Genomic DNA, 53,231 nt, shown 5'->3' on the forward strand with positions numbered 1-53,231 from the left:
TCCTGTGAGAGGTCTTCGAAGAGCGACCGGGCCTTTTCATAGATCGCCGCCGACGGGTCCTGCAGGTAGTTCGAGCGGATGATCGTGGTGTTGCGGCCCGTGTTGCCGCCGCCGAGCCAGCCTTTCTCGATCACCGCGACATTGGTGATGCCGTAATTCTTGCCGAGGTAATAGGCGGTGGCGAGGCCATGGCCACCGGCGCCGACGATCACCACGTCATAGGCGGGCTTCGGCGCGGGGGATTTCCACGCTTCCTCCCAGTTCTGGTGATAGCTCATCGCCTCGCGGGCGATGGCGAAAGCCGAATAGCGCTTCATGGCTCTGGTGATCGACATGGGGGGCCCGAATCCTTCCCGGCGGTCATGTGCCGCCTTCCCGTCTCACATGGAATGACGCAGGTTTTGCCTCAGGCTGGCAAACGTCGCAATTGAGAAATTTGCGACATTTGCGACATGAAACCGCAGGCGGGGCCGAGAACGGCCTTTCCGGCTTTCAGGCCGGGCCGGAAAGCCCTATGTGGGATACGAAAGGTGAAGGTGGCATGGTCTTCTGGCTCATCGCGGCGGCCCTCGCGGCCCTGATCCCGGCGGCGCTGTGGCGCGCGGCGCAGCGCGTGCGCCCGGAGGAAGCGCCCGGTACTGCGTCTGATCTTGCGCTCTACAAATCGCAGCTTGGCGAGGTCGACCGCGATCTCGCCCGCGGCACCATCGGCGCCGGGGAAGCCGACGCGCTCAGGCTGGAGATCAAGCGCCGCATCCTCGCCCTCGACCGTCAGGGCGTTGCCGTGGCGGATAACAAGGCAGGCGGCCTTGCCCTGCCGCTTGCGCTGACCGCCCTTGCGATCGCGGGGGCGGCGGGCCTGTATCTCAGGCTCGGCGTCCCGACCTACCCCGACCTGCCCCATGCGGCGCGCATCGCGAAGGCCGAAGCGCTGAAGGCCGCGCGGCCGACGCAGGAGGCGGCCGAGGCGGAAGCGGCGAAGGCCCGCCCGCCCGCGCCCGCGCCCGATCCGCAATATGCCAGCCTGATGGACCAGCTGCGCGCGGCGGTGGCGCAACGGCCGGGCGATGTGCAGGGCCTCAGGCTTCTGGCCGAGAACGAGCGCAAGCTTGGCAACCTGCCCGCGGCGGCGCGGGCGGAGGAGCAGCTTGTCGCCGCCCTTGGCGCGAAAGCGACCTCTGCGGATTTCGCAGCACTCGCCGATGCGCTGGTGCTCTCGGCCGGCGGCACGGTGACGGCAGAGGCGGAAGCGGCGGTGGTCGCAAGCCTCGGGGCCGATCCCGCCAACGGCACCGCACGCTTCTATGCAGGTCTCGTCGAGGCGCAGACCGGGCGGCCCGACCGCGCCTTCCCCCTCTGGCGCGACCTTCTGGCCGACAGCCCGGCCGAGGCGCCATGGGTGCCCTTCATCGAGGCGAATATCGAAGGGCTCGCCGCCGCTGCGGGCGTCGATTACCAGCCGGTCAGAAAGACCGCCCCGGCGTTCGACCCCGGTCAGGCCGAGATGATCGCGGGCATGGTCGACGGGCTGGAGGCGCGTCTCAAGGCCGAAGGCGGCAGTGCCGAGGAATGGGCGCAACTGATGCGCGCGCTTGGCGTATTGAAGGAAACTGACCGGGGGCGCGCCGCCTGGGCCTTGGCTCAGGCCGCACTTGCGGGTGATCCCGAAGGGCTGGCCATGGTGCGGGCCGAGGCCGAAGCGGCAGGGGTGGCGGAATGATCGCCGAAGATACCGCCGACTTCGCGCGCCGCCTCGCGCCCTATCGTGCGCTCGCGGGCCTCGATCTGGGCGAGAAGACCATCGGTGTCGCCGTCTCCGACCGCCAGCTCTCGGTCGCTTCGCCGCTCCTGACCATCCGGCGGGTGAAATTCACCGCCGATGCGGCGGCGCTCCTGAAGATCGTGGCCGAGCGCGAAATCGGCGGCATCGTCCTTGGCCTGCCGCGCAACATGGACGGAACGGAGGGCCCGCGCTGCCAGTCGACCCGCGCCTTTGCCCGCAACCTTGAACGGCTGACCGACCTGCCGATCACCTTCTGGGACGAGCGCCTGTCGACCGTTGCCGCCGAACGGGCGCTTCTGGAGGCGGATACGTCACGAAAACGTCGCTCGGAGGTCATCGATCACGTCGCGGCCGGGTTTATCCTGCAAGGAGCGCTCGACAGGATCGGGCATCTTCGACATGGATGAAATGCGCGATCTCCCCGATCAGGTCTGGAAGCGGAACGAAGTGGAAAGCCCCTGCGTGAAGCTATGCACGATCCATCCGACCGAGCGGATCTGCGTCGGCTGCTTCCGCACGATCGACGAGATCGCGGGCTGGAGCCGGATGGAGCCGGAACGGCGCCGCGCGGTGATGGCTGAACTTCCGACCCGTGCGCCGCGCCTGGCACTGCGCCGTGGCGGCCGGGCGGCACGTCTGTCGGCGCGCAGCGGCGACTGATCCGCGAAGGCTCGTCGAAGCCCTTCGGGCACTCCTCGCCTCTCCGACGAGGCACGAAGTGACCGAGGAGGCGCCCGGACCGGACCCTACCAGCCCGCCGCTTTCCTGAGCATGTTGAGCGCAACGATCGCCAGGAAAATCGCGAAGACCCGCTTCAGCGGCGCGGGATCCATCGCATGGGCGAGCTTCACCCCCCAGGGCGTGGTGATCAGCGTCATGGCGATGATCACCGCGAAGGCCGGAAGGTTGACCGCCCCTACCGTATAGGGTGGCGCGCCTTCGACCGATTGCATCAGGAACCCGGCGACCGAGGGCACGGCGATCACCACGCCAAAGCCCGCCGCCGTCGCCACCGCCCGATGGATCGGCACGGCATATAGGCTCATGAGCGGCACGCCGAACGACCCGCCGCCGATGCCCATCAGCACCGACAGGAACCCGACCAGAGGCGACAGCGCCGCCCGCACCGCCCCGACGGGCATCGAAGGCCCGATCCGCCAGTGGCTGCGACCGAGACCGAGGTAGAAGGCGACCACCAGCGCGAGAGTGCCGAAGATCGCCTGCAGGGCGGGCGTGCGCAGTTGCGCGACCGCGAGCACCCCGAAGACCGCGCCCACCGCGATCCCCGGCGCCCAGCCCCTGAGGATCGCCCAGTCGACGGCACCCTTGCGATTATGGGCCAAGACCGACCGTGTCGAGGTCACGATGATCGTGGCAAGCGAGGTGGCGAGACAGACCTGCATAAGGTCCGGCCCGCCATAGCCGAGGGCAGAGAAAGCATAGAAGAAGGCGGGCACCAGGATGATGCCGCCACCCACGCCCAGAAGGCCGGCGATCACCCCGGCGAAGGCGCCGATCGCCGCCAGAAGGACAAGCATCGGCACCAGCTGTTCGGCATGCGGCATCATCTTCTCCCTCTCGCGCCCGGACGTGATAGCCGCCCCGGGGCGGCTTGGCCAGCGGCCAGAGGGGTCAGGCGGGTTCGGACAGGCTCGCAAGTGCCGCGTCGATCACCTCAAGCCCCGCACCGGGCAGGTTCGCCCGTTCCGACAGCATCCGCCGCCAGCCGCGCGCGCCGGGCTGGCCATGGAAGAGGCCCAGCATGTGGCGGGTGATCTGGTGAAGTCGCCCGCCCCTGGCCAGATGCGCGGCGATATAGGGGCGCATCCGGTCCACGACCTCCAGCCGGTCGGGCCCGGGGCCCGCGCCGAAGATCACCTCGTCCGCGCGTCCCAGCAGATCGAATGGTGTGTGATAGGCCGCCCGCCCGATCATTGCGCCATCAAGGCCCTGATCGAGAAACTGCTTGGCCTGCGCCAAACTCGCGATGCCGCCATTGACCGAGATATGAAGCTGCGGACAGGCCCGCTTCATCGCCAGCACGAGCGGATAGTCGAGCGGCGGCACTTCGCGGTTCTCCTTGGGGCTCAGCCCCTGCAGCCAGGCCTTGCGGGCATGGATGGCGAAGCGGGTGACGCCCGCCGCGGCGACCGTCTCGATGAAGGCGGGCAGCACCTCTTCGGGCACCTGATCGTCCACGCCGATCCGGCATTTCACCGTCACCTCGACCGGGCTCGCGGCGATCATCGCCGCGACGCAGTCGGCCACCAGCGCCGGGCGCTCCATCAAGACCGCGCCGAAACAGCCCGACTGCACCCGGTCCGACGGGCAACCGACGTTGAGGTTGATCTCGTCATAGCCGTATCCCGCCGCGATGCGGGTGGCCTCGGCCAGTTCCGCCGGGTCCGAGCCGCCCAGTTGCAGGGCCACCGGATGCTCCGCCGCGTCGAAACCCAGAAGCCGGTCGCGTGGCCCGTGGATGACGGCGGGCGCCGTCACCATCTCGGTATAGAGAAGCGCATGGTGCGATATCTGCCGGTGCAGAAACCGGCAGTGACGGTCGGTCCAGTCCATCATCGGCGCGACGGAAAATGGCGCGGCCCCTCTGGCGGCACTCGCTTGCATCGGGCGGTCTCCTTGGGTCGCGCTCACCTTAGCGGACCCGGAGGCCTCTCTTATCCAAGCGATCGCCGGATTTCCACCCTTCGCGGCTCTCAGGCGGCCAGCTCGTCCCAGCAGGCAAGCGCGTGCGCGGCGTACATGACCGCAGGGCCGCCGCCCATCTGGATCGCCATGGCAAGGACCGACCCCAGCTCCTCACGCGTGGCCCCGGCCTTCATCAGCGCTTCGACATGGAAGTTGATGCAAGGCTCGCAGCGCTGGCTGACGGCGATGCCGAGCGCCACATATTCCTTTTCCTTGACCGAAAGCGGCCCGCCATCCTTGGCCGCTTTCGACAGCGCGCCGAATTCGGCCATCGTTTCGGGAATGAGCTTGTTCAGCCCGCGCAACTCGCCCCGCATCTCGGTGATCTTCGCCTTGTACATCGCCGGTCCTTCTGCCCTTGTTCCGGACTCATCTGGCCCGGCCCGGATGCGCCAGCCTTGACATGGGTCAACACATTCCATTTCCGGAATAAATTCCTGCGCTCAGGCAACCCGGATGAAGCCGGCCAGCCCGCTCTTCTGATGTTCAATCACATGGCAATGAAAGACCCAGTCGCCGGGATTGTCGGCAAGGACGGCGACCTCGGCACTTTCATGGCTGCGCAACAGCACCGTGTCCTGCACCCGGCCGGTCGGGCGACCCTCCGGCCCCAGAAGATGCATGGCCAGCCCGTGCAGATGGATCGGATGGTCGTTCTGCGTCTCGTTCAGCATCCGAAGGACGTAGCTACGCCCCCGCGTCAGAGTGGCGAGCGGACGGCCGGGGCGGGCGGGATCGGGCGGCGCGTCGCCCGCATAGGGGACGCGGTTGATCGACCAGAACCGGTAGGGCACGTCGCCGCAGAAGCCGCCGGTGTCAGGCGCCGTGCCGTCAGGCGACCAGCCGAAGGTGAAATCCAGCCGCTCTGCCCGCGCCAGATCGGGCAGCGGCGTCGGATTGGGCGGCAGCGGCGCAAGACCATCGAGGCTGCGGCCAAGCGGGGCGCCCGTCGCGCGGACCGTCGCAAGGACCTCTGATTTGCCGCTTGTTCGGGCGAAGCTCAGCGCCACCTCCTGCCCCTCTGCCGGCATCAGAAGCGCAAGATCGGCGCGCTGACCGGGCGCGAGGACCAGCGGAACGGGCAGCACTTCGGGGGCGGGCAGCGGCTGGCCGTCGAGCGCGATCAGCGCTGCCTCCGCGCCCGCAAGAGAAAGCTCGTAGACCCGCGTCACATCGGTGACGGCGAGGCGCAGCCGCACGAGACCTCCGGCAGGGGCGGCCAGCACGGGGGCGACCCGCCAGTTCACCGTGCTGACCGTGCCGAGCGTGCCGCCGCGCGCCATGTTGCGGGGCTTGTAAAGCTCGATGAACTGCCCATCGCCCCCAAGGCGGAAATCGCGGATCTGCAAGGCAAGATCAGCGTCGAATGCCTGTGGTTCCGCCTCCTCGACCACGATCAGCCCGGCCAGACCGCGCGCGATCTGTTCAAGCGTGTTGCAATGGGGATGATACCAGTATGTGCCAGCGTCGGGCGGGGTGAAGCGGTAGCGGTAGGTCTCCCCCGCCCCGATCGGCATCTGGGTCAGCCAGGGCACGCCATCCTGATCGACCGGCAGGCGCATCCCGTGCCAATGGACGGTGGTGATCTCCTCCAGCCGGTTCTCGACGAGAATTTCGGCGGGCACACCCTGCCTCAGGCGGATCACCGGCGGCGGCCCCTCAGGCGTGAAACCCATCATGCCTTCGGTCATCCCGCGCCCGGTCAGATCGAAGCGCACCGGGCCGGGCGTCAGAAAAATTGGCCCTGCCGCCCCGCCGCCGACCGCCCGCATAGCCGTAGCCATGGCGCCCGCGGCCATCGCTGTGCCCAGAAGGCGGCGGCGGTTCATCATCGGCATGGTCGGACCCCGGTTGCAGTTACCCTCGCGGCTGCCGCACCGCGCGGCATCCCGCTCGCGGCGTCCGGTGGCTATCGCGACCCTGACACACCCGCCGGCAAGGCGCCAGACCGCGCGACCCTTGGCCGCATCACTGCTGGACGCGCGCGGCAAGCCACGCCTGCCAGTCCGCCTCGGTCCCGGCAAAGGCATTCAGGTCCACCTCTCCCCGGAAACCCGGGGCAAGGCCGGTGCCGGTATATTGCCAGAAGCTCCAGTGATGGCCGTCGTAGACATGGCTCGGGTGCCCCGCGACCGAGCGCAGCCAGAATTCATAGCCTTGCAGCCGCCACATCTCGTTCTCTTCCCAGAAATCGACGGTGGTGTAGATGATCGGCGTCCGGCCGTAATAGGCATGGACGATGGCAAGGAAGGCCGCCGCCTCGGCCCGCACGGCTTCGGCATCCGGGCGCTGCGGGCAGTTGTAGGACCGCGTCCATTCGATATCGAGGACGGGGGGCAGCGTGCCCGCCTCGCGCGGCGCGTGCTGGATGAACCAGGCCGCCTGTTCGGCGCCGGTCCGGCAGAAATAGTAGAAATGATAGGCGCCGCGCGGGATGCCCGCCTGCGCCGCCCCGTACCAGTGCGCCTGAAACTGCGGATCGGCCAGGTCACCGCCCTCGGTCGCCTTGATGAAGGCAAAGCGCACGCCCGCCCCTGCCGCGCGGAACCAGTCGACATCGCCCTGATAGCGCGAGACATCGACGCCATGCACCTCGTAATGCGCGGGAACAGTGCCGCGCCAGGCCCAGGGCTTGGCATCATCGAACTGCTCGGGGATGCCGTAGGGATGGCGACTGCCGCCACCGCAGGCCTGAAGCGCCAGCAGCACCGCAAGCCCGAGGATCGTCTTGAAACTGCTCTTCATTTCTGCCTCGTCTGGCCCGGCTCTTTCCGGCCGGGTCCGGTTGGTTACTGAAAGCGCGCGGGCGCGACTGCCGCCACCACTTCGGCGCCGATCAGGGGCGTTCGCCCCGCGACAAGATCGCCCACCAGGCCGCTGACCCCGGGCGCGCTCTGGAACCCGTAGCCGCCCTGCCCCGCCAGCCAGAAAAATCCGGGGTCGGAGGGCGCAAAGCCGATGACCGGCACCCGGTCGGGCGAAAAGGTCCTCAGCCCCGCCCAGGAGGCGATGAGCCGGGTGACAGGGTCCGTCACCTTCTCCTCGAACCGCGCCAGCCCTTCGGCAAGCACCATGTCATCGGCCCAGGCGTCATGAGGATCGGCGGGATGTTCCTCAGCGGGCGAAACGATCAGCGCGCCCGCGTCAGGTTTGCAATACCAGCTTTCGCCCACGCCGAAGACCATCGGCCAGCGCGACAGATCATGCCCGCCCGGTGCGGGGATCCGCGCCATCGACCGGCGCATCGGCGTGAAGCCCAGCGGCGCGATGCCCGCGAGTTTCGCCACCTCGTCCACCCAGGCACCGGCGGCATTCACCAGAACCCGCCCCTCGTGGTCGCCCTGCGCGGTCGTCACGCGCCAACCATCCGGCAGCCGCACGATCGCCGCTGCGCGGGCCTTGGGCAGAACCTCGGCACCCCGCGCGCGCGCCTCCTTCAGATAGCCCTGAATCAGGAGATCGGTATCGATATCCCAGGCATGGTCCGCCGCCGCTGCATAGGCCACACTGTCGGGGTTGAGGATCGGGAACCGTTCCCGCGCCTCCTCGATCGTCAGATCGTCGAGATTGAAGCCCTTGCGCTCCTTCTCGAACGCCGCGCGCTCATGGGCGCCCGCCAGCACCATCATGCCGCGCGGGCTGAGAATGCCCTCCTTCGCCCGCAGTGCCTCGCCGCTCGCCAGCGACAGGGCAACGATCGGCGGCAGGCCGTAATGCGGCTCGTAAAGCGCCGCCGACCGGCCCGAGGCATGATGGGCAAGTGCCCCCTCCGCCTCAAGAACCGTTACCGTTCCAAGCTTTGACAGTTCCGCCGCCGCCGAGATACCCGCGATGCCGCCGCCGATGATGATGAAGTCACGCATGGCGCGGAAACTGCCATGCGCCCCGGCGATTTGGAAGGGAAAATGCGAAGGGGGAGCGCCCCCCGGCACTCCCCCCCGATCGCCAGAAAACCCGCCGGATTGGTGACGATCTAACCGAGTTTGTCGCGGGTTTTCCGGTACGGACGCGCCTGGCCATCCGGTGGCGCAGCCCCCTGCCACCACCCGATAAGCGCAGAAACGCGAACAGTCCGCATCCGTTTGTCAGCCCCCTAACGGACCCGCCCGCACGGCCACTTACCGCACGAAGCAGGCCCACTCGTCAAACATGACACATTTTCGCCGTAATTGCGGGGCCAAACCGCCCGTGCGCCACATTTCTGCCATAAATTAGCCGAGGGGACGGCGCTGTGAAGCGGCGGCCGACGTTTCCGCACGGCTGACCGACCAATGGCGCTCCAAGGGCGTATCTGAAGCGATATGGGAAACGATGACTGCCTGTCAGGCGACCAGAAGGCCCCGCCCGCGCAACAAGGGCTCCACCCCCGGCATGCGCCCGCGAAACGCCCGATAGAGCGCGACAGGGTCCTGCGACCCTCCGGCAGACAAGACGAAACGCTGCAACCGCGCCGCCGTATCCGGATCGAACGCATCGCCCGTCTCGCGGAAGGCGTCGAACGCGTCGGCATCCATCACTTCCGACCACATGTAGCTGTAATAGCCCGCCGAATAGCCGTCGCCGGAAAAGACATGGGCGAAATGCGGCGTCGCATGGCGCATGCGGATCGCGTGCGGCATGCCGAGCGCCCCCAGAACCTCCGCCTGCCGGGCGATCGGATCGGCGGGCGCGGCGCCCTCGTGAAAGGCCAGATCGACCAGCGCCGAGGCGATATACTCGACCGTCGCAAAACCCTGGTCATAGGTCTGCGCCGCCATCAGCCGGTCGATGAGCGCCTTCGGTATCGCAGCACCCGTCACAGCATGGCGGGCATGGGCTTCCAGCACCTCGGGCACCTCCAGCCAGTGTTCGTAAAGCTGGCTCGGCAGTTCGACGAAATCGCGCGCGACCGAGGTGCCCGCAACCGTCGGATAGGTCACGTCGCTCAGCATCCCGTGAAGCGCATGGCCGAACTCGTGAAACAGCGTCCGCGCATCGTCATAGGACAGAAGTGCCGCCTCCCCCGCCGCCGGTTTGGCGAAATTGCATACATTGACAATGATCGGCCGGACCGCGCCGCCCAGCTTCTTCTGCCCGCGGAAATCCGACATCCAGGCGCCCGACCGTTTCGAGGCGCGGGCGAAATAATCGCCGATGAAGACCGCCACATGTTCGCCCCCGCGCGTCACCTCCCAGGCGCGGGCGTCAGGATGATAGAGCGGCAGATCGAGCGGCCGGAAATCGAGCCCGAAAAGCCGCCGCGCGCAGTCGAATGCCGCCCCGATCATCGCTTCCAGCCCGAGGTAGGGTTTCAGTTCCGCCTCGTCGAGATCGTACTCGGCCTTGCGCCGCTTCTCGGAATAATAGCGCCAGTCCCAGGGCTGCAAGGGCCCGTTGATCCCGTCGGCCTGCATCATCGCGGTCAACACCGCCGCGTCGGCCTCGGCCTTCGCCTTCGCCGGTGCCCAGACCCGCATCAGAAGATCGCGCACCGCGTCGGGCTTGCCCGCCATCTCGGGCTCCAGCTTGTATTCGGCGAAACTCGCATATCCCAAGAGCCGCGCGCGTTCCTCGCGCAGCGCCAGGATTTCCGCCGCCACCGCGCGATTGTCGCTCTCGCCGCCGTTTTCGCCGCGCGCCACCCAGGCGCGGTAAGCGGTCTCGCGCAGGTCGCGCCGGGGCGAGAATTGCAGGAAGGGCGCGATCAGCGAGCGGGAAAGCGTCAAGAGATGCCCCGCCCGCCCCCGCTCTTCCGCCGCCGCCTTCGCCGAGGCCACGACAAAATCCGGCAGGCCCGCCAGATCGCCAGGCTGCAGCTCCATCGTCCAGTCGCGCTCGTCCGCCAGCACATTCTGGCTGAACCGGGTCGACAGGACCGACAGCCGCTCCATCACCTCGGCCATCCGCTTGCGGTCCGCGCCCTCAAGCGCCGCGCCTGCTCTCCGGAACCGCCGGTGATAGAGCGTCAGGACCCGCATCTGCTCGGGCGATAGCCCCAGCGCCTCGCGCGCCTCCCAGAGCGTGGAGATCCGCGACCAGAGCCGCTCGTTCATCGTCACTTCGGTCGAATAGGCCGCAAGCGTCGGCGCAAGCGCCCGCTCCAGGTCCTGCCGGGCCGGGTTGGTATCGGCGCCCGCGAGGTTCCAGAAGACGCCCCCCACCTGTTCCAGGAGCCCCTCGGACAGTTCCAGGGCCTCGATCACATTGGCGAAGGAGGGTTCTGCCGGATCGGCGGCAATCTCCGCCACCCGCGCCCGCGCCGCCGCCAGCGCCGCCTCGAAGGCGGGCGCGAAATGCCCGTCCTCGATCGCCTCGAAAGGCGCGATACCGAACGGGCCCTCGAACGCCGTCACCAAAGGATTGTCCATCACCCGCCCTCGCGCTTGCATCTTCATTCTGGTCCTAAATATCCCCGCCGGAGGCTCCCGCAACCCCCCGCCGCGCGCCACCTCAGGACTTGTCGGCACGAAGCCGCCGCTCGATCCGCCTGAGCACAAGCGAAAGCCCGATGGTCATGGTCAGATAGAGAAGCGCCACCACATTATAGGTCTCGAAATAGCGGAAATTGCCCGCCGCCGCGACCTTGCCAAGCTGGGTGATATCGCCGACACCGAGGACGGAAACCAGCGAGCTGTCCTTCACCATCGCCACGAAATCATTGCCCAGGGGCGGCAGGATCATCCGGAAGGCCTGAGGGAAGGTCACATGACGGAAGCGCTGCCAGCCCGACAGGCCCAAGGCCTTCGCCGCCTCGATCTGGCCCGCGGGCACCGCCTGCAGGCCGGCCCGGAAGACCTCCGCCAGAAAGGCGGAATAGGCCAGCATCAGGGCGATGGTCGCCCGGGCGATCAGCGGAAAATCCCGCGTCCGCGCCAGCGGCAGGCCCAAAGGATCGGCCAGGGCGTTCCAGCCCGCCACCAGCGCGGGTGCCAGTACGAAGGCGACATAAAGCAGCAGCACGATCACCGGCACGCCGCGCATCACCTCGATATACAATCGGGCAATCTGGCGCAGCAGGCGAAAGCGAGACAGTCCCATCACCGCGAGGCCAAGCCCGATCAGGCAGGCCGAGAGATAGGCCACCACCGCGACCGAAATGGTGATCCAGATCCCGCGCGTGAGCGTCCTGAGCGCCGCCGCATAGACCTCGCTCGACAGGACCTGATAGAACAGCCAGGCGCCGGTGACCGCGAGGATCACCAGCCACCAGGGGAAGTCTTCGTCCTGTTTGGGGGAAGGCGCCATCATAAGAGGCCCCGGATCAGGTCCGGGGCCGGGTCTCAGATCATTCGCCCATCTTGTAGTCGAGGAACCATTTCTTGTTCAGCGCCTCGATCGTTCCATCTGCCTTCATGTCGGCGATCGCCGCATTGACCGGGCCGACAAGGTCGGAGCCCTTGGGGAAGATGAAGCCGAAATCTTCGGACGCGAGCGGCGCGCCGATGATCTTCAGCCCGCCGTCCGAGGCCGCGACGATGCCGTTGGCCGCCGTCGAATCCGACAGCGTCAGGTCCACGTCACCCGCCTTCAGCGCCTCAAGCCCCGCGCCGAAGGTCTCGAATTTCACCACGCGCGGATTGTCCTCGTTGCCGTCGAGAATCTCATAGATCGCCGCATAGAAGGGCGAGGTGCCGGGCTGGGCCGAGATCAGCAGATCGGCATTGGCGCCGAAGCTCGCGGCATCGGTGAACCGCTCCTCGTCGCCGCGAACGATCATCAGCATTTCCGAGCGCATGTAGGGGTCGGAGAAATCGACCTTCTCCTTGCGCTCGTCCTTGATGGTGATGCCGGTCATGCCGATGTCATACTGGCCTTCGGACACGGCGGGGATCATCGCGTCCCAGCTGGTGTTCTGGTAGGTCACCACGATGTTCAACCGCTTGGCGATTTCCGCCATCCCGTCATATTCCCAGCCGATCGCGGCGCCAGAGGCGTCGAGGAACTGCAGCGGCGGATAGGCATTTTCCGTCACCACCGTGACCTCGCGGCCACCAAGGTCGGGCGCTTCGGCAAAGGCGGCGGAGGCAGCAAGCGCGGCGGCAGCCGCAATCAGCGAAAGATGTTTCATGGGTCAGGCTCCCTTCACAAGCGTTGGCCGGACGTTAAGCGCGGGCCTTCGGGCTGTCCAGCCGAATGCGGGCCTCAGCCCCCCGCCCGATGGCCGCCGCAGACCGGGCAATCCGCCCGCCGCTTGACCGAAAGCTTGCGGCTCTCGCCCCAGAGCCCGTCCCAGATCAACAGCTCGCCCCTGAGGACCGCGCCCGCTCCGGTGTTCAGCTTCACCGCCTCCAGTGCCATCAGCGATCCCACCACCCCCGGCAAGGGCGCGATCACCCCCGCCTCGGCGCAGGAAGGCGCGAGGCCCGGTGCCGGCCGTTCGGGGAAGACACACTGGTAGCACGGCCCGCCGCGCGCCGGGTCATAAAGCCCGACCTGCCCCTCCCACTGGGTGATCGCGGCGGAAATCAGCGGCTTTCCCGCCGCAACGCAGGCGGCATTCACCAGATAGCGCGTGTCGAAATTGTCGCTGCCGTCGAGGATCAGGTCATAATCGGCGAAAAGCGCCGCCGCTTCCTCCGCCCCGAGCCGCCGGTTGTAGGTCCGGACCGTCACGAACGGGTTCAATGCCTTCATCGCCGCCGCAGCCGAGGCGACCTTGGCCTCGCCGATCCGCGCGTCCGTATGAATGATCTGGCGCTGGAGGTTCGAATTCGACACGATATCGTCGTCGATCACCCCGATCGTACCCACCCCCGCCGCCGCGAGATAGAGAAGCGCGGGCGATCCAAGCCCGCCTGCGCCCACCACCAGCACCTTCGCGGCCTTCAGTTTCTTCTGCCCCGTCCCGCCCACTTCGCGCAGCACGATATGGCGGGCATAGCGGTCAAGCTCGGTCGCGCTGAAGGTGCCCTGTGGCGAAATCGCTGCCGGTCGCACCCGCGCGCGAAGCTGCGCCAGCCCCGCCCGGTAGGCCATGACCAGCGCCGCGATCAGGACAGGCAATGCCCAGGCCCGCCAGTCGCCACCAATCGCCTGCCGAAGCGGATGGTCTTCGGCAAGTATCAGATGCGCAAGGATCCCCGCCCCCCAAAGCACCGCGACCCCGCCCCAGACCAGCCGCTTCGGCAGGCCGAGGACCCAGCCCGCCAGCAAAAGCATCACCACAGGCACAAGAACGATCATCCGCGCCCCGTCGAGCCAAACCCGCCCGTGCCGCGCGCGCTGGCGGACAGCACGTCAGTCAACGCGAACCGCGCCTGCACCACCGGCGCCACGATCAGCTGCGCGATCCGCTCGCCATGCCGGATCACAAAACTCTCCGGCCCGAAATTGATCAGCAGAACCCCGAGCGGCCCGCGATAATCGCTGTCGATCGTGCCCGGCGTATTGGGCAGCGAAATCCCGTGCTTCAACGCAAGCCCAGACCGCGGCCGCACCTGAATCTCATAGCCTTCCGGTATCTCGACCCTGATCCCGGTCGGCACCAGTTTCCGCGCCATCGGTTCCAGCACGAACCCCGCCGCCCGCATCTCGGGCGGCAGGTTGGCGCGCACATCGGCCCCCGCCGCCCCCGCCGTCTCGTAAGACGGCAAAGGCACCGACAGGTCGGCCCAATCCTCGCGCATCACCCCGATCACCGGCACATCGCGCCCTTTCATTCTGGTCCTAAATATCCCCGCCGGAGGCTCCCCCGGCCGCCTCAGGCAAGCGCTTCTGCGATCTTCGCCGCCAGCCGCCGCGCCACTTCGTCCTTCGGCAGCCGCGGCCAGTCCTCGGCGCCCGTGGCCGTGACCAGCGTCACGGCATTCTCCGTCCCGCCCATGATCCCGGTCGCGGGGCGCACGTCATTGGCAACGATCCAGTCGCAGCCCTTGCGCACCCGCTTGGCGGTGGCATGGGTGAGCACGTCATCGGTCTCGGCCGCGAAACCCACCACCAGCTTCGGCCGGTTTTCCTTGTCCTTCGAAAGGCTTGCGAGGATATCAGGGTTTTCCGCGAACGCCAGCGCAGGTGCCTTGCCCGACCCGTCCTTCTTCATCTTGGACGCGCTGGCATTCTCGACCCGCCAGTCGGCCACCGCCGCCGCCATCACCGCCGCATCCGCAGGCAGCGCCTCGCGCACCGCCTCCTCCATCTGCCGCGCCGTCTCGACCGGCACCACATGCACGCCCGACGGCGGCGGCACGCTCGCGGGGCCAGTGACAAAGGTCACCCGCGCGCCCAGATCGCGGAGCGCCGTCGCCAGCGCCGTCCCCTGCGCGCCCGAAGACCGGTTGGCGATATAGCGCACCGGGTCGATCGGCTCGTGCGTCGGCCCCGACGTCACGATCACATGCCGCCCGCGCAAGGGCCCGAGCCCGAGCGCCGCCTGCGCCGCCGCCACGATCTCCAGAGGCTCCGCCATCCGCCCCGGACCATATTCGCCGCAGGCCATGTCGCCCTCGTTCGGACCAGCGAAAAGGATACCGTCGGCATGAAGCTTGGCGATATTGCGCTGGGTCGCGGGATGCAGCCACATCCGCACATTCATCGCGGGCGCCACCAGCACCCTTTTGTCGGTGGCGAGCAACAAGGTCGAGGCCAGATCGTCGGCCAGCCCGGTCGCCATCTTCGCCATCAGATCGGCGGTCGCGGGCGCCACCACCACAAGATCGGCCGACCGGCTGAGCTCGATATGTCCCATCTCCGCCTCGTCGGTCAGATCGAAGAGATGGCGGTAGGCCTTCGTCCCGGCCAGCGCCCCCGCCGACAGGGGCGTCACGAACTCCTCGGCCGCCCGGGTCAGGACCGGCACCACCGCGGCCCCCCGCTCGCGAAAGCGGCGGATGAGATCCAGCGCCTTGTAGGCGGCAATGCCGCCGCCGATGATCAGAAGGATGCGCTTGGCCGCGAGCATCTGGCCCTCCGGGGTTTCTTGGACAGGATTAGGCCGCTGAGGCGCCGATGACAATGGCCCCAGGGCAACGCCAACCATCACCAGCCGTGATGGATTGCCCCACCAAAGAGCGCGTGCCCCGGACATGATCGCTTGCTATGTCGGCACGGATTCAAGGAGGCAGACATGACCTACGACCTCGCCATCGGCGACCGCACCTATTCCAGCTGGTCGCTCCGCGGCTGGCTCTTCTTCGAAAAGTTCGGGCTGCCGGTGAAGGTCCATACCGCCCGGCTCTATAGCGACGAGGTCCGCCGGCTCCTCGAAAGCTTCGCCCCCGCCCGCCTCGTCCCGGCAATGAAGACCCCCGAAGGCGAAGTGGTCGGCGAAAGCATCGCGATCCTCGAAACCCTCGCCGAACGCCACCCCGAAGCCGGCCACTGGCCCACCGATCCCGCAGCGCGGATGATGGCGCGCTATCTGGTGGCCGAGATGCACGCGGGCTTCCGCGACCTGCGCGGCGACTGCCCGATGAATCTCGCGAAAAGCTTCGCGGGCCGCCCGGTCGGCGACGCCGTCCGCGCCGATCTCGGAAGGCTCGAAGACATCTGGTCGCGCGCCCGATCCCGCTTCGGCGCGGACGGCCCCTGGCTCTTCGGCGCCTATTCCGGCGCCGACGCCTTCTTCGCCCCGGTCGCCGCCCGCATCGCCACCTACGACCTGCCCGTCGGACCGGTGGCCCAGGCCTATGTCGCCGCCCATCTCGCCGACCCTTCCTTCCGCCGCTGGCGGGCGATGGGGCTGGCCGAGAATTTCGAACAACCCTCCTACATCCCCTATTACGGCACGGTGGAACGGCCCTGGCCCGGACCGGCGCCCAAGACTGCGACCCTGTCCGATGGCCCTTCGGAAAACGCCGCCTGTTCCTATTCCGGCAAGCCCGTCACCCATTTCCTGAAGATGGACGGCCGCATCTGGGGCTTCTGCAACGCCTTCTGCCGCGACAAGACCCTTCACGACCCCGAAGCCTTCCCGGCCTTCATGGCCATGGTCGCCGGAAGCTGATCCCGCACTCTTTCGTTCACAAATATCCTCGGGGGGAGGCCCCGGACCCCGTCCGGGGCCCGGGGGGCAGACAGCCCCCCGCCTCTCCGCAAGGCCCTCGTTAACCATTCCTAAACCCTGCCTGCCTATCGGTTAACCAAACGGAGAGGCAGATGGTGGCGCGGACCTATACGGTGGCCTTCGAAGGGGTGGAGGCGCGGATCGTCGAGGTGCAATGCGCCGTCGCCCCCGGCATGCCCGCCTTCCAGGTGGTGGGCCTGCCCGACAAGGCGGTGAGCGAGGCGCGCGACCGGGTGCGCTCGGCCCTCACCGCGATGGCCGTGGCGCTGCCATCGAAACGCATCACCGTCAATCTCTCGCCCGCCGACCTGCCGAAGGAAGGCTCGCATTTCGACCTGCCGATCGCGCTCGCGCTTCTCGCCGCCATAGAAATCCTGCCCGCCGAAGAGGTCGAAAGCACCGTGGCCCTGGGCGAACTGTCGCTCGACGGCCGCCTCGTCCCGGTCCTCGGCGCGCTGCCCGCCGCGATGGCGGCGGCGGGCGAGGAAAAGACGCTCGTCTGTCCCAAGGCCTCGGGGCCCGAGGCCGCCTGGGTCGGCGCCACCCCGGTCTTTGCCCCCGCGAGCCTCGGCGAGGCGATCCGCCATTTCACCGGCCAGTCGCCACTCACCCCCGCCCAGCCGGGCGAGGTCACGCGCGAAGGCGGTCACCGCGACCTGCGCGACGTCAAGGGCCAGGAACGCGCCAAGCGCGCGCTCGAAATCGCCGCCGCCGGGCGCCATCACCTCCTCATGGTCGGCACGCCCGGCTCCGGCAAATCGATGCTCGCCGCGCGGCTTCCCGGCATCCTGCCGCCGCTCGGCCCCGCCGAGGCGCTGGAGACCTCGATGATCCATTCCCTCGCGGGCCTTCTCGACGAAGGTGGCATCAGCCGCACGCGCCCCTTCCGCGAGCCGCACCATACCGCCTCGATGGCCGCCATCGTCGGCGGCGGGCGCGGCGCGAAACCGGGCGAGATCAGCCTCGCCCATAACGGCGTCCTCTTCCTCGACGAATTCCCGGAATTTCCCCGGCAGGTGCTCGAAACCCTGCGCCAGCCGATCGAGACGGGCGAAGTGGTGGTCGCCCGCGCCAATGCCCATATCCGCTATCCCTGCCGGTTCCTTCTGGTCGCCGCCGCCAATCCCTGCAAATGCGGCTATCTGACCGACCCCGCGCGCGCCTGCGGCAAGGCACCCATTTGCGGCGAGGATTACCTCGGCCGCATCTCCGGCCCGCTGATGGACCGGATCGACCTGCGGGTGGAGGTGCCGCCCGTCGCCTACACCGACCTCGACCTGCCCGAAACCGGCGATGGCTCCCAGACCGTCGCCGCCCGCGTCGAAGCGGCGCGCGAGCGTCAGTCGGCGCGTTTCGACGGCCACAAGACCGCCCGCGTCAATGCCGACGCCGAAGGCCAGCTCTTGGAAGAGGTGGCAAGCCCCGACCCCGAGGGCCGCGACCTCCTCGCCCGCGTCGCGGAAAGGTTCGGCCTCTCCGCCCGTGGCTACCATCGCATCCTGCGCGTCGCCCGCACCATCGCCGACCTCGATGGGTCAGAGGGCGTGCGCAAACCCCATGTCGCCGAGGCGGTCAGCTTCCGACTGACGGCGCTGGCGGGGCGGTGAACTGGCTTCTAGCCACCTGAACGACCGTCATGGCCAGATTGGAGATACTACAGATCGCAGCAGGCTCCGCCACGGCGGGCTGCGCTGCACGTCCCGAGAAGCGGTGGCTCAGGTCGGCAGAATGACGAGCGTGTGCCGTTGCCCAGCGAGCGCACCGACAATCAGGGGTGCTATCACCGCCCAATCGCCACGCGCGAGACCCGCGCCAATCAGCGGGTAGCCGATGCGCGCACCGTCAAAATCGCAAGCGATCGCCTCGAAACAGGCTTTGATCGCAGAATATTCCGCCCGAATGCCCGGACCCTTCCAATGGTGCTGGGTATAGGCGTTCACGACATGAAAGCGCGCACCGCCTCGTTCGATCCGAGCGGATGAAATGGTGCCCAGCTTACTGCGCGCTCCATATTCCGTCGATCTGTCGGCCTCGTAAGCCTCTGGAAACCGCGTGCGAATGACTTTGGCAATGCCTGCCCCCATGGTGTGAAAGCAGTTGCACCCATGGACGATGACATCGAATTCGCCCGCCAGAGCGAGTTCGATCAGGTCGCCTGTGCGCTGGTCCATGCATTTACTCCTGTCTACTGCGGCAGAGACTTGCATCAGCGGACACACGTCCCAAAATCGGTCACTTGGTCGGTCAGTCGAAGCGCACCCCCCGCTCCTGCGCCCTGAGCCTCGGGTCGCGGGACTTGACCAGGACCGGGCGGCCGCTCAGCGCCTCGTCGCAGCGTTCGAGCGTCTCGCGTTCGAGCCGCTCCATCGCCTCGGCGGTATAGAAGGTCAGGTGCGGCAGCATAAGCACGTTCGGCAGCGCGTAGAGCGGGCTCATCAGATGGCCCGAGAGGCTCAGGGGTTCGGCGGAAAAGACGTCGAGGCCCGCACCGGCGATGCGCCCCGCGGTCAGGGCGGCGACCAGTGCCGCCTCGTCGACCAGCGCGCCGCGCGAGGAATTGATGAGAAAGGCCGTGGGCTTCATCGTCGCAAGCTCCGCCGCGCCGATGATATGGCGGGTCGTGTCGTTCAGCGTGCAGTGAAGCGAGACGAAATCCGACTGGCGCAGCATCTCGTGCAGGTCCTCGACCTTCTCGACGCCATGGGCGGCCATCTCCGCCGCACTCATGCCGGGCGTATAGGACAGGACGCGGGCGCGGAACCCCTGCCCCGCCATCCGCGCGAAACTGCGGCCGATCCGTCCAAGGCCCACGATGCCCACGGTCTTGCCCGCGATATCGCTGCCCAGCCAGCGCGCGGTCGGCCAGGCCCAGCCCTCGGCCCGCATCTGCCGGTCGAGCGGGATCAGCTTCTTCGCCAGCGCGATCATCAGGGTGAAGGCGCCTTCGGCCACCGTCTCTTCGGCATATTCGGGGATGTTCACGACCGGGATGCCGCGCGCGCGGGCGGCCGGAATGTCGATCGCATCGATCCCCACGCCATATTTGACGATCGCCTTGAGGCGCGGCGCGGCTTCGATCACGCGTTCGGTCACGGGCGTATAGCACATGAGGAGAAGATCGGCGTCGGCCACCTCGGCCATGAGCCGACCCTCCTCCACGCCATCGGGCAGAAGCACAAGCTTACCACGCGCGCGGAGCCCCGCGTCGAGGATTGGCGTTTCCAGCTCGCAATCGGTGCGGACGATCTTCATCTGGCTCCCCCCCTCGGGGCGGAGGGGGCCACAGGCGGAAAGGCGGGTCAAGGCCGCTCTTCCATGCTAGGATCGCGACCGGAGGCGAGAATGCGCGAGACGGGCTTTCATGTCAGGGTGACCGGCCGGGTACAGGGCGTGGCCTACCGCGCCTGGGCACAGGCCGAGGCACAGGCGCTCGGCCTGAGTGGTTGGGTCAGGAACCGCGGCGACGGCTCTGTCGAGGCGATGCTGGCGGGGCCCGAAGAGACGGTGAAGGCCATGATCCTTGCGATGAGCGAGGGGCCGGGCGCCGCGCGCGTGACGGATGTCTTCACCGACCCGGTGGATCCGGCGACAGTCAGCCCGGGCTTCACCATCCGGCCCTGAGCGCCGCACCATCCGCCGCGCCCGAAATCTTCCAAAGATTTCGGACCGGATTTCGGATCGAAATCCGGCGCCGGTCCGGCGGCGGTCTTGACGCGGCGCGGGCGGGCGATGATCTATGAGCCAAGCGTCTCAACCCCGGTGGACCCGATGAAACTCTCCATTCCCGACATGAGCTGCGGCCATTGCAGGGCCACGGTCGAAAAGACCATTGCTGCCCTCGATCCCACCGCAAAAGTCGCGGTCGATCTGGGCTCCCGCACCGCCCTTGTCACCAGCGGCGCCCCTGCCGAGGCGGTCCTCGCCGCGCTGAAGGCCGAAGGCTACCCGGCCAGCCCGGCAGACTGAAAGCGCTTGCCTCATGCCCCGCCGGCGGCGATAGTGCTGCCGCCCGCGCCGTTACTGCGCCGGAACTGCGCCGGAACTGCCGGGAGCGCGGGGCAAGGACTGGGGGATGGGATGCGTTTTACCCTTATCGCCGGGCTTTTCGCCCTGATCCTGCCATCGGCCGCGCTGGCGGGCGGGACGATCGACAAGGCCTGCCGGGCGACCGGACGGGCGGGCGCGGGCCTCTGCGGCTGCATCCAGTCGGTCGCCGACCAGGTGCTGAGCCGCAGCGACCAGCGCCGCGCCGCGACCTTCTTCGCCGACCCCGACAAGGCGCAGGAGGTCCGCCTCTCGGACAGCGCCTCGGCCGAAGCTTTCTGGGACCGCTACGCCGCCTTCGCCAGCACCGCCGAGGCGGTCTGCACCGGCGGCTGAGACCTCAGCCGATCACGCCCAGCTGGCGAAGGCGGCGGGCATAGAGCCATTCGCAAAGCCCGATCATGAGGATGGCCAGAGAAAAGGCGATCGCGCCCTCGCCGCTGACCTTGTCGAGCGTGGGCGACATCACGAAGAAATTGTGGATGCCCGTGATCACCATCGCCGCGAACGACACCGCAAATACGGCCACCGCCGCGCCCCGACGCAAGAGCAGTAGCAGCGACCCGAGAACCGAGAACCAGACCGCGACCGCCCAGCTGCCCTCGACCCAGGACGGAAAGGACCGGAACCAGGCGGCCTGTTCTTGCGTGAACTGCGCCATGTAGAAGGCCGCGTTCATCTGGGTGAAGGTGTAATCGGCCGCACCGACGAGGTTCCAGAAGAGCGTGAGCCCGCCGATGATCCACAGATGCAATGGTGCGCGCATGATCCTTCCCTGCATGGCGCCGGGCATGATCCTGCCGCGCCCGGCGCCACAACTCTAGCAGGTAAATCGCGCGAGATCAGCGCTGATTGTCGACCGGAACCTCGATCGTGACCTCGCCCGCATGCTCGAAGGTCAGCGTGAGGCTGATCACCTCGCCCTCCTTCGGCACGCGGTTCAGCATCATCATCATCACATGGTCGGCCCCGCGTTCAAGCGCATGGCGACCACCCGACGGGATGGTGAAACCGCCCTCGACCGGCACCATCTGCATCACGCCGGCCGCATCCATCTTGTGGGTGTGCAACTCGGTCTTCGCCGCCACATCCGAAGTAACCGCGACCAGCCGGTCGTCGACCGCGGCATGGTTCTCGATCACGAAGAAGGCGGCGCCGGATTTGGCGCCGGGCAGGAAGCGGGCGTAGGGATCGTCCACATGCACGCCATCATGGGCGAACGCGGCGGTCGCGAAAAGCGCGAGGGAAGCGGCGAAGGCCGCAGTGCGCAGGAAAGTCATCTTCATCTCCGTTCTGAATTCCGATTGGGCTGGGGTTCAGGCGGAGACGACAGGCGGCGCGCGGGCCCGGAAGGCGGCGGGCAGCGGCAGCAGAGCCGCCGGATGCGGGCCGGGAAAGCTCGGCCGCTGGGCCAGCGCCTGCGGCGCCGGAAGACCGGCGACAGCCAGGTCAAGCGCGGCCAGCGCATGGGCGGCAAGATCGGGGCAGAGATGGCTGCGTCCGGTCGGATTGCCGTCCGCATCGAGCTCGATCTGCACGAGGCCGCCAGCCGAACAGAAGACGAGAACCTGCCCCGATCCGTCCGCCAGCCCGCGCGACGCCGCAATCCCCGCGCCGGTCAGCGCGATGAGAAGCGAGAGTGCAAGGGCGGCGAAGGTCCGGATCATGTCCGAATGCTATCCGATTGAACGCGCCCGTCATACGCCCTGCAGGGCGGGATGCAACCCCGGTCCTGACCTTTACGGGGTGGCGCTTTGTCGCTGGCCTCTCATCACCAACCGAGAGGCAGGATGACGGCATGGAGTCACCACGCGATCCCATCCTCAGGTAGGTGTATCTCCAAACGGCTCGGCGACAACCTGATGGTCGTCCTCATAAAGGACATATCCGACCCGGTCACAACGCAGGACCTCAATCGGATAGCCGTTTTCCGCGAGCAGTCGGACAAGCTCGAACGACTTGCCGATCGCTTCAGTCGCCACGTCTTTGTACCAGCTTAGACCTTGCGTTTCGCGCCGGTAGGCGCCCTTTGAACTGCTGCGGTTGAACCGGCCCGCGATTGGCAGGTTCTCTCGGAACCATTGAAGGATTTCTTCCAGATGCGCGAGCGTGCGACCATCGACGCTCGGACAATCGCGCAACTCGTAAGCGGCGCAAAAGACACCCTCGCGGTGTCGCTGGTTCTCTATCCTGTTCGGCCGCACAAATCGAATGTAGCCCATAGCCTTTCTCCGGGATCACATAAATCTCTGCCGACCGCTGCCCAGGCCACAGTCAAAAAACCAAAACCCCGCCGACACAGGGTGCGGGCGGGGCGGAACCGGCGAAAGCGGAAAGGATCAGGCCGCGGCCTGGGCCTTTTCGATGTCTTTCTTGATCTTCAGCGCGCGGGCCGACAGTTCGGCATCGTCCGCCTTGGCGAGGAAGGCGTCGAGGCCGCCGCGATGGTCGACGGTGCGCAGGCCGGCCGCCGAGACGCGCAGCCTGAACGACTGGCCAAGCGCGTCCGACATCAGCGTCACGTCGTTGAGGTTCGGCAGGAACCGGCGACGGGTCTTGTTGTTCGCATGGCTCACCTTGTTGCCCGACATCGGGCCCTTGCCCGTGAGTTCGCAAACGCGCGACATCTTGTTCTTCCTTCAGTTCCCGAGGCGGCAGCCGCCCCTGATTCCCATAACCACATGGGCGCCAACCGCTGGGCGCCCGGAATTCCGTTGGCGCGAGATACGGGCAAAGCCGGGCGGCGTCAAGTGATTCACCCCCGCTTCTTTCGGCCCCGCAGCCATCAGGCGCACGGGAAGAGCCTGTCAAAGGCCGCCTCGCCCGCGCGGCTGAAGCGCAGGATGCGCGTCTGGGGCACCCGCATGACCCAGCCCCGCCCCTCCAGCGCCGTCAGCAAGGCCCGCCCCAGCCGCCCGCCCAGATGGCTGCGCCTGACGCTCCAGTCCAGGCAGGCGCGGCAGAGGGGCGGCCGGTGGCGGGCGAAATCGGCGGGGGTCAGGCCGAGGCCCTCGGCAAAGGCCCAGCCGGGGTCGGTCAGCCCCATCCCGTTGGTGGTTTCCATGAGAAACCCGCGCCGGATCAGGCTGTCATACATCTGCACCCCGCGCTCGCCCGCGAGGTGATTGTAGCAGACCCGCGCCCGGCGCAACTCGGGGTCGCGCGGGCCGGGCCTTGTGCGGGCGGCGGGGCGGGAGGCCGCGGAAAAGGCCAGAAGCTGCTCGATCAGCAGGCCCGCCTCTTCCGATGCGAGCGCATAATAGCGGTGCCGCCCTTCCTTGCGAGGCATCACGAGACCGCCCGCCTCAAGCTTCGCCAGATGCGCCGAGGCGGTGGGCAGCCCGATCCCCGCCTCGGCGGCGAGCTCGCTCACCGTGCGCGCGCCGCCATCCGCCAACGCCACCAGCATATGCGCCCGCGCCGGGTCGCCGATCAGCGCGGCCGTGCGGGAAATGTCGGGGCCTTCGCGCATGGTTCGATCCTCAACGAAGCATTCCATCATACTCTAACCTATTCCGCGCCCACCCGCATCCGCCAATCGCACCGCGCAAGGGTCGGATCGCCGGTCAGACGATACGGCAGCGCATCAGGTGGAAAGCCTTGGCGAGGCCCGCCTTGTGCAGGGCCTGACCCAGCCTCGGGCTCACGAAAAAGCCCTCCTCCACACGCTCGTCACCCCAGATGTCAGCCCCTTCCAGCGCAGCGCGGGTCACGGCGAAATCGTCGTCCTTGACCCAGAGTTCTGGCGTGCAGTTGCCGCGCCAATTTGGCCCATCGACCGAGCGGCTGTCTTCCATGGCGAGCGCGTTTTTCTTCGCCCCGAAGTTCAGCGCCCAGAAGAACCCGTCTACGGGGGTCACCCCGTCATGGCGGACCATTTCCAGGGGATAGAGACCGCCACTGCCCAGATCGAATTGCCGCAACACAGCAGCAGCCCTCTCGGTCACGCAGAAATAGCCGTTCACTGTGAAGAGATGGCCAAACTTTTTTCTCCGGTCTTCGACATCGACCGCCCGTTGCGGCAAGACCTTCGGGTCCAGGTGCCCCCCCCCCAGCTGAATCATTGTGTAGTGTGATCCGACCGGCGCAGGTTCGGCAGGCTTATCCCTCTTGTAAAAGGATACCAGCTCGGACCTCTGCGGCGCCACGCTCAGCCAGACGGTCTCGGTCATTGTCACGCTCCTTTGCTCTGGGACGCGCCGATCTTCTCGAGCATCTCCCGCTCTACAAGCCCGCCGATCTGGGGATGCATCCTCAGCTCCCCCTCCTTCACGACCCGGGCAAGGTGGGCGAAACTCACCGGAACACCCGGATTTGTCCATGCATATGGTGGGTTGGCACGCATCCTACGCCCGCTGATCTTGTAATCGGACAGGGTGGTCATTTGTTCATCGGCCTTTTGCGAACGCGTATCCAGTAGGTTTCCGGCAACTCTTTGGGCATGAAATCAAGGAATGCGTTGAGATAGTGCCCTTGATATTGCGGCGGCACGGGTTCCTGTTTGGCGGGTGGGTAAAATGCAGCAAAAGATAGGCAGTATTCGACGAGCAGATCGGTAAATACGTTCCGAACTCGAATTATCTCCGCCTCGCTTAGGCTGGCCCAGGGAAAGTCGAATTTATAAATTTCAAGATATGATCCATACTTGATTTGGAACCAGTCCTGATATTCGTGGTATGTCTTGAATGGCCTCAACTCCTCAATGAAATGATTGGTTGTAAAGTCCCACTGATCGAGCGTGTGCCCATATTTTTTCCGGAACATATCACCAATCAAGCTATGGGTCCGGCTATCACTTGTGGCCCAGCCCACAAGCTTTCCATGGCCGGGCAGCGTGATCTCGAACCGGTAGATCGGATAGTGAAGATGCAGATTGGAATCGGGCTCCGTGCCATCCTCGATCAGCATGGCCTGGGCCGAGGCGCTTTTCGCGCCGATCGGCTTGACGTAAAGCAGGCCAGACGGCCGCCGCTGGCCGGGGATCAGTTCGATATCGTCAAGATAGGTCCGGGACTCGCCCTCAAAGCCTTCGATCATTGCATCCTCGCTGCCTGGGTTTCTGAAGCGCGCCAGCGGCGGGTCACCCCGCCTTTGCCGCCCGCCCCATCTTCTCCAGCATCTCAGCCTCCACAACGTGGCGGTGCAACCGCACCGTCAACTCCCCCTCCTTATCGACCCGGGCGGCGGGGGTATATGATGCGAAGGGAAACAGTTCGATCCCGAACGAAACACTCGTCATCCGATTTGCCCTATAGCCGGTGCACGCAGCAAGAAAGGAAGCCCATGCTCACCTGCATCATCCGCTATCAGATCGACCCCACCAAACGCGCGGCGTTCGAAACCTATGCGCGGCGCTGGGGCGAGGCGATCCCGAAGGCGGGCGCCGATCTTGTCGGCTATTTCGCGCCCCACGAAGGGTCGTCAACGCTGGCCTACGGCATCTATCACATCGAAAGCCTTGCCGCCTACGAGGCCTATCGCGCGCGGCTTGCGGCCTCGCCGGAGGGCCGGGCGAATTATGACTTCGCGCAGGCGGAGAAGTTCATCCTGCGCGAGGACCGGACCTTCCTGAAACTCGCCTCGGCGCCCCATTCCACGCTGGTCCGGCCATGATCGCCGTCATCTTCGAGGTCTGGCCGAATGCCGAGGGCAAGGCGGCCTATCTGGAGACGGCTGCACGCCTGAGGGCCGAGCTTGAGACGATCGACGGCTTTCTCTCGGTCGAGCGGTTTGAAAGCCTGAGCGAGCCCGGCAAGCTCCTGTCCTTGTCCTTCTTCCGCGACGAGGCGGCGGTCAGGGACTGGCGGACCCGGACCCGGCACCGCGCGGCGCAGGCCTCGGGCCGGGCGGGCCTTTTCGACGATTACCGGATCCGGGTGGCGACGGTCCTGCGCGACTATGGAAAGAGGGACCGCGCCGGGGTGCCTGACTGAAGCCGCGGGGGGTTTCACACCCCCCGCACCCCCCGTGGGATATTTGGACCAGAGTGAAGCCGGGACGGACCGGGGCGGGTCATAGAGCGCCGGCCATAAGGGCGGAGATGTGCGAGCGCCGCGCCAGAAGGAAGCGCGCGAGGCGGTCGTTGTAGTCGGCGGGCGCGGCGGCGCGGACCGACGGACGCGCCGCAAGGCGCGCGCGCCAGGCGGCGACGCGGGCGAGGCCCGTGAGGACGCCGAAATCGCCGATCCGGTCGAAGGTATCGAAATAGCGGAAGACCGGGGCGAAGGCGGCATCGACGAGGCTGAAGGCCGCGCCCGCGAACCAGGGGCCGGTCAGGTCCGCCTCGACCCGTTCGAACCGGGCGCGCAGCGCCTTGGCGCGGGCGGCGAAACTCTCGGCGTCGGGCGCGTTGTAGAGCGCCCCGATTCCGTCGAGCATGTCGGAGGAAAACTGGATCCAGCCCCGGTGGCGGGCGCGCTCGAGGGGATGGGCCGGATGCAGCTTCGGCGCCTCGGTATCGTCGAGATAGTCGATGATCGCGGCGGATTCGAAGAGCGGAACGCCCCCGACCAGAAGCATCGGCGTCTTGCCGGTGGGCGAGAGCCTGAGGAACCAGTCGGGTTTCGCGGCGAGGTCGATATCGGTGCGGGTGAAGGGCACCGACTTCTCGTGCAGCGCGATGGCGGCGCGCTGGACATAGGGGCAAAGCGGGTGACTGACGAGGGTCAGCTTGCGGGCGCCTCGCCGCGCTTCCGGATCTGGGTGAGGGGCGGGGGAAAGTGTCTGGCTCATTGCGGCCTCCATGTAGATGCAGTTGCATCAATATTGGCGCGCGCGCCCTGCGCCGTCAAACTTGATGCACCTGCATGGATCGTCTATCCCCTGTGCATGGACGAACCTTTCACCCCGCCACCGCCACAGATCGTCGCCGTCTGGACCGCGCTCATGCGCGCCAGCCGCCAGGTGCGCGAGGCGGTCGAACGGGCGCTGAAGGCGGCGGGCCTGCCGCCCTTGGACTGGTATGACGCCTTGTGGGAGATCGAGCAGGCACCGGAAGGCATCCGTCCGAACGCGCTCGAAACCCGGCTCCTCCTGCCGCAATACGGCCTGTCGCGGCTGATCGCGCGACTGGTGGAGGCAGGCTACGTGGCGCGAGGGCCAAGCCCCGGCGACGGGCGCGGCCAGCTCTTGCATCTGACCGACGCGGGACGCGCCGTGCGGCGGGCGATGTGGCCCGTCTATGGCGCCGCCCTGACCCGGACGTTCGCAGGGACACGTGCCGAGAGCGAGGCAGCCCGGCTCGCAGCGCTTCTCAAGGGGCTGACTGGCGAGGGGCGTCCCCCTCAGCCTCCGATCGCCTGAAACTCCGCAAGCACCCAGTCGCGGAACGCCCGGATCGCGGGCGCATTCCGCCGCCGCTCCGGATAGACGAGATACATGGAAAACGCCTCGCGCCAGACGGTCGCGAAAGGCTGTATCAGGTCGCCCCGCGCCAGTTCCGCGCGGAAGAGGTAAGGGTTGAGGAGACAGGCGCCATGACCGGCGATCGCCGCCTGCGCGGTCAGCGCCTGCGTGCCGAACAAGGTCCGGCCTCCACTGCGGCAGCTTGGCGGCGCGACCCCGGCCGCCCGGAACCAGCCCGCCCAGCCTTCGTCATCCGCGTCGATCAATGGCAGCGACAAGAGATCGGCGGGCACGGCGGGCCGTCCGTGCCGGGCGATGAAGGCCGGCGAGATCATCGGCGCATAGTCTCCGGGCAGCAGGTAATGAGTGGCGAGGCCCGGCCATTCCCCCAAGCCGGCGCGAATGGCCACCGTCGCCTCGCCCGCCAGCAGATCGACAAGACGCGACTCGACCTCCACCCGTGTCATAATCGTCGGATGGGCGACCTGGAAGGCGCCGAGACGGGGGGCGATGATCTGCTGGGCAATCGTTGGCAGGACCGAGATCACCAGCGTCTCGTCGCTGGTCTGGCGCGCCTCGGCGAAGGCCTGACGCAGGATGTCGAGCGCTTCCTCGGCACGCGTGGCGAGGCGGGCGCCATCGGGCGTCAGCTCGACCCCGCGCGCCCGGCGACGGAAAAGCGCGAAACCCACGCGGTCCTCCAGCACCTTGATCTGATAGCTGACCGCGGCCTGGGTCATGCCCAGCTCCTCCCCTGCCGCCGTGAAGCTGCCCTGCCGGGCAGCCGCCTCGAAGGCGCGGATCGCGGCAAGCGGCGGAAGCGAGGGTTTGACGCGGGCGGGCATGGGATCAAGCCATCAAACTGATTTATACCTTATAGCGTACCTTCGATTGGTGGGGAAGCGGGGATTCGGCGATAGTGGCTTTCAGAAACTTCCACCCCGGAGGACGATATGAACAGCCTCACCCTGACTGCTACGCCGCGCAAGTCCCTTTTTTCGCGCCTCTTCCACCGCCCGGCGCCACAACCGCCGATCCTGCTCGACGATGGCCGCCGCGTCGATGCGGCGACGCTCGTCGCGATCAAGGATCTCTCGCCGCATCTGCTGAGAGATATTGGCCTGACTAACTTCTAGTCCCGGTCCCAGTCCAGCCCCGGCACGACCTCCGCCGGGGCTGGACTTCGCCAGACGGCCGTGGAAATCTGAGCCCATGCCGCATGATCATCGCCATGACGAACCCCACAGCCTGCTGCCGTCCGACCCCGCGCTCAGGGTCAAGGCGCTGCAGACCATCCTTGTCCGCAAGGGGCTGGTCGATCCGGCGGCGATGGAAGCCATCCTGGACACCTACGAGACAAAGGTCGGACCGCATCTTGGCGCAAAGGTCGTGGCGCGGGCCTGGGCGGACCCAGATTTCCGCGCCCGACTGCTGGCAGACGCCAACGCGGCGATGCTGGAACTTGGCATATCCGGCCGCCAGGGCGAACATGTGGTCGCGGTCGAGAACAGCGCGGACCAGCACAATATGGTCGTCTGTACGCTTTGCTCCTGTTATCCGTGGCCGCTTCTGGGCATCCCGCCCGCCTGGTACAAATCCGACGCCTACCGCAAGCGCGCGGTGCGCGAACCCCGCGCGGTTCTGGCCGACTTCGGCGTGACACTGCCCGAAGGCACCTCTGTCCGCGTCTGGGATTCGACCGCCGAGGTCCGCTATCTGGTGATACCCGCACGCCCCGCAGGCACCGAAGGCTGGGACGAGGAGCGCCTCGCCACCCTCGTCACCCGCGATTCGATGATCGGCACCGGCTTCCCCCGCGAGGCGGGCGCATGACCCGCCCACACGACATGGGCGGTCAATCCGGCGGCCGGGTCATACCGGCGCCAGACGGCATTCCCGCCTATGACGCGCCCTGGCACCGTACTGCCCTCGGCCTCACCCTCGCCGCAGGGGGCCTGGGCGGCTGGACCATAGACGAAAGCCGTGCCGCCCGCGAACGGCTCAAGGACTACCCGCGCTTCAGCTATTACGAGAAATGGATCGCCGCCCTTGCCGGGCTTCTCGTCGAAAAGGGCTTCGTGACCGAAGAGGAACTGGCGGCAGGCACCGCCGTTCAGGCACCGCTTTCGCCCCGCGCCTTCATGATCGAGAAAGTCGCCCCCGCGCTCGCCCGCGGCACGCCCTACAGCCGCCCCGGCCCCGCGCCGCGCTTCGCCGTGGGCGACAGGGTCACCACCCGCCGCCCCGCCGCCAATGCTTTCGTCGGCCGAGGCCACACTCGACTCCCGGCCTATGCCGAGGGCAAGCCGGGCCGGGTGATCCTGTCTCATGGCCCCCACGTCTTTCCCGACCGCAATGCCCATGGGCTGGGTGAGGCGCCCGAGCCGCTCTACACGATCCTCTTCCGCGCCGCCGACCTGTGGGAGGCGCCCGAAGATCCCGAGGACGAGGTGACGCTCGACCTCTGGGAAAGCTACCTTGTCCCGGCATGACCGCCCCTGCCCCCTCCTCTTTCACGGACCCCTGGCAGGCCGAACTCTTTGCCCTGACCGTGGCGCTTTCGGATGCGGGTCAATTCAGCTGGCCCGCCTGGACCGAGGCCTTCGGCGCCACGCTCAGGCGCCACGGGGCAAACCGGATGCTCGACGGCGACGAGGATTATTTCGCCGCCTGGCTCGAAACCCTCGAAACGCTCCTCGCCACCTCCGGCGCCGCCCCCAGCGCCGAAACCGCGAAGGCCCGCGCCGCGTGGGAACAGGCCTATCGCACGACGCCGCACGGCCAGCCGGTGCAACCCGCTCTCTGACCGCGCCGCCAAAATCCTTCGCGAAGGATTTTGGCCAGAAATTTTTTCGCGAAAAAATTTTGGCCCGGCCTCACCGCCGGTCCAGAAGGCCCAGCATCTCGCGCGCCGCGTCCGAGGGCGGGCGGCCCTTCTCAACCTCTCGCCCGAGCCGTTCCATCGCCTTGCGGCTGTCGGCATCTGCCGTCAGACGGGCGAGCAGGGCCTGCCGCACCTCCTCCTCGAACCAGTGGCGCGCCTGTTCGGCGCGGCGGGTGGCGAAGAGGCCCTTTGCCTTCCTCCAGCCCGTCAGCTCCTCCATCGCCGCCCAGGCAGGTTCAAGCCCCTGTTCCTCCAGCGCCGAAACCGTCATCGCCCTGGGATAGCCCTCCGGGTCCTGCGGGCGCTTGCGCAGAAGCTTCAGCGCACCGGCATAGTCGGCGCAGGTGCGGGTCGCCGCCGCCTTCAGATCGCCATCGGCCTTGTTGACGAGGATCAGGTCGGCCATCTCCATGATGCCGCGCTTCACACCCTGCAACTCGTCGCCGCCCGCAGGCGCCAGCAGAAGGACGAACAGGTCGCACATCCCGGCCACCATCGTCTCGGACTGGCCCACGCCCACCGTCTCGATCAGCACCACGTCGAACCCCGCCCCCTCGCACAGCGCCACCGCCTCGCGCGTCCGCCGCGCGACACCGCCCAGGTGGGTCTGGCTCGGCGAGGGGCGGATGAAGGCCAACGGGTCGCGCGACAGCCGCTCCATCCGCGTCTTGTCGCCCAGGATAGACCCACCCGACCGGGCCGAGGACGGATCGACCGCCAGCACCGCCACCTTCAGCCCCTTCGCGGTCAGGAAAGACCCGAAGGCCTCGATGAAGCTCGACTTGCCGACACCCGGCGTGCCCGAAAGACCGATGCGCAGCGCCTGCCGCCCCGCCGGTGCCAAACGGTCCAGCAGACGAAGCGCGGCTTCCCGGTGATCGGCCCGCCCGCTTTCCACAAGCGTGATCGCGCGCGCGAGCGCCCGGCGGTTGCCGGCCAGAATCCCGGTTGCAAGCTCTTCAGGCGTCATGCGGCCTCCAGGTTCGGTTGGATGTCTCTTGCCCGCTTGCAAGACGCCTGTCCAGCCCGCGCGATCTGGCCCGCCTCATCTGGCCAAGGCCGGGCGAAGCGGCGATAAGGCGGTATGACCCTGTTGCCGATCGACCCGATCCTGCCCGACCTCTGCGCCCGCCTGATCGCGGCGGGCCGCGCCGTCCTGCAGGCGCCGCCGGGCGCGGGCAAGACGACACGGGTCCCCTTGGCCCTTCTCGACGCGGGCGTTCAGGGCCGCATCCTGATGCTGGAGCCCCGCCGCCTCGCCGCCCGCGCCGCCGCCGAACGCATGGCCGAAACGCTGGGCGAACCGGTGGGCCAAAGGGTCGGCTACCGGATCAGGGGCGAGGCGAAGACCTCGCCCGCCACAAGGATCGAGGTGGTGACCGAAGGCATCCTCACCCGGATGATCCAGTCCGATCCGGAGCTCAAGGGAATCGGCGCCGTTGTCTTCGACGAATTCCACGAACGCTCGCTCCATGCCGACCTCGGGCTGGCGCTCGCCTGGGAGGTGAAGGGCGCGCTCCGCCCCGATCTCCTGATCCTCGTCATGTCCGCGACACTCGATGCCGAACCCGTGGCGCGGCTTCTGGACGACGCCCCGGTCCTCACATCCGAAGGCCGCGCCTTTCCGGTCGAGACCCGCTGGCTGCCCCGCCCGCCCGACGCGTCCCTGCGCTACGAGGCGGGCGTTGCGGGACTGGTCGCGCAGGCAGTCGAGGAAACCGAAGGCGGGGTGCTGGTCTTCCTGCCGGGCGAGGGCGAAATCCGCCGGGTCGAAGCGCTTCTGGCCGGGCGGCTACCCTCCGGTTGCGCCATAAGGCCGCTCTACGGCGCCATGGACTTCGCCGCCCAGCGCGCGGCGCTGACACCGGTCGCGTCGGGCCGCAAGCTCGTGCTCGCCTCCGCCATCGCCGAAACCTCGCTGACCATCCCCGACATAGGCGTGGTGGTCGATGGCGGCCGGGCGCGGCGGGCACGGTTCGACCCGGCCTCCGGCATGTCGCGGCTGGTGACCGAACGGGTGACGCGGGCCGAGGCCGAACAAAGGCGCGGCCGCGCGGGCCGGGTCGCCGCAGGCATCTGCTACCGCTACTGGACGAAGGGCGAGGAAGGCGCGCTTGCCCCCTACCCGCCCGCCGAGATCGAGGCGGCGGACCTCACGGGCCTTGCGCTGGAACTCGCGCTCTGGGGATCGGACGGGGCGGACCTCGCCTTCCTGACCCCGCCGCCCGCCCCGGCGCTCTCCGAGGCGCGGGCGCTTCTGCACGGCCTCGGCGCGCTTGATGCGCAGGGCCGGATCACCGCGCACGGGCGCCGGCTCGCCGCCCTGCCCGTCCATCCCCGGCTTGGCCACATGCTGGTGCTCGCCGGTCCCGGGGCCGCGACGATGGCCGCGCTTGTGGAAGACCGCGATCCCCTGCGCGGCGCCGGGGCCGACCTCGGCCTCAGGCTCCGCGCGATCCGCGCGCCCAAGGACGCACCCGGCGCCGACCGCGGCGTGCTCGAGCGGATCCGGACGGAGGCGAAGCGGCTCGCGCGGCTGGCCACACCGGCAGACAGACCCTTCAGCCCCGCCGAAATGGCGGCCCTCGCCTACCCCGACCGGATCGGCCAGCGCCGCAAGGGCGACGAGGCGCGCTATGTCCTCTCCGGCGGCAAGGGCGCCATCGTCGCGCAGGGCGACCCGCTCGGCCGGGCGAACCTCATCGTCGCGACCGACCTCGACGGCGACCCGCGCGAGGCGAAGGTCCGGCAGGGGATCGCGATCGACGAAGCGGACGTGCGCAGCCTCTTTGCCGACAGCATCCGCTGGCAGGATGTCTGCGACTGGTCGCGGCGCGAGGGCCGGGTGGTCGCCCGGCGGCAGGAACGTCTGGGCGCGCTCATCCTCGCCCTCCGCCCCTGGCCCGACGCCCCGCCCGAGGCCATGGCCCGCGCCGCGCTCGATGGCATCCGCCAGATCGGCCTGCCCTGGACCGCCGCCGCCCGGCGTTTCCGGGCGCGGGTGGAGCTTCTCCGGCACGAAGGCGCCGACCTGCCAGATTTCAGCGACGAAGGCCTCCTCGCCCGCGCCGAGGACTGGCTTTTGCCGCATCTGACCGGCAAGCGCACCGAGGCCGACCTCCGCGCGCTCGACCTGACCGAACCCCTGAAGGCCGCGCTGGACTGGGAGGCGCTGCAGCTGGTGAACCGCCTCGCGCCCGCCCATTTCGAAACCCCGCTCGGCCGGTCCGTCCCCATCGACTACGAAGGCGACCATCCCGCGATCAGCCTGCGCCTGCAGGAGATGTTCGGCGTGACCGCCCACCCGACCGTCGGGCCCAGACGCCTGCCCTTGCGCATCACGCTCCTCTCCCCCGCCCAGCGCCCGGTGCAGGTGACGCTCGACCTGCCGGGCTTCTGGGCCAATTCCTATGCCGATGTCCGCAAGGACATGCGCGGCCAATATCCCAGACATCCCTGGCCCGAAGACCCGACGCAGGCCGAACCCACCCTGCGCGCCAAGCCGCGCGGCAGCTGATCCCCTTCAGTCTGGTCCAAATATCCTCGGGGAGCGCGAGGGGCAGACAGCCCCTCGCTCCCTCCCCCTCAGCCCGGCGCCAGCGCCCAGGGGCCATGGAAATCCGTGCCGGGACGGTCCGTGCGCTCGAACCCGTGCGCACCGAAGAAGTCGCGTTGCCCCTGGATCAGGTCCGCCGTGCCGCGCGCGCGGGTCAGCTGGTCGAAATAGGCCAGCGCCGCCGAAAGCGCCGGGGCGGCATGGCCGCCCATGGCGGCGGCGGCCACGGTGCGGCGCAGCGCGGGGATACCGTCCTTGAGGTGGCCGGCGAAGGCGGGCGAGAAGATCAGCTGGCCCTGTGGCAGACCCGTGCGGACGGCACTTGAGATGTCGTCGAGAAGCGCCGATCGGATGATGCAGCCCGCCCGCCAGATCCCGGCGATGCGGGCAAGGTCGAGCGACCAATCGAAATGGTCCGAGGCGGCGGCGAGCAGCGTCAGCCCCTGGTCATAGGCCACGATCTTCGCGGCGAGGAGCGCGCGGGCCAGATCGTCCGCCGCAGGCGGCGCCACTGCGACGGCCGGCGGGAAAAGCGCCTGTCCTGCCGCCCGGCGCGCGCCGTCCGACGACAGGCTGCGGGCGGCGACGGCGGCATCGACGGTGGTAAGGGAAAGGCCGAGCTTCAAGGCCTCGATCAGCGTCCAGCGCCCGGTGCCCTTCTGCCCCGCCCGGTCGGCGATGACCGAAACCATGGGCTGGCCGGTTTCCGGATCGGTCGCGGCCAGCACCTTAGCGGTGATCTCGACCAGGTAGGATTTCAGCGGCCCCTCGTCCCAAACGGCGAAAAGCCCTGCCGCCTCCGCAGGCGCCATCCCCGCGCCGTCGCGCAAAAGGCCCCAGATCTCGGCGATCATCTGCATGTCGCCATATTCGATGCCGTTATGGACGGTCTTGACGAAATGACCCGCCCCGTCGGGACCAAGATGCGCGGCGCAGGGCGCACCCTGATAGCGCGCGGCGATGGCTTCGACGATGTCGCGGACGCGTTCATAGGTCGCGGCCGGGCCGCCGACCATGATCGAGGGCCCGTGGCGCGCACCCTCCTCGCCGCCGGAAACTCCCATGCCGAAGAAGCGGATGCCTTTCGCGGCCAGTTCCGCCTCGCGCCTTCGGGTATCGTTGAAATCGGCATTGCCGCCGTCGATCAGCAGGTCGTCCCGTGCGAGATGCGGCAGAAGCGAGCCGATCACCTGATCGACCGGATCGCCCGCATTGACCATGATCAGGATCGCGCGCGGCCGGTCCAGCGCCGCGACCAAGCCCGCCGGATCGTCATGGCCCGAAAGCCGCGCGCCCCACGCGCCCGCCGCGGCGAGAAACTCCCGCGTGACGGCGGCGGTGCGGTTGTGGACGGCGACGGGAAAGCCCTTCTCGGCGATATTGAGCGCCAGAGCCGCGCCCATCGTGCCAAGCCCGACCAGCCCGATGCGTGCCGCCATCTGCCCCTCCTGCGCTGTCGCATTGATAAGACAGATGTTAGCGCCCGACAACCGGACTGCTCAGCGCTTGTGAATCACCGCGACCTGATCCTTGCGCTTGCGATCGTACCTGACCTGGAAGAGGAAGCAGCCGGAAATTTCCGGGGCAAGGGCGTTGAAGGCCGCTTCCGTCGCGGCATCGCCATGGCGGAAGCTGCGGGTCTCGGAGAAGCTGCGAAAAAGGTCGGCCGTCTTGGTGATCCCCTCCCGCTCGTAGGGCGGGGGCTGCCAGCGCAGGTCCTCGATGATGTATAGCCCGCCCGACTTCAGGATCGGGAAGAGTTCGAGGAAACCGGACTGCTGGTGGTGCGAGGCGTGGCTCGCATCGTCGATGATGATGTCAAGCGCGCCGAGTTGGCCGCCACCGCCGCGATATTCTCCCGCGCGTCCATGTCGCAGCGGTAAAAGCTGAAGCGGTCATCCGCGAACCAGCCGAAATCCGAAACGTCGAGGCCGTGGATATGGGCCTTCGGAAAATATTCCAGCCACATCCTGACCGACGGCAGGTCGGTGGTCTTGCGGTCGGCGCTTTCGCCATGTTCCGGCCCGCCGATCTGCAGACCCATTTCCAGAAAGCGGATCGACCGGTCGCGGAACGGGCGGAAGAGCATCTCGTAAAGCTCGGTATAGCGATGCTTGGTCGAGCCCTTGTCAGAGCCGTAGCGGTCGGCGAGGTCGGTCAGGTTCATGCGCTCAGGCTCCCAGGAAATCAGCCTTGCCGAGGTCCACGCCATTGTGGCGCAGAAGGGCATAGGCCGTGGTCATGTGGAAATAGAAGTTCGGCAGGATCCACTGGCGGATATAGGCGTCGCCGGTGAAGGTCAGTTCGCGCGGACCGGCCTTGAAGGAAACCGTGCGCGTCTCGGCTCCCGCCAGATCGGCCGGGGTCAGCGCTTTCAGCTGCGCCACGGTCGAGGCGATGCGGGCCCTGAGATCGGCGAAGCTCGTCTCGGTATCGGCGACCGGGGCCGGTTCCTCGCCCTTCAGGCGCGCGATGGCGCGGCGGGCCTGATCGCAGGCGATCTGGATCTGGCGGGTGAAGGGGAACATGTCGGGATAAAGCCGCGCCGTCAGAAGCGCGGCGGGGTCGATCTTCTTCGTCGTGCAATGCGCCTCGGCCTTGTCGAGGATCTTCGACAAGGCCGTCAGCCCATGGGCAAGCGGCGGCGCGAAATTGTCATAGAGAGACATGATGGGTTCCCCTGTCGGCCCGGCGGAATGCCTGGCGCGGAGGCAAGGCTAGCGCCTCGCCCCGGCGAACGGAAGGGCCTCATGCCGCCGTGACCGCCGCGTCGTCCAGACGTGCGGCAATGGCCGCGGTCGGCAGCACCTCGGCGAAATCGGCGCCGAGGATGGTGAGCGTCACGTCAAGCACCGTCGCCGCATCGATCCGGCTGCCGTCGGCGCGCGGCAGATCGAAGCCCATGAGCGCATCCGACGCGAGCAGAACCGGATAGCCGAGGTCCGAGGCCCAACGCGTGGTCGAGGTCACGCAGAAAGCCGCGACCGCGCCGCACAGGACGATCCGGTCGATGCCCCGCGCCCTGAGAAGCGCGTCGAGCCCGGTCCCCGCGAAGGCCGACGAGCCGGATTTGGTGATCACCACCTCCCCCGCCACCGGCGCCGCCTCGGGGATGACTTCGGCCGAGCGCAGACCCGCCGAGAAAGGCGTGCCGGGCTGATCGTGATGGACATGAACGATGGGCAGCCCGCGCGCCCGGAACAGCGCCAGCAGCGCCGCCACCCGCGCGGGCGCCTGCGGGTTCACATGCTCCCGCCCCGCCGCGATCCGCTCGATCATCCCCATCTGCATGTCGATGATCAGAAGGGCTGTGGTCATCCCGGATCTCCTTTCAAGGGCCGCTCTTCGGTCCCTGCCGGTCCCTCATCGCTTGCGACGAGCGTCCGGCAGGACGACGAGGAGCTATACCCCGAGACAATAGCGCAGAATAGCCTTCTGCGCGTGCAGGCGATTTTCGCTTTCATCGAAGATGACCGATTGCGGGCCGTCCATCACCGCGCTGCTCGCCTCCTCGTTCCTGTGCGCGGGCAGGCAGTGCATGAAGAGCGCGTCGGGCTTGCCCTGGCCCATCATCTCCTCGTTCACCTGATAGGGCCGCAGCTGGTTGTGGCGGCGTTCGCGGGCGCTTTCGGGGTCATGCATCGAGACCCAGGTGTCGGTGACGATCGCGTCGGCGCCCTTGGCGGCCTTCAGCGGATCGCGCTCGATCAGGACGGTCGAGCCTTTGGAACGGGCGAACTCGACCGCGCGCGGGTTGGGGTCGAGGGTTTCGGGGCCGGTGAAGGTCAGGTCGAAGCCGAACTGGCCCGCCGCATGCAGCCAGGAGGTGCAGACATTGTTGCCGTCGCCCGACCAGACGAACTTGCGACCTTTGACCGGGCCGCGATGTTCCTCGTAGGTGACGATGTCGGCCATGATCTGGCAGGGGTGCGACGTGTCGGTCAGGCCGTTGATCACCGGCACGGTCGCATGCTCGGCCATCTCGATCAGCGTCGCCTCCTCGAAGGTGCGCAGCATGATGAGATCGACGTAGCGGGAGAGGACGCGGGCAGTGTCGGCGATGGACTCGCCATGGCCGAGCTGCATGTCCTTCCCGGAGAGGACCATGACCTCGCCGCCCATCTGGCGGGCACCGACGTCGAAGGAAATGCGGGTCCGGGTCGAGGGTTTCTCGAAGATGAGGGCGATCATGCGGCCCGCGAGCGGCTGGTCGGCGTCGGGCGCGCCCTTGGGCTTGCCATGGCGCGCGTCCTTCATGGCGCGGGCTTGCGCGATCATTGCATGAAGGTCGGCGGCGGGCGTGGTGTGGAGGTCGAGGAAATGGGTCATCTTGGCCTTTCCGGGCGAAGGTTTCCGGGGCGGAAGTCGGGGGGCTGTCTGCCCCCCGGACCCCCCGAGGATATTTGGAAACGAAAGAGCGGGAAGCGGCGGATCATCTCAGGCCGCCTGTCGGAGCGAGAGGGCGGCCGCGTCGAGGCGGCGGGTGGCCTCGGCGAGGTCAGCGTCGCTGATCGTGAGTGGCGGCAGCAGGCGGACGGTAGTGTCGGCCGCCGCGACGGTCAGGACATGGGCGGCGTATCCGGCCTTGACCAGATCGGCGGGCGCGATCTTGCATCTGAGGCCGAGCATCAGGCCCTGGCCCCGGACGCTTTCGAAAATGCCCGGATGGGCGGCGACGAGCGCCTCCAGCCCCTGGCGGAAGAGGGCGGCCTTGCGGTTCACGTCGGCTAGGAAGGCGGGATCGGCGATGATCTCGGTGACCTTGGCGCCGACCGCGCAGGCCAAGGGGTTGCCGCCATAGGTGGAGCCATGGGTGCCCGCCACCATGCCGGAGGCCGCCCTTTCGGTCGCGAGCACCGCGCCCAAGGGGAAGCCGCCGCCGATGCCCTTGGCCACCATCATGATATCCGGTGTGATGCCCGCCCATTCATGGGCGAAGAGGCGCCCGGTGCGGCCCATGCCCGATTGCACCTCGTCGAGGATGAGAAGCGCGCCGGTCTGATCGCAGAGCTGGCGGATCAGCTTCAGGTCGGCGTCGGGCAGCGGCCGGATGCCGCCCTCGCCCTGGATCGGTTCCAGCATGACCGCGCAGGTCCTGTCCGAGATCGCTGCCCGGAGCGCTGCCATGTCGCCCCAGGGCAGCTGGCGGAAACCCGGCATCAGCGGCCCGAAGCCCTTGACCATCTTTTCCGACCCGGCGGCCGCGATTGCGCCGGTCGAGCGGCCATGGAAGGCGCCTTCGAAGGTCAGGATCTCTTCGCGGGGTTCGCCTTTGTCATACCAGTATTTCCGCGCCATCTTGATGGCGAGTTCCGCCGTCTCGGTCCCGGAATTGGTAATGAAGGCGGTGTCGGCGAAGGTGTGGGCCGTCAGGAGGTCTGCCAGCCGCTTCTGCTCAGGGATCTCGTAGACGTTCGACACATGCCAGACCTTGCCCGCCTGTTCGGTAAGAGCGGCAATCAGCGCCGGATGAGCATGGCCAAGCGCATTGACCGCGATCCCCGAGGCGAGGTCGAGATAGCGCGTGCCATCGGTGGCGATGAGCCAGCTTCCCTCGCCCCGTTCGAAGGCCAGGGGCGCGCGGTTGTAGGTGGGCAGGACGGAAGGGATCATGGAAATCTCCGGCTCGATGGGCGATGCGTGCCAAAGGGGCGACCTTAAGTCAACGCGGGGATCGGATTTCGGGGTGGCAAGTGGCTGGAAGCCACGGGCGAGCGGACGTCAGGCGCGGAGGCGACGGCGTCGGGGACGGGCAATAGGGGCGGTCCGGGTGCTCATGCGCGACCCATAGCGCCGATGGCCCAGCCTGTCCATCGGGAAAACGGCGCGGCAAGGCGCGGCCTCCGCGCGGCCGAGCGCCGGGCCGGCGCGAGAAGCGCGCACGCTCCGCCCCTCGGCCCTCAGCCTGCGCAAATCTCGGCGAGCATCGCGATCACCGGGGGATAATAGCCGCTGTCATAGCCGCTGTCGTTCTGCATCACCGAGAGGTAGCAGGCCACCCGCCCGGTCGCCGGGTTAGCGACCAGATACTGGCCGCCATAGCCGCCATGACCAAGCCAGGCGCCATCGGTGTTGGTCTGATTGGAATAGCGCAGATGGCCGCGTGGCGCAGGCATCGGCACGCCGCCCCTCAGCGTTTCCTCGATGAAGGCGGCGGATCCGAAGGGGCGGCCATCGACGCCCGCGCCCCTGCGCGCGAAGAGCGCGCCATAACGGCAGAGATCGCGCGCGGTCAGGCAGATGCCGCCGCTCATCAGCGGAAAGCCCGCCCGGTCGGTCACCATATGAAGCGCGCCCTCCAGCCCCGCCGCATCGGCGAGATCGGCGATGAAGGCGGACAGCGGCCGCCCCGACCGCACCTCGGCCGCGCGGGCCAGAAGGTCGGTATTGGCGCTCTTGTACAGGCAGGCGCCGGTCCGGTTGAGCGTATCGGTCCGCCCCGGCGCGAAGCCGACTGTCGCGAGGAAATCGGCATTCGTCTCTTCCGGCCCCTCGGGCAGACGCAGTCCGGTCGCGGCCTCCTGCCGGAAGGCGGCGCAATCGGGGTTCGCGTAATCCTCGTCATAGCCGTTATCGACATTCATGTTCAGGACATCGGCCAGCCGCGCGCGCGCATAGCCCGGCCCGACCCCGGGCAGGATGGCGCCCATCTCCTCTTCAAGGCCGATCCTTCCCTCCTCCCACAGCCGCCCGACCATGAGGTTCACCGCCATCTTCGAGACCGACATGATCGAATGCGCGCGGTCCGGGCCGAAATCGGCGGCATAGGCCTCGTGCAGGATCCGCCCGCCCTCGATCACCGCCATGGCGGAAAACCAGGGTGTGGAGGTCAGCCGCCGCACATCCTCGCGCGCGGCGATCGAAAGATCGGCCGAGAGGCGAAGCTCCATCACCCGGCCCGCGCGGGCGCTTTGCACATAACGCGCGGTCTCATGCAGCCGGTGGAACCCGTCGCGGCGGTGGGGGGGCGAGTTCCAGCGCGTATAGCCGCCGTCCGCCACGGTCAGGTCGGGATTGGCGTAAGTCGTGACCATGGGCGATTCTCCGGGGGCTGGCGCCGCGATCCTAGGGGTGCGGCGCCGGGCCTGACAACCTTTCATCCACAGGTTGTGATGCCCGGCGTGCCTTGCCCTTCGGCCCCATCCCTTGTATCTCGGCGCGTCCCCGCTAGAATGGGGGTCCGATCAAGCCAGAGGATCTGCGATGTCCTGGACCGACGAACGCGTCGAGCTGTTGAAGAAGATGTGGGGCGAAGGCCAGTCGGCGAGTCAGATCGCCAAGGAACTGGGCTCGGTCACCCGCAATGCGGTGATCGGCAAGGTCCACCGGCTCGGCCTGTCGAACCGGGTCGAGGGCAAGGGCAAGGATGACGAGGCCGAAGCGCCCGCCGCCGCCCGTCCCGCACCTGCGGCCCAGACCCAGCATGCCTCGGCGCAGCCCGCCCAGTCGCAGGCCGCCCAGCCCCGCGCCGACGTCAAGGTCACGCCGATCCGCCCGGCCGAACCCGCACCCGCAGCACCCCAGGCCGCAAGCCCCTTGCGCAAGCCGATCGTGCCCGCGGGCCAGCCGCTGCCGCCCCAGCCCTCGCAGGGCGAGATCAGCCCCGAGGCGCTCGCCTCGGTCCGCGAGGTCGAGAAGCGCGCCCGCAAGATCACGCTGATGGAACTGACCGAACGGACCTGCAAATGGCCGATCGGCGATCCGGCGACGGATGATTTCTGGTTCTGCGGCCTGCCCTCGCAACAGGGCAAACCCTATTGCGACGCCCATGTCGGCGTGGCCTTCCAGCCGATGAGCGCCCGCCGCGACCGTCGTCGCTGACGGCCATCCCCGAGGTCTGCGGCAGGGCCTCGAACACCCGTCCTCAGGGGGCGATCAGGGGGCGAAAAGTTTTCACGAAAACTTTTCGCCTGACGGCCACCGGCAGCACCAGCGGATCGGTCACGCGACCAGCGGCGAAGAATTTTCGCGAAAATTCTTCGCTTTTCGGAACATCTGGCGCTCAATTCCCGCCAAAGAGATCGTTCAGCGCCTTGTTCAGCTCGTTCTGCAGTGCCTCTTCGGCCTTGCGTTTGGCCGCATCTTCAAGGCTTTCGCCGGGGTCCGGCGTGATGCCAAGCTCGTCCTGCAGTTTCTTGCCCACCGCGTCGAGATCCTCGCGCAGGTTCTCTTTCGCCAGCGCGTCGAGGTCGATGGTGAAACGCGGATTGTCCCAGCTGCCGTAGATGATCAGGGGCGCCGTCAGCCCGCCCTGGCCCTGGTCGTCGGCCAGTGCCACCGCGCTCAGCCGGTAGTCGAGCGTGCGGCCGCCGATGTCGATATCGCCCTTGCCCTTCGCCGTTACGCGGGGAGAGACCATCAGGAAATCCTGGTTCGACAGCACGCCCCCCGCGATTGTGTAAGTCGCCGTCAGGCTGTCGAAGATCGTCTTCTGGCCCTTACCATACTGGCTTGCATCGAGCGTGATCAGCATCGCGGCGAGGTCCGCCCCGATCAGCTCGCCCTGCCCGACCGACAGAGAGCCCCCGCCTTCAAGGCTCGCCATCAGGTCCGCCAGCGAGCGGCCGGAGGCGAGGTATTTCACCCGCATGTCGCCGGTGCCCGACAGCTTGTCGTAACCCGCAAGGTCCCTCAGGAAGGGCTGCAGCGCGATGCCCGAAAGCGTCAGGTCGCCACTGGTCGACAGGCCCTTCCTCGCATTCACCACCATCCGCCCCGAGGCCACGCCGCCATAGGCGCTCACCCGCCTGAGGTCAGCCACCAGCCGCCCGCGCTCGTTCGTCAGCCGCGCCGACAGGCCGTCGATCCGCAGCCCCGCAAGCCTGAGCGCCCCGAGGTCGAGCGTGATCTCTCCATCGAAGGACCGCAGCCCGCTCGCGTCGATCGGCGCGGTCGACCAGCCCCCGGCCTTGCCTGCTTCCGCACCCTGCGTTTCACCGCCCGCAACCGCATCTGACGCCCCGCCCCCGGCCTCGAACCCGCCCCCCTCGAACCCGCCCCCCGCGACCGAGGCGCGGACATAGGGCCGCTCGCCTCCGGGCGTCAGGCTGGCACTGACGCTCAGCGCCGTGCCGTCAAGCGTCACCGCGCCGTTTCCAAGCGACAGGTCCCCCTGATCGGTCATCGCCAGATCGCCCGAGACCTTGACCGACCGCTGGCCGAGCCCCGGCGGCAAACTGGGCGCCGCAAGCCCAGCAAGCGCGGCAAAGCCCGTCAGATCGGCAAGATCGGCATCGAGCCTGCCGCTCGCCCGGACCGGCCCCTGCGCCACAAGCCCCGCAAAGGTCGCCCAGGCCTTTCCGGCCGACAGTTGCAGGTCGGCCGTCACATCCTCGCCGTCGAGAAACTGCTGAAAGCCCCCCAGCGTCAGGGTCGCCGCGAACGCCTGCCCGCCGCGCCGCCCGGTCAGATCGGCACTCACCGGCCCGCGATAATCGGGAATGGTGATCGTCCCGGTCACCTCCGCCAGTTCCAGCCTTTGACCGCTCTGGCGGTCGCTGTAGATCAGCGTGGCGCCGTCGAGCGACAGCCGGTCGAGCGTGAAGGGCTTGCCCACGCCCGGCGTCGCGGTGGTGATCGTGCCATTGCCTGCCTGGCCCGAACGCCCGCCCCCGCCGAACTCCCAATTCGCCGCCCCATCGACATTGCGTTCCAGCCGGATCACCGGCCGCACGGCCTCGACGGCGCGTATCCTGAAATCCCCCGACAGAAGCCCGCCCATGTCGAGCGAGATGCGCAGGGCCTCGGCCGTCAGCATCGGCCCCTCGTCCGACCAGGCGGCGTTGGAGATGGAAACCGGTCCGGTCTCGATCCCGAAATTCGGCCAGAAGGACGGGGCGGCGGCACCGCTCAGCGTCAGCTGCCGACCGGTCAGTTTCTCGAACTGAGTGACGGCAAGCCCGGCAATCCGATCCGACGGCAGCAGGAACAGCCCGCCCACCGCGACGACCGCCAAGAGAAGGAGCGTGACGAATATCCTCAAAAGCCACCGCATCGATCCGCCCTCCGTTTTCCTCGACTATGCCGGGCAGGCTCCCGCCCCTCAAGTCCGGATATCCTGACGCCCATGCAGCCCGCCCATCCGAAATCTTTCGAAGATTTCGGACCGGACCCTTTGCAAGGGTCCGGCCGGATTTCGTGGCGAAATCCGGCCACCGCCGGGGCCGCCCTTCCAAATGCCCACGCCCCGCACTAGGGTGCCCGCCAGACCGGCAGGACAGGACGGCTCAATGACCGCCATCATCCAGATCAGCGATCTCTCAAAGACCTATCAAAGCGGCACCGCCGCCCTGTCCGGCGTCACGCTCGACATTCGCGAGGGCGAGATCCTCGCCCTTCTCGGCCCGAACGGCGCGGGCAAGACGACGCTCATCTCGATCCTCTGCGGTCTGGTCACGCCCTCCTCCGGCCGGGTCACGGTCGGCGGCCATGACCTGTCCCGCGACTACCGCGCCGCGCGCGCGCTCATTGGCCTCGTGCCGCAGGAAATCGCGCTTGAGAGCTTCGAGACCGTCCTCAACACCGTGAGCTTCACCCGCGGCCTCTTCGGCAAGGCTCCTGACGCGGCCTGGCTGGAAAAGCTTCTCAGGATGCTCACCCTCTGGGACAAGCGCGACGCGCGGCTGATGGAACTGTCGGGGGGCATGAAACGCCGGGTGATGATCGCCAAGGCGCTCTCGCACCAGCCGAAGGTCCTCTTCCTCGACGAGCCGACCGCCGGGGTCGACGTGAACCTGCGGCGCGAGATGTGGCAGGTGGTGCGCGACCTGCGCGCCTCGGGGGTCACCATCATCCTCACCACCCATTATATCGCCGAGGCCGAGGAAATGGCCGACCGGATCGGGGTGATCGACGGTGGCCGCCTCCTCCTCGTGCGCGACAAGCATGACCTGATGCACGAGTTCGGCCGCAAGCGCCTGACCGTGGAGCTGACCGAAAAGATCGACACCCTGCCCGCTGGCCTCGCCGCGCCCGGGCTCGCGCTCGCGGACGACGGGCTGCATGTCACCTACGATTACGATACCCGCGCCGACCGTTCGGGCATCGCCCGGCTTCTGGCCGGTTTCGCCGAGGCGGGCCTCTCCGTCCGCGATCTGGAGACCGAGCAATCCTCGCTTGAGGAAGTGTTCCTGCGGCTGGTGGAGGAAGGCAAATGAACTGGCGCGGCGTCCGCACGATCTTCGAACATGAAATGGCGCGCTTCTGGCGCACTTTGTGGGAATCGCTCGCCTCGCCGGTCCTGTCGACCGTGCTTTACTTCGTCGTCTTCGGCGCCGCGATCGGCGGGCGCATCCAGTCGGTCGAGGGCGTCAGCTACGGCGCCTTCATCGTGCCCGGCCTCATCATGCTGACCGTGGTGCAGCAGTCGGTCGCGAATGCCTCCTTCGGCATCTTCTTTCCGAAATTCGTGGGCACGATCTACGAGGTGCTCTCGGCCCCCCTCTCCTTCGTCGAGGTGGTGGTGGGCTATGTCGGCGCGGCGGCGCTGAAATCGGTGATCATTGCGGGCGTTATTCTTCTCACCTCGATGGCCTTCGTCGAAATCCATATCGCGCACCCGGTCTGGATGGTGGCCTTCCTGGTCCTCAGCGCGGTCGCCTTCTCGCTTCTGGGCTTCCTGATCGGCATCTGGTCGAAGGACTGGCAGCAATTGCAGATCATTCCCCTGATGGTGCTGACGCCGCTGGTCTTCCTCGGCGGTGCCTTCTATTCGGCCGACATGCTGCCGCCCTTCTGGCAGGGCGTCGCCCACCTGAACCCGGTCCTCTACCTGATCTCCGGCTTCCGCTGGGCTTTCTTCGGGCTGGCCGACGTGCCCGTCGGCCTCTCCATCGCCGCGATCACCCTCTTCCTCGCGCTCGGGCTGGGCGCGGTCGGGTACATTTTCCGCACCGGCTGGCGGCTGAGGGCCTGAGGCGCGACGCGGGGCCAAAATCCTTCGAAGGATTTTGGCAAATCTTTTCGAAAAGATTTGCCTGCCCCACCCGCAGGCCCAATCTTTTCAGCCCCCGGCACTTCGGCTATAGGCGCGCAATGTCGCAAAACCCGCCAAACCTCCGCCCCGACCTCGCCCCGCGCCCCGTCTTCGACGCGGACCGCCGTGACGGCTCTGGAAGAGCGGGCCAGCCCACCATCGGCATGGTCTCGCTCGGCTGCCCCAAGGCGCTCGTGGACAGCGAGCGCATCCTCACGCGGCTCCGCGCCGAGGGCTACCAGATCAGCCCCGACTACCGGGGCGCCGAGGCGGTGATCGTCAACACCTGCGGCTTCCTCGACAGCGCCAAGGCCGAAAGCCTTGAGGCGATCGGCGAGGCCCTGGCCGAAAACGGCCGCGTCATCGTCACCGGCTGCCTTGGCGCCGAACCGGAGTTCATCACCGGCACCCATCCGTCCGTCCTCGCCGTCACCGGCCCCGAACAGTATGAACAGGTGCTGGACGCGGTCCACCAGGCCGTTCCGCCCGCGCCCGACCCGTTCATCGACCTTCTGCCCGCCACGGGGGTGAAGCTGACGCCGCGCCATTACAGCTACCTCAAGATTTCCGAGGGCTGTAACCACAAGTGCAAGTTCTGCATCATCCCCGACATGCGCGGCCGTCTGGTCTCGCGCCCCGCCCACGCGGTGATGCGCGAGGCGGAAAAGCTGGTCGAGGCCGGTGTGAAGGAACTGCTGGTCATCAGCCAGGACACATCCGCGTACGGGGTCGATCTGAAACATGCCGCGACCTCCGGCCGCGAGGGGCGCGAACATCGTGCCCATATCACCGACCTCGCCCGCGACCTAGGCTCGCTCGGCGCCTGGGTGCGGCTCCATTACATCTACCCCTACCCCCATGTCCGCGACCTGATCCCGCTGATGGCCGAGGGGCTGGTGCTGCCCTACCTCGACATCCCGTTCCAGCATGCCCATCCGGACGTCCTGAAACGCATGGCCCGCCCCGCCGCCGCCGCCCGCACGCTGGACGAGATCGCCGCCTGGCGGCAGGTCTGCCCCGACATCACGCTCCGCTCGACCTTCATCGTCGGCTACCCGGGCGAAACCGAGGCGGAATTCCAGACGCTGCTCGACTGGCTCGACGAGGCGCAACTGGATCGTGTCGGCTGCTTCCAGTACGAAAACGTCAAGGGCGCGCGGTCGAACGACCTGCCCGGCCATGTGCCCGCGGACGTGAAGCAGGATCGCTGGGACCGGTTCATGGCGAAGGCGCAAGCCATTTCCGAGGCGAAGCTGCAGGCGAAGGTCGGCCAGCGGCTCGAGGTAATCGTCGATACGGTCGACGCCGAGGGCGCAACCTGCCGCACAAAGGCCGACGCGCCCGAGATCGACGGCAACCTCTTCATCGACGAGGGCTTCGAGAGGCTGGCGCCGGGCGATCTGGTCACGGTCACGGTTGACGAGGCCAGCGAATATGACCTCTGGGGCCGCCTCGCCGACACCGGGCGCCGCTAGACCGGAATGGCCGCGCCGGCGGCGACGCGGCGCTGAAACCGGGACGGGGGGATGAGCGGGCGCCGCAAGAGGTTAACCGGTCGCGCGCGTGTGCTCTTCTGCCATACGTGCGGGCATACGTCCGATGCACGCTTTCTGCCGGGCAGGATACGGGCGGCGGCGGCGGGTCGAGGCTCCCGCGTTGCGCGCCGCCGCCCGCGCCTTCCGTCCGCTGGGGGTGGGCGGCGGAAGGCGATCGACCGGCGGAGCGGGGCCGGTCAGAAACTGTAGATAAGGCCGAGACCGACGCTGTAGCTCTCCTTGCCGTCGACAAGCGGGCTTTTGCGGACCTTGTCGTCGAGAACCGAATAGTCGAAGGCGCCGACCAGCGAGAGCCGATCGCTGATCGGATATGCGAGCGACAGTTCGACAAAGGGTTCGACCGTGTTGCCCACATCATAGGCGGCCCGCAGGCCATTCGCCTCCGACGCGGACACGCCATAGAGGAAATTGTTCAGCTTCTTGTCGCGCATCCGCGCGCCAACGCCCACGTCGATCATTCCCGACCCGACCGGAAAGCTCAGCCCGGCGCTCGCCTCGACATGATAACCGTCCGAGGCCGAAGCGACATCATGCAGCGCGACCGCGCCGAGGTGAAACAGGCCGAAGGAATATTCGGCGGCCACCCCGAGTTCGACCGGCATGTCGCGCTTCAATCCGGCGAAGCGCGCATCCTTCTTGGCATACTCCTCGAAGTCGGGCTTCTCGCCGGGGGCGAGAAGGATCGAGAAGGTCAGCGCCTCGTTCGAGACGAGCTTGTAGGAAAGCCCGTCGATGCCGACGCGGAAGCGCTCGGTCTCATAGGACAGATAAGGGATCGCATAGGCATCGTCTTTCTGGCCGTGGTAAATGCCGCTCGCGCTGCCCGCGCCGAGACCAAGGGTCCATTCGCCCTCGGCCCGGGCGAGGCCCGGGGTCAGGGCCATGGCGCAGCCGAATATTAGCAGGCTTGATTTCATCATCATGTCATTGGTCCATATTTCGATCAGTAACGCCGGTCGGCCATTGGCCCGTAGAAGGCCGCTCTCGCCGCGACATGACCCTCCTGCACGCCTCGCCCGCCGCCGTCGTCCCGGACTACCGGCGCGGACGAAGGATTACCGGGCGGACCGACCCGATGTTGTGCGCCCCTGAAGGGAGAGACACCGGACGGCCCGCAACACTTGCAGGTGCGGCGCGCGCGGCGCACTCTGCCTGCGACGAAACGCGAGGCGAGACGGATGAGCGGCGCTGCACTATTCACTTTCGGCGCCTCGGCGCTTCTCCTCGGCGTCTCGCTCTTCTGCGCTAATCTTCTCGTGCTGCGGCGCGACCATGCGTGGGTCTACTGGCCACTGGCGCTCTTCTGCCTGATCGAGGCGACAATGGAACTTCCGATTGTCGTCGAGCCCTTCCTGACCGGGGCAGGCGCCCGCGATATCCTGGTTCGGCTCTCGATGTTTACGCTGCCGCTCGCCTTCCTGCTTGCGCCGCTCTTCTGGCTGTATGCGCGCGGGCTGACATCGGAAGGCGACCCGGGCGATATTCCGTTCAGGATGCTTCATCTCGTTCCGCCGGGCGTGGCGCTGGCGCTTGCGATCGCCCTGGCGATCCATCCCGAGGCCCTGCGCGACGATCAACCGATCTCCGCGTCGGCGCGTATGCTGCAAGCCGCGGTCATCGGGCTGGCGATACTTCTCTATCTGCAGATCGCAGCCTATCTTCTGGCGATCCACCGGCAGATCATGACCTACCGCAGTCGGCTGAAGGATCTTTTCGCCAGCACCGAAAACCGGGAGCTGCACTGGATCGTCTGCCTCGGCGCGGTGATCAGTGTCTTCTGGCTGTTCAACAGTGCCCTGGTGCTGGCTGAGGCGCTTGGACTTGCCGCACTTCCAAGCCATGTCCAGGATGCCACGATACTGGGCGATCTTCTCGACGTTGCGGTGATCTGGATCATCGCCGTCTGGGGCACCCGGCAGAAACCCGGGCTGTTTCGCCCCCCCGAAATCGCGCCGGATACGTCCGGCCCGGCCGACGATCCTGCGCCGAAATACGAACGATCCGCCCTGACGCCGGAACATGCGGCCCGGATCGCCGGCCGGATCGAGCTGGCGATGCGCCGCGACCTTCTCTATCGCGACCCGAACCTGTCGCTCTGGGGGCTCGCGAAACATATCGGGGTCACGTCGAACTACGTGTCCCAGACCCTGAACGAAACACTGGGCGAAAGCTTTTTCGACTATGTGAATGGCTGGCGGGTCCGCGATGCGATCGGCCAACTGACGACCGGGGACCAGACGATCCTCGCCATCGCCTATGACGTTGGGTTCAACTCGCGCTCGCCCTTCTACAAGGCCTTCAAGCGAGAGACCGGAAAGACCCCGACCGAGCTTAGGGCCGAGCGCCCGCCCGGTCGCGCGGACACGATGCCAGCGCCGGTCCTGAGGAAGGTTTCGGGCTGACATGCAGGTTCTCTTGCTGGGTGCCGACGGGTTCATCGGCCGCCATATCGCTTTCGCCCTGCGTCAGGCTGGCCACGAGGTCATCGCTTCGGCGCGGCGCACCGACCGGCTGGCCGCGATGGGGTTCAAGACGGTCGCGGCCGACCTGAGCGATCCCGCGACCCACGATCCGGCCTTCTGGCGCCGCCATCTTCAGGGTGGGGTGCATCTGGTCAATGCAGCAGGTCTTCTGACCGGCAACGCCCGTGTGTTCGAGGCCGTCCATGTGCGCGCGCCCGCCGCCGCCCTCGCCGCGATGGATGGCGGGCAGGCGGTTCTTCTGTCCGCGGTCGGGATCGAGGCCGCTACGCCCTTTGCCCGGTGGAGGCGCGAGGGCGAGCGGGTGGCGCTGGCGGCGGGCGCGACCGTCCTGCGCGCGGGCCTCGTGCTGGCCGAAACATCCTACGGCGGCTCTTCGGCGCTGCGGGCCTCAGCCGCGCTGCCCGTCCGCAGGCTGGTGGTCGGTACGGGAGAGGAGCGGTTCAACCCGATCCATGCCGAGGATCTGGCCCGGGTGATCCTCGCCTGCCTCTCCGCCCCGCCCGGCCCCGGCCCGGCCGGTGGTGCCTGGGAGATCGGAGGCCCCGAGGTGCTCAGCCAGACCGAGCTGTCCGCCGAGATACGCCGCTGGCTTGGCCTCCCGCCCGCCCCCGCCTTGCGCCTGCCGCTGCTCCTCGCCCGCCCAATCGGGCGGATCGGAGACTTTCTTCGGCTCGGCCCCTTCTCGGCAACCGCCGTCGATCAACTGGCGACCGGCGTGCTGGCCGATCCCGCGCCGCTTCTGGCGCGGATCGGGGTCCGGCCCGCGCCTGTCAGCCGCTTCCTGAGCCGCCGCCCGGCAGGGACCCAGGATCTCTGGCAGGCGCGGCTCTACCTCTTGAAACCGCTGATCCGGCTGACCCTGGCGCTGATGTGGCTCGTCTCGGGCCTCCTTGGCCTTTTCCTGCCCGTTGCGGACTTCCCAGCGGCACTCCATGGCCTGCCAGAACCCCTGCTGTTTCTCTCCGCAAGGGCGGGGGGCGTGGCCGACCTGATCCTCGCCGCCCTCCTCATGCGCAATATCGCGCCCCGGCGCACCGCCCTTGCACAGCTGGCGCTGGTCTTCGGCTATACGGTCGGGCTGACGCTGATCGCGCCCGCCCTGTGGGTTGCGCCGTTCGGCGAACTCTTGAAGAACCTGCCGGTGCTGGCGCTGATCCTCACCCACCTGGCGCTGAGCGAGGAGCGTTGATGGAACCCTATTTCCTGGCAAAATGGCTGCATATCCTGTCCTCGACCGTGCTTTTCGGCACGGGGATCGGCACGGCTTTCCAGATGGTCTGGGTGATGCGTTCTGGCCGGACGCAAGCGATCCACGCCACTGCCTCCGCGGTGGTGATAGCCGACTGGCTCTTCACCACGTCCGCCGGGATCGTCCAGCCGCTGACCGGTCTATGGCTCATCCATCTGCAGGGCTGGTCACTGACCGAGCCCTGGCTGCTGGTCACCTATGCGCTCTATCTCATGGCCTTCGCCTGTTGGGCGCCGGTCGTCCACCTGCAGATCCGCATCCGCGACCTTGCTGCCCGCGCCCTGACCGAAGACACGGCGCTGCCCGCCGAAGCCCGACGCCTCTACCGCATCTGGTTCGCGCTCGGCTGGCCCGCCTTCCTGGCGCTGACGGCGATCTTCTGGCTGATGATAACCAAACCCGCCTTGTGGTCCTGATCATGCCTTTCCCGATCAATCTGTCTTCGCCGCAGGTCCTGACCTGCCTCCTTCTCGCGGCCGCCGTCCCCGGCATGCTGTCCGCCAGGGACAGGCTCGTCCTTCTTCCCGGCGCCGAACTGGCTCCGGCCTTCGACGCGCTTCCGCGACTGGTGGGCTCCGATGCGGTAGCCCTGTCGATCAATGCCGATCTGGCACGGGTCGACGCCGAGGCGCTCGAGGCGAGCGCCGACTGCCGGGCCAGGACGGGGTCGGACTGGGCACGGTTCATATCGGTGGCGTTCACCGGCCCGCGCTTTCTGAGCCTGTCCGAGAGCCATGATTTCTATTGTGCCGGTGCAGCGCATCCCGACAGTTTTGCCCGCTATCACACATACGACCTTACGACCGGCGCGCGGGTCAACTGGGCCGGTCTGCTGCCGCCAAGCCTGATCGGCGATGCCCGTGAGAGCGAATTCGGCACCTTTGCCGCGCCGGAGCTTTCCGCATATTACCTGCAAGAGATCGCGCCGGAGCTCGACGCCGACTGCCGCGATGAACTGGCCGGCACATCGCTGTCTTTCCAGTTTTCCCTAGATGCCGCAACGCAGGCGCTGCAGCTACAGCCGGAGGGTCTTGCCCATGCCGTTCGCGCCTGCTGGGCCCCTCTCGCCCTCTCTGTCGACCGGCTTGAGGCGATGGGTGCCGACGCAACATTGACCGGAGCGCTCAGAAGCGCGTTCCACTGACAGGCCCGGCAATGACGCTTTGCGACCGTCCGGCGCCGTGCTACCGAAAGGCGTTCGGTGCCTCGGGGGAGAGATGAAGAAAACGGTCAAGGACTATATCCGCACCATCGCCGACTTTCCCCATGAGGGGATCATGTTCCGCGATGTGACAACGCTTTTCGCCGATGCGCGCGGCTTCCGGATGGCGATCGACCAGCTTCTGCACCCTTATGCGGGCGAACGTATCGACAAGGTCGTGGGGCTCGAGGCGCGGGGCTTCATCTTGGGCGGCGCGATCGCGCATCAGCTGACGGTGGGCTTCGTGCCGATCCGCAAGAAGGGCAAGCTGCCGGGCCAGACGATTTCCCAATCCTACAAGCTCGAATATGGCGAGGCGATCATGGAGATCCATGAAGATGCGCTGCAGCCGGGCGAGAAGGTGCTGATCGTCGACGATCTTCTGGCCACCGGCGGCACGGCGGAGGCCGGGATCAGGCTGGTCGAGCGGCTCGGCGCCTCGGTCGTCGGCTGCGCCTTCGTGGTTGATTT

The 53,231-nt window shown here is 67.5% G+C and carries 62 protein-coding genes (2 of these 62 only partly in view); 25 read left to right on the plus strand and 37 right to left on the minus strand.

The genetic code is table 11. The features are described from left to right. A protein-coding gene (locus tag P0645_RS05025; RefSeq protein ID WP_284163758.1) for a sarcosine oxidase subunit beta family protein crosses the window boundary here: on the minus strand, positions 1-317 show its start. The gene continues 928 nt to the left of window position 1, outside the view; the window shows 317 of its 1,245 coding nt (coding positions 1-317); the start codon lies at positions 315-317; its stop codon lies off the left edge, out of view. Positions 318-514: 197 nt separating this feature from the next. On the opposite strand from P0645_RS05025, the gene ccmI reads away from it, so the two are divergent. From ccmI to P0645_RS05040, 3 genes are read left to right on the plus strand one after another with little or no spacing between them, the layout of a single operon-like run. Further along, positions 515-1,720 carry a c-type cytochrome biogenesis protein CcmI gene (gene ccmI / locus P0645_RS05030; protein WP_284163479.1) on the plus strand — a complete coding sequence of 402 codons (1,206 nt, stop codon included), beginning with the start codon at positions 515-517 and terminating at the stop codon, positions 1,718-1,720. Continuing rightward, positions 1,717-2,190: a Holliday junction resolvase RuvX gene (ruvX, locus tag P0645_RS05035; protein ID WP_284163480.1), complete on the plus strand. Its 474-nt coding sequence runs from the start codon at positions 1,717-1,719 to the stop codon at positions 2,188-2,190. The genes ccmI and ruvX overlap by 4 nt, the downstream gene beginning before the upstream one ends. 1 nt (position 2,191) lies before the next feature. After that, positions 2,192-2,443, plus strand: a complete 252-nt coding sequence (locus P0645_RS05040; protein WP_284163481.1) for a DUF1289 domain-containing protein — start codon at positions 2,192-2,194, stop codon at positions 2,441-2,443. Positions 2,444-2,529: 86 nt separating this feature from the next. Here P0645_RS05040 and P0645_RS05045 read toward each other — a convergent pair whose 3' ends face one another. From P0645_RS05045 to coaBC, 12 genes are all read right to left on the minus strand, one after another. Next, complete coding sequence (locus P0645_RS05045; protein WP_284163482.1) at positions 2,530-3,348, minus strand: sulfite exporter TauE/SafE family protein; 819 nt, start codon at positions 3,346-3,348, stop codon at positions 2,530-2,532. A 67-nt stretch (positions 3,349-3,415) separates the two neighbouring features. Next, the gene (dusA, locus tag P0645_RS05050) at positions 3,416-4,408 is read right to left on the minus strand and encodes a tRNA dihydrouridine(20/20a) synthase DusA (protein WP_284163483.1); all 993 of its coding nucleotides are present in this window, start codon (positions 4,406-4,408) and stop codon (positions 3,416-3,418) included. Between the two features lie 89 nt (positions 4,409-4,497). Next, positions 4,498-4,830 carry a carboxymuconolactone decarboxylase family protein gene (locus P0645_RS05055; protein ID WP_284163484.1) on the minus strand — a complete coding sequence of 111 codons (333 nt, stop codon included), beginning with the start codon at positions 4,828-4,830 and terminating at the stop codon, positions 4,498-4,500. A 102-nt stretch (positions 4,831-4,932) separates the two neighbouring features. After that, entirely contained in the window at positions 4,933-6,327 is a 1,395-nt protein-coding gene (locus tag P0645_RS05060; protein ID WP_284163485.1) for a multicopper oxidase family protein, read from the minus strand. A 130-nt stretch (positions 6,328-6,457) separates the two neighbouring features. Continuing rightward, on the minus strand, positions 6,458-7,234 hold the full coding sequence (locus P0645_RS05065; protein ID WP_284163486.1) for a glycoside hydrolase family 25 protein: 777 nt from the start codon (positions 7,232-7,234) through the stop codon (positions 6,458-6,460). Positions 7,235-7,278: 44 nt separating this feature from the next. Then, positions 7,279-8,352, minus strand: coding sequence for an NAD(P)/FAD-dependent oxidoreductase (locus P0645_RS05070; protein WP_284163487.1), 1,074 nt, complete (start codon positions 8,350-8,352; stop codon positions 7,279-7,281). 459 nt (positions 8,353-8,811) lie between these two features. Next, positions 8,812-10,836, minus strand: coding sequence for a M3 family metallopeptidase (locus P0645_RS05075; RefSeq protein WP_284163488.1), 2,025 nt, complete (start codon positions 10,834-10,836; stop codon positions 8,812-8,814). Positions 10,837-10,918: 82 nt separating this feature from the next. Continuing rightward, the gene (locus P0645_RS05080) at positions 10,919-11,716 is read right to left on the minus strand and encodes an amino acid ABC transporter permease (protein ID WP_284163489.1); all 798 of its coding nucleotides are present in this window, start codon (positions 11,714-11,716) and stop codon (positions 10,919-10,921) included. A 37-nt stretch (positions 11,717-11,753) separates the two neighbouring features. Next, positions 11,754-12,536, minus strand: a complete 783-nt coding sequence (locus tag P0645_RS05085) for a transporter substrate-binding domain-containing protein (protein ID WP_284163490.1) — start codon at positions 12,534-12,536, stop codon at positions 11,754-11,756. A 74-nt stretch (positions 12,537-12,610) separates the two neighbouring features. Next, positions 12,611-13,651, minus strand: coding sequence for a HesA/MoeB/ThiF family protein (locus P0645_RS05090; protein ID WP_284163491.1), 1,041 nt, complete (start codon positions 13,649-13,651; stop codon positions 12,611-12,613). Beyond that, a complete protein-coding gene (gene dut, locus P0645_RS05095) occupies positions 13,648-14,127 on the minus strand; it encodes a dUTP diphosphatase (RefSeq protein WP_284163492.1) in 480 nt (159 codons plus the stop codon). Before dut ends, P0645_RS05090 begins: the two co-directional genes overlap by 4 nt. Before the next feature lie 41 nt (positions 14,128-14,168). Then, a complete protein-coding gene (gene coaBC, locus P0645_RS05100; protein ID WP_284163493.1) occupies positions 14,169-15,365 on the minus strand; it encodes a bifunctional phosphopantothenoylcysteine decarboxylase/phosphopantothenate--cysteine ligase CoaBC in 1,197 nt (398 codons plus the stop codon). Between the two features lie 165 nt (positions 15,366-15,530). Between coaBC and P0645_RS05105 the strand changes: the two genes are divergently transcribed. Then, entirely contained in the window at positions 15,531-16,409 is an 879-nt protein-coding gene (locus tag P0645_RS05105; RefSeq protein ID WP_284163494.1) for a glutathione S-transferase, read from the plus strand. 152 nt (positions 16,410-16,561) lie between these two features. Next, complete coding sequence (locus P0645_RS05110) at positions 16,562-18,076, plus strand: YifB family Mg chelatase-like AAA ATPase (RefSeq protein ID WP_284163495.1); 1,515 nt, start codon at positions 16,562-16,564, stop codon at positions 18,074-18,076. A 108-nt stretch (positions 18,077-18,184) separates the two neighbouring features. On the opposite strand, the gene P0645_RS05115 is transcribed toward P0645_RS05110, so the two are convergent. Together P0645_RS05115 and P0645_RS05120 are read right to left on the minus strand one after the other, a co-directional pair. Then, positions 18,185-18,640, minus strand: a complete 456-nt coding sequence (locus P0645_RS05115) for a macro domain-containing protein (RefSeq protein ID WP_284163496.1) — start codon at positions 18,638-18,640, stop codon at positions 18,185-18,187. Positions 18,641-18,713: 73 nt separating this feature from the next. Continuing rightward, the gene (locus tag P0645_RS05120) at positions 18,714-19,721 is read right to left on the minus strand and encodes a C-terminal binding protein (protein ID WP_284163497.1); all 1,008 of its coding nucleotides are present in this window, start codon (positions 19,719-19,721) and stop codon (positions 18,714-18,716) included. A 90-nt stretch (positions 19,722-19,811) separates the two neighbouring features. On the opposite strand from P0645_RS05120, the gene P0645_RS05125 reads away from it, so the two are divergent. From P0645_RS05125 to P0645_RS05135, 3 genes are all read left to right on the plus strand, one after another. Continuing rightward, positions 19,812-20,090 (plus strand): acylphosphatase, encoded by a 279-nt coding sequence (locus P0645_RS05125; protein ID WP_284163498.1) that lies wholly within the window; start codon positions 19,812-19,814, stop codon positions 20,088-20,090. A 147-nt stretch (positions 20,091-20,237) separates the two neighbouring features. Beyond that, positions 20,238-20,435 (plus strand): heavy-metal-associated domain-containing protein, encoded by a 198-nt coding sequence (locus P0645_RS05130; RefSeq protein ID WP_284163499.1) that lies wholly within the window; start codon positions 20,238-20,240, stop codon positions 20,433-20,435. Between the two features lie 111 nt (positions 20,436-20,546). Then, positions 20,547-20,849: a hypothetical protein gene (locus tag P0645_RS05135; RefSeq protein ID WP_284163500.1), complete on the plus strand. Its 303-nt coding sequence runs from the start codon at positions 20,547-20,549 to the stop codon at positions 20,847-20,849. Positions 20,850-20,853: 4 nt separating this feature from the next. Here P0645_RS05135 and P0645_RS05140 read toward each other — a convergent pair whose 3' ends face one another. The 10 genes from P0645_RS05140 to P0645_RS05185 all read right to left on the minus strand — a co-directional run bounded on the left by P0645_RS05140 (position 20,854) and on the right by P0645_RS05185 (position 25,752). Beyond that, positions 20,854-21,279, minus strand: coding sequence for a hypothetical protein (locus P0645_RS05140; protein WP_284163501.1), 426 nt, complete (start codon positions 21,277-21,279; stop codon positions 20,854-20,856). Between the two features lie 76 nt (positions 21,280-21,355). Continuing rightward, on the minus strand, positions 21,356-21,793 hold the full coding sequence (locus tag P0645_RS05145; RefSeq protein WP_284163502.1) for a copper chaperone PCu(A)C: 438 nt from the start codon (positions 21,791-21,793) through the stop codon (positions 21,356-21,358). Positions 21,794-21,829: 36 nt separating this feature from the next. Further along, a complete protein-coding gene (locus P0645_RS05150; RefSeq protein WP_284163503.1) occupies positions 21,830-22,180 on the minus strand; it encodes a hypothetical protein in 351 nt (116 codons plus the stop codon). 156 nt (positions 22,181-22,336) lie between these two features. Then, positions 22,337-22,735 carry a hypothetical protein gene (locus P0645_RS05155; protein ID WP_284163504.1) on the minus strand — a complete coding sequence of 133 codons (399 nt, stop codon included), beginning with the start codon at positions 22,733-22,735 and terminating at the stop codon, positions 22,337-22,339. Between the two features lie 117 nt (positions 22,736-22,852). Continuing rightward, the gene (gene rpmB, locus P0645_RS05160; RefSeq protein ID WP_284163505.1) at positions 22,853-23,140 is read right to left on the minus strand and encodes a 50S ribosomal protein L28; all 288 of its coding nucleotides are present in this window, start codon (positions 23,138-23,140) and stop codon (positions 22,853-22,855) included. Between the two features lie 158 nt (positions 23,141-23,298). Continuing rightward, positions 23,299-23,985, minus strand: coding sequence for an ArsR/SmtB family transcription factor (locus P0645_RS05165; RefSeq protein WP_284163506.1), 687 nt, complete (start codon positions 23,983-23,985; stop codon positions 23,299-23,301). Between the two features lie 94 nt (positions 23,986-24,079). Continuing rightward, positions 24,080-24,685 (minus strand): hypothetical protein, encoded by a 606-nt coding sequence (locus P0645_RS05170; RefSeq protein ID WP_284163507.1) that lies wholly within the window; start codon positions 24,683-24,685, stop codon positions 24,080-24,082. 2 nt (positions 24,686-24,687) lie between these two features. Beyond that, a complete protein-coding gene (locus tag P0645_RS05175) occupies positions 24,688-24,897 on the minus strand; it encodes a hypothetical protein (protein WP_284163508.1) in 210 nt (69 codons plus the stop codon). After that, entirely contained in the window at positions 24,894-25,550 is a 657-nt protein-coding gene (locus P0645_RS05180; protein WP_284163509.1) for a hypothetical protein, read from the minus strand. The genes P0645_RS05175 and P0645_RS05180 overlap by 4 nt, the downstream gene beginning before the upstream one ends. A 43-nt stretch (positions 25,551-25,593) precedes the next feature. Continuing rightward, positions 25,594-25,752 carry a hypothetical protein gene (locus P0645_RS05185; protein ID WP_284163510.1) on the minus strand — a complete coding sequence of 53 codons (159 nt, stop codon included), beginning with the start codon at positions 25,750-25,752 and terminating at the stop codon, positions 25,594-25,596. A 44-nt stretch (positions 25,753-25,796) separates the two neighbouring features. Here P0645_RS05185 and P0645_RS05190 point away from each other — a divergent pair, with 44 nt between their 5' ends. Continuing rightward, entirely contained in the window at positions 25,797-26,126 is a 330-nt protein-coding gene (locus tag P0645_RS05190; protein WP_284163511.1) for an NIPSNAP family protein, read from the plus strand. Then, positions 26,123-26,446, plus strand: coding sequence for an antibiotic biosynthesis monooxygenase family protein (locus P0645_RS05195; RefSeq protein ID WP_284163512.1), 324 nt, complete (start codon positions 26,123-26,125; stop codon positions 26,444-26,446). Before P0645_RS05190 ends, P0645_RS05195 begins: the two co-directional genes overlap by 4 nt. A 79-nt stretch (positions 26,447-26,525) precedes the next feature. Here P0645_RS05195 and P0645_RS05200 read toward each other — a convergent pair whose 3' ends face one another. Beyond that, positions 26,526-27,245, minus strand: a complete 720-nt coding sequence (locus P0645_RS05200; RefSeq protein WP_284163513.1) for a glutathione S-transferase family protein — start codon at positions 27,243-27,245, stop codon at positions 26,526-26,528. Positions 27,246-27,341: 96 nt separating this feature from the next. On the opposite strand from P0645_RS05200, the gene P0645_RS05205 reads away from it, so the two are divergent. Beyond that, positions 27,342-27,815 (plus strand): MarR family winged helix-turn-helix transcriptional regulator, encoded by a 474-nt coding sequence (locus tag P0645_RS05205; protein WP_284163514.1) that lies wholly within the window; start codon positions 27,342-27,344, stop codon positions 27,813-27,815. On the opposite strand, the gene P0645_RS05210 is transcribed toward P0645_RS05205, so the two are convergent. After that, positions 27,797-28,702: a LysR substrate-binding domain-containing protein gene (locus P0645_RS05210; protein ID WP_284163515.1), complete on the minus strand. Its 906-nt coding sequence runs from the start codon at positions 28,700-28,702 to the stop codon at positions 27,797-27,799. The genes P0645_RS05205 and P0645_RS05210 overlap by 19 nt on opposite strands. 108 nt (positions 28,703-28,810) lie before the next feature. On the opposite strand from P0645_RS05210, the gene P0645_RS05215 reads away from it, so the two are divergent. From P0645_RS05215 to P0645_RS05230, 4 genes are all read left to right on the plus strand, one after another. Next, positions 28,811-28,993, plus strand: coding sequence for a hypothetical protein (locus tag P0645_RS05215; protein WP_284163516.1), 183 nt, complete (start codon positions 28,811-28,813; stop codon positions 28,991-28,993). Between the two features lie 76 nt (positions 28,994-29,069). After that, entirely contained in the window at positions 29,070-29,690 is a 621-nt protein-coding gene (gene nthA, locus P0645_RS05220; protein ID WP_284163517.1) for a nitrile hydratase subunit alpha, read from the plus strand. Continuing rightward, on the plus strand, positions 29,687-30,349 hold the full coding sequence (gene nthB / locus P0645_RS05225; protein ID WP_284163518.1) for a nitrile hydratase subunit beta: 663 nt from the start codon (positions 29,687-29,689) through the stop codon (positions 30,347-30,349). Before nthA ends, nthB begins: the two co-directional genes overlap by 4 nt. Beyond that, positions 30,346-30,663 carry a nitrile hydratase accessory protein gene (locus tag P0645_RS05230; protein ID WP_284163519.1) on the plus strand — a complete coding sequence of 106 codons (318 nt, stop codon included), beginning with the start codon at positions 30,346-30,348 and terminating at the stop codon, positions 30,661-30,663. The genes nthB and P0645_RS05230 overlap by 4 nt, the downstream gene beginning before the upstream one ends. 70 nt (positions 30,664-30,733) lie before the next feature. Here the strand turns inward: P0645_RS05230 and meaB are convergent, their stop codons facing one another. Next, positions 30,734-31,711 carry a methylmalonyl Co-A mutase-associated GTPase MeaB gene (gene meaB / locus P0645_RS05235; RefSeq protein WP_284163520.1) on the minus strand — a complete coding sequence of 326 codons (978 nt, stop codon included), beginning with the start codon at positions 31,709-31,711 and terminating at the stop codon, positions 30,734-30,736. Between the two features lie 114 nt (positions 31,712-31,825). On the opposite strand from meaB, the gene hrpB reads away from it, so the two are divergent. Next, entirely contained in the window at positions 31,826-34,258 is a 2,433-nt protein-coding gene (hrpB, locus tag P0645_RS05240) for an ATP-dependent helicase HrpB (RefSeq protein WP_284163521.1), read from the plus strand. 68 nt (positions 34,259-34,326) lie between these two features. Here hrpB and gnd read toward each other — a convergent pair whose 3' ends face one another. The 7 genes from gnd to P0645_RS05275 all read right to left on the minus strand — a co-directional run bounded on the left by gnd (position 34,327) and on the right by P0645_RS05275 (position 41,331). Beyond that, positions 34,327-35,736: an NADP-dependent phosphogluconate dehydrogenase gene (gene gnd / locus P0645_RS05245; protein ID WP_284163522.1), complete on the minus strand. Its 1,410-nt coding sequence runs from the start codon at positions 35,734-35,736 to the stop codon at positions 34,327-34,329. Positions 35,737-36,041: 305 nt separating this feature from the next. Next, positions 36,042-36,464, minus strand: coding sequence for an aldo-keto reductase family protein (locus P0645_RS05250; protein WP_284163523.1), 423 nt, complete (start codon positions 36,462-36,464; stop codon positions 36,042-36,044). A 4-nt stretch (positions 36,465-36,468) separates the two neighbouring features. Beyond that, entirely contained in the window at positions 36,469-36,966 is a 498-nt protein-coding gene (locus P0645_RS05255; protein WP_284163524.1) for a DUF1993 domain-containing protein, read from the minus strand. 79 nt (positions 36,967-37,045) lie between these two features. Beyond that, positions 37,046-37,615, minus strand: coding sequence for a cysteine hydrolase family protein (locus P0645_RS05260; protein ID WP_284163525.1), 570 nt, complete (start codon positions 37,613-37,615; stop codon positions 37,046-37,048). Positions 37,616-37,699: 84 nt separating this feature from the next. Then, positions 37,700-38,626, minus strand: coding sequence for an ornithine carbamoyltransferase (gene argF, locus P0645_RS05265; protein WP_284163526.1), 927 nt, complete (start codon positions 38,624-38,626; stop codon positions 37,700-37,702). Between the two features lie 108 nt (positions 38,627-38,734). Then, a complete protein-coding gene (locus P0645_RS05270) occupies positions 38,735-39,910 on the minus strand; it encodes an aspartate aminotransferase family protein (RefSeq protein ID WP_284163527.1) in 1,176 nt (391 codons plus the stop codon). Positions 39,911-40,197: 287 nt separating this feature from the next. Next, entirely contained in the window at positions 40,198-41,331 is a 1,134-nt protein-coding gene (locus P0645_RS05275) for a serine hydrolase domain-containing protein (RefSeq protein WP_284163528.1), read from the minus strand. A gap of 169 nt (positions 41,332-41,500) precedes the next feature. Between P0645_RS05275 and P0645_RS05280 the strand changes: the two genes are divergently transcribed. Then, entirely contained in the window at positions 41,501-42,118 is a 618-nt protein-coding gene (locus P0645_RS05280) for a GcrA family cell cycle regulator (RefSeq protein WP_284163529.1), read from the plus strand. 181 nt (positions 42,119-42,299) lie between these two features. Here P0645_RS05280 and P0645_RS05285 read toward each other — a convergent pair whose 3' ends face one another. Next, positions 42,300-44,291, minus strand: a complete 1,992-nt coding sequence (locus tag P0645_RS05285) for an AsmA family protein (protein WP_284163530.1) — start codon at positions 44,289-44,291, stop codon at positions 42,300-42,302. 235 nt (positions 44,292-44,526) lie between these two features. Between P0645_RS05285 and P0645_RS05290 the strand changes: the two genes are divergently transcribed. The 3 genes from P0645_RS05290 to rimO all read left to right on the plus strand — a co-directional run bounded on the left by P0645_RS05290 (position 44,527) and on the right by rimO (position 47,746). After that, on the plus strand, positions 44,527-45,453 hold the full coding sequence (locus P0645_RS05290; RefSeq protein ID WP_284163531.1) for an ABC transporter ATP-binding protein: 927 nt from the start codon (positions 44,527-44,529) through the stop codon (positions 45,451-45,453). Then, positions 45,450-46,211 carry an ABC transporter permease gene (locus tag P0645_RS05295; protein ID WP_284163532.1) on the plus strand — a complete coding sequence of 254 codons (762 nt, stop codon included), beginning with the start codon at positions 45,450-45,452 and terminating at the stop codon, positions 46,209-46,211. The genes P0645_RS05290 and P0645_RS05295 overlap by 4 nt, the downstream gene beginning before the upstream one ends. A gap of 119 nt (positions 46,212-46,330) precedes the next feature. Beyond that, the gene (gene rimO, locus P0645_RS05300; protein WP_284163533.1) at positions 46,331-47,746 is read left to right on the plus strand and encodes a 30S ribosomal protein S12 methylthiotransferase RimO; all 1,416 of its coding nucleotides are present in this window, start codon (positions 46,331-46,333) and stop codon (positions 47,744-47,746) included. Between the two features lie 257 nt (positions 47,747-48,003). On the opposite strand, the gene P0645_RS05305 is transcribed toward rimO, so the two are convergent. After that, a complete protein-coding gene (locus tag P0645_RS05305) occupies positions 48,004-48,750 on the minus strand; it encodes a MipA/OmpV family protein (protein WP_284163534.1) in 747 nt (248 codons plus the stop codon). Positions 48,751-49,005: 255 nt separating this feature from the next. Here P0645_RS05305 and P0645_RS05310 point away from each other — a divergent pair, with 255 nt between their 5' ends. The 5 genes from P0645_RS05310 to P0645_RS05330 form a co-directional block, all read left to right on the plus strand. Continuing rightward, a complete protein-coding gene (locus P0645_RS05310; protein WP_284163535.1) occupies positions 49,006-50,229 on the plus strand; it encodes a helix-turn-helix domain-containing protein in 1,224 nt (407 codons plus the stop codon). A 1-nt stretch (position 50,230) separates the two neighbouring features. Next, complete coding sequence (locus P0645_RS05315; protein ID WP_284163536.1) at positions 50,231-51,499, plus strand: SDR family oxidoreductase; 1,269 nt, start codon at positions 50,231-50,233, stop codon at positions 51,497-51,499. Further along, positions 51,499-51,975: a DUF2269 family protein gene (locus P0645_RS05320; protein WP_284163537.1), complete on the plus strand. Its 477-nt coding sequence runs from the start codon at positions 51,499-51,501 to the stop codon at positions 51,973-51,975. Before P0645_RS05315 ends, P0645_RS05320 begins: the two co-directional genes overlap by 1 nt. A 2-nt stretch (positions 51,976-51,977) precedes the next feature. Further along, positions 51,978-52,703 carry a hypothetical protein gene (locus P0645_RS05325; RefSeq protein ID WP_284163538.1) on the plus strand — a complete coding sequence of 242 codons (726 nt, stop codon included), beginning with the start codon at positions 51,978-51,980 and terminating at the stop codon, positions 52,701-52,703. A 73-nt stretch (positions 52,704-52,776) separates the two neighbouring features. After that, a protein-coding gene (locus tag P0645_RS05330) for an adenine phosphoribosyltransferase (protein ID WP_284163539.1) crosses the window boundary here: on the plus strand, positions 52,777-53,231 show its 5' portion. It continues 79 nt past the right edge of the window; 455 of the gene's 534 nt are visible here — the first part of the coding sequence; its start codon is at positions 52,777-52,779; the stop codon falls past the right edge of the window.

This window comes from Frigidibacter sp. SD6-1, assembly GCF_030143255.1.
GTDB lineage: Bacteria > Pseudomonadota > Alphaproteobacteria > Rhodobacterales > Rhodobacteraceae > TMP-24.

Bases quoted from the DNA above. Each gene is read 5' to 3' on its own strand.
- dusA (WP_284163483.1), bottom strand. From the start codon at position 4,408: ATGCAAGCGAGTGCCGCCAGAGGGGCCGCGCCATTTTCCGTCGCGCCG.
- dut (WP_284163492.1), bottom strand. From the start codon at position 14,127: ATGAAAGGGCGCGATGTGCCGGTGATCGGGGTGATGCGCGAGGATTGG.
- meaB (WP_284163520.1), bottom strand. From the start codon at position 31,711: ATGACGCCTGAAGAGCTTGCAACCGGGATTCTGGCCGGCAACCGCCGG.
- P0645_RS05145 (WP_284163502.1), bottom strand. From the start codon at position 21,793: ATGACTTTCCTGCGCACTGCGGCCTTCGCCGCTTCCCTCGCGCTTTTC.
- P0645_RS05215 (WP_284163516.1), top strand. From the start codon at position 28,811: ATGAACAGCCTCACCCTGACTGCTACGCCGCGCAAGTCCCTTTTTTCG.
- P0645_RS05135 (WP_284163500.1), top strand. From the start codon at position 20,547: ATGCGTTTTACCCTTATCGCCGGGCTTTTCGCCCTGATCCTGCCATCG.
- P0645_RS05270 (WP_284163527.1), bottom strand. From the start codon at position 39,910: ATGATCCCTTCCGTCCTGCCCACCTACAACCGCGCGCCCCTGGCCTTC.
- P0645_RS05280 (WP_284163529.1), top strand. From the start codon at position 41,501: ATGTCCTGGACCGACGAACGCGTCGAGCTGTTGAAGAAGATGTGGGGC.
- P0645_RS05040 (WP_284163481.1), top strand. From the start codon at position 2,192: ATGCGCGATCTCCCCGATCAGGTCTGGAAGCGGAACGAAGTGGAAAGC.
- P0645_RS05115 (WP_284163496.1), bottom strand. From the start codon at position 18,640: ATGGACCAGCGCACAGGCGACCTGATCGAACTCGCTCTGGCGGGCGAA.
- P0645_RS05255 (WP_284163524.1), bottom strand. From the start codon at position 36,966: ATGTCTCTCTATGACAATTTCGCGCCGCCGCTTGCCCATGGGCTGACG.
- P0645_RS05060 (WP_284163485.1), bottom strand. From the start codon at position 6,327: ATGCCGATGATGAACCGCCGCCGCCTTCTGGGCACAGCGATGGCCGCG.
- P0645_RS05285 (WP_284163530.1), bottom strand. From the start codon at position 44,291: ATGCGGTGGCTTTTGAGGATATTCGTCACGCTCCTTCTCTTGGCGGTC.
- P0645_RS05185 (WP_284163510.1), bottom strand. From the start codon at position 25,752: ATGACGAGTGTTTCGTTCGGGATCGAACTGTTTCCCTTCGCATCATAT.
- P0645_RS05210 (WP_284163515.1), bottom strand. From the start codon at position 28,702: ATGCCCGCCCGCGTCAAACCCTCGCTTCCGCCGCTTGCCGCGATCCGC.
- P0645_RS05190 (WP_284163511.1), top strand. From the start codon at position 25,797: ATGCTCACCTGCATCATCCGCTATCAGATCGACCCCACCAAACGCGCG.
- P0645_RS05200 (WP_284163513.1), bottom strand. From the start codon at position 27,245: ATGAGCCAGACACTTTCCCCCGCCCCTCACCCAGATCCGGAAGCGCGG.
- P0645_RS05250 (WP_284163523.1), bottom strand. From the start codon at position 36,464: ATGAACCTGACCGACCTCGCCGACCGCTACGGCTCTGACAAGGGCTCG.
- P0645_RS05125 (WP_284163498.1), top strand. From the start codon at position 19,812: ATGCGCGAGACGGGCTTTCATGTCAGGGTGACCGGCCGGGTACAGGGC.
- nthA (WP_284163517.1), top strand. From the start codon at position 29,070: ATGCCGCATGATCATCGCCATGACGAACCCCACAGCCTGCTGCCGTCC.
- P0645_RS05275 (WP_284163528.1), bottom strand. From the start codon at position 41,331: ATGGTCACGACTTACGCCAATCCCGACCTGACCGTGGCGGACGGCGGC.
- P0645_RS05120 (WP_284163497.1), bottom strand. From the start codon at position 19,721: ATGAAGATCGTCCGCACCGATTGCGAGCTGGAAACGCCAATCCTCGAC.
- P0645_RS05195 (WP_284163512.1), top strand. From the start codon at position 26,123: ATGATCGCCGTCATCTTCGAGGTCTGGCCGAATGCCGAGGGCAAGGCG.
- P0645_RS05080 (WP_284163489.1), bottom strand. From the start codon at position 11,716: ATGATGGCGCCTTCCCCCAAACAGGACGAAGACTTCCCCTGGTGGCTG.
- P0645_RS05155 (WP_284163504.1), bottom strand. From the start codon at position 22,735: ATGGGCTACATTCGATTTGTGCGGCCGAACAGGATAGAGAACCAGCGA.
- P0645_RS05065 (WP_284163486.1), bottom strand. From the start codon at position 7,234: ATGAAGAGCAGTTTCAAGACGATCCTCGGGCTTGCGGTGCTGCTGGCG.
- P0645_RS05140 (WP_284163501.1), bottom strand. From the start codon at position 21,279: ATGCGCGCACCATTGCATCTGTGGATCATCGGCGGGCTCACGCTCTTC.
- hrpB (WP_284163521.1), top strand. From the start codon at position 31,826: ATGACCCTGTTGCCGATCGACCCGATCCTGCCCGACCTCTGCGCCCGC.
- coaBC (WP_284163493.1), bottom strand. From the start codon at position 15,365: ATGCTCGCGGCCAAGCGCATCCTTCTGATCATCGGCGGCGGCATTGCC.
- P0645_RS05295 (WP_284163532.1), top strand. From the start codon at position 45,450: ATGAACTGGCGCGGCGTCCGCACGATCTTCGAACATGAAATGGCGCGC.
- P0645_RS05055 (WP_284163484.1), bottom strand. From the start codon at position 4,830: ATGTACAAGGCGAAGATCACCGAGATGCGGGGCGAGTTGCGCGGGCTG.
- P0645_RS05180 (WP_284163509.1), bottom strand. From the start codon at position 25,550: ATGATCGAAGGCTTTGAGGGCGAGTCCCGGACCTATCTTGACGATATC.
- rimO (WP_284163533.1), top strand. From the start codon at position 46,331: ATGTCGCAAAACCCGCCAAACCTCCGCCCCGACCTCGCCCCGCGCCCC.
- ruvX (WP_284163480.1), top strand. From the start codon at position 1,717: ATGATCGCCGAAGATACCGCCGACTTCGCGCGCCGCCTCGCGCCCTAT.
- P0645_RS05110 (WP_284163495.1), top strand. From the start codon at position 16,562: ATGGTGGCGCGGACCTATACGGTGGCCTTCGAAGGGGTGGAGGCGCGG.
- P0645_RS05260 (WP_284163525.1), bottom strand. From the start codon at position 37,615: ATGACCACAGCCCTTCTGATCATCGACATGCAGATGGGGATGATCGAG.
- P0645_RS05305 (WP_284163534.1), bottom strand. From the start codon at position 48,750: ATGATGATGAAATCAAGCCTGCTAATATTCGGCTGCGCCATGGCCCTG.
- P0645_RS05130 (WP_284163499.1), top strand. From the start codon at position 20,238: ATGAAACTCTCCATTCCCGACATGAGCTGCGGCCATTGCAGGGCCACG.
- P0645_RS05205 (WP_284163514.1), top strand. From the start codon at position 27,342: ATGGACGAACCTTTCACCCCGCCACCGCCACAGATCGTCGCCGTCTGG.
- P0645_RS05315 (WP_284163536.1), top strand. From the start codon at position 50,231: ATGCAGGTTCTCTTGCTGGGTGCCGACGGGTTCATCGGCCGCCATATC.
- P0645_RS05310 (WP_284163535.1), top strand. From the start codon at position 49,006: ATGAGCGGCGCTGCACTATTCACTTTCGGCGCCTCGGCGCTTCTCCTC.
- P0645_RS05070 (WP_284163487.1), bottom strand. From the start codon at position 8,352: ATGCGTGACTTCATCATCATCGGCGGCGGCATCGCGGGTATCTCGGCG.
- P0645_RS05320 (WP_284163537.1), top strand. From the start codon at position 51,499: ATGGAACCCTATTTCCTGGCAAAATGGCTGCATATCCTGTCCTCGACC.
- rpmB (WP_284163505.1), bottom strand. From the start codon at position 23,140: ATGTCGCGCGTTTGCGAACTCACGGGCAAGGGCCCGATGTCGGGCAAC.
- argF (WP_284163526.1), bottom strand. From the start codon at position 38,626: ATGACCCATTTCCTCGACCTCCACACCACGCCCGCCGCCGACCTTCAT.
- ccmI (WP_284163479.1), top strand. From the start codon at position 515: ATGTGGGATACGAAAGGTGAAGGTGGCATGGTCTTCTGGCTCATCGCG.
- P0645_RS05325 (WP_284163538.1), top strand. From the start codon at position 51,978: ATGCCTTTCCCGATCAATCTGTCTTCGCCGCAGGTCCTGACCTGCCTC.
- P0645_RS05165 (WP_284163506.1), bottom strand. From the start codon at position 23,985: ATGCGCGAAGGCCCCGACATTTCCCGCACGGCCGCGCTGATCGGCGAC.
- P0645_RS05150 (WP_284163503.1), bottom strand. From the start codon at position 22,180: ATGATCCGGACCTTCGCCGCCCTTGCACTCTCGCTTCTCATCGCGCTG.
- P0645_RS05075 (WP_284163488.1), bottom strand. From the start codon at position 10,836: ATGGACAATCCTTTGGTGACGGCGTTCGAGGGCCCGTTCGGTATCGCG.
- P0645_RS05290 (WP_284163531.1), top strand. From the start codon at position 44,527: ATGACCGCCATCATCCAGATCAGCGATCTCTCAAAGACCTATCAAAGC.
- P0645_RS05105 (WP_284163494.1), top strand. From the start codon at position 15,531: ATGACCTACGACCTCGCCATCGGCGACCGCACCTATTCCAGCTGGTCG.
- P0645_RS05085 (WP_284163490.1), bottom strand. From the start codon at position 12,536: ATGAAACATCTTTCGCTGATTGCGGCTGCCGCCGCGCTTGCTGCCTCC.
- P0645_RS05170 (WP_284163507.1), bottom strand. From the start codon at position 24,685: ATGACCGAGACCGTCTGGCTGAGCGTGGCGCCGCAGAGGTCCGAGCTG.
- gnd (WP_284163522.1), bottom strand. From the start codon at position 35,736: ATGGCGGCACGCATCGGGCTGGTCGGGCTTGGCACGATGGGCGCGGCT.
- P0645_RS05175 (WP_284163508.1), bottom strand. From the start codon at position 24,897: ATGACCACCCTGTCCGATTACAAGATCAGCGGGCGTAGGATGCGTGCC.
- P0645_RS05045 (WP_284163482.1), bottom strand. From the start codon at position 3,348: ATGCCGCATGCCGAACAGCTGGTGCCGATGCTTGTCCTTCTGGCGGCG.
- nthB (WP_284163518.1), top strand. From the start codon at position 29,687: ATGACCCGCCCACACGACATGGGCGGTCAATCCGGCGGCCGGGTCATA.
- P0645_RS05230 (WP_284163519.1), top strand. From the start codon at position 30,346: ATGACCGCCCCTGCCCCCTCCTCTTTCACGGACCCCTGGCAGGCCGAA.
- P0645_RS05090 (WP_284163491.1), bottom strand. From the start codon at position 13,651: ATGATCGTTCTTGTGCCTGTGGTGATGCTTTTGCTGGCGGGCTGGGTC.